The 54,992-nt window shown below is 62.6% G+C and carries 56 protein-coding genes and 2 pseudogenes (2 of these 58 cut by a window edge); 25 read left to right on the top strand and 33 right to left on the bottom strand.

The annotated features are described in order from the left end of the window. Positions 1–1,935: the 5' portion of a threonine--tRNA ligase gene (gene thrS / locus OHD58_RS15595; protein WP_263804337.1), read on the bottom strand. Its footprint begins 60 nt before the window's first position; 1,935 of the gene's 1,995 nt are visible here — the first part of the coding sequence; the start codon lies at positions 1,933–1,935; the stop codon falls past the left edge of the window. A gap of 264 nt (positions 1,936–2,199) precedes the next feature. On the opposite strand from thrS, the gene OHD58_RS15590 reads away from it, so the two are divergent. Further along, positions 2,200–5,526, top strand: coding sequence for an ExeM/NucH family extracellular endonuclease (locus OHD58_RS15590; protein ID WP_263804336.1), 3,327 nt, complete (start codon positions 2,200–2,202; stop codon positions 5,524–5,526). Positions 5,527–5,630: 104 nt separating this feature from the next. On the opposite strand, the pseudogene OHD58_RS30710 reads toward OHD58_RS15590, so the two are convergent. The 4 genes and pseudogenes from OHD58_RS30710 to OHD58_RS15575 form a co-directional block, all read right to left on the bottom strand. Further along, positions 5,631–5,750: pseudogene (locus tag OHD58_RS30710) on the bottom strand (IS5/IS1182 family transposase); the annotation flags it as partial. Positions 5,751–5,888: 138 nt separating this feature from the next. Beyond that, positions 5,889–7,020, bottom strand: a protein-coding gene (gene prfB / locus OHD58_RS15585; RefSeq protein ID WP_263804335.1) for a peptide chain release factor 2 whose coding sequence is annotated in 2 segments (ribosomal slippage) — positions 5,889–6,953 and positions 6,955–7,020 — 1,131 coding nt in all. Because the reading frame shifts where the segments join, the coding sequence is not laid out codon by codon here. A 143-nt stretch (positions 7,021–7,163) separates the two neighbouring features. After that, positions 7,164–9,611: a penicillin-binding protein 1A gene (locus OHD58_RS15580; RefSeq protein ID WP_263804334.1), complete on the bottom strand. Its 2,448-nt coding sequence runs from the start codon at positions 9,609–9,611 to the stop codon at positions 7,164–7,166. A 207-nt stretch (positions 9,612–9,818) separates the two neighbouring features. Beyond that, complete coding sequence (locus tag OHD58_RS15575; RefSeq protein ID WP_412177222.1) at positions 9,819–11,078, bottom strand: N-acetylmuramoyl-L-alanine amidase; 1,260 nt, start codon at positions 11,076–11,078, stop codon at positions 9,819–9,821. Positions 11,079–11,712: 634 nt separating this feature from the next. On the opposite strand from OHD58_RS15575, the gene OHD58_RS15570 reads away from it, so the two are divergent. Further along, on the top strand, positions 11,713–14,637 hold the full coding sequence (locus tag OHD58_RS15570; RefSeq protein ID WP_263804333.1) for an Rne/Rng family ribonuclease: 2,925 nt from the start codon (positions 11,713–11,715) through the stop codon (positions 14,635–14,637). Positions 14,638–14,728: 91 nt separating this feature from the next. Here the strand turns inward: OHD58_RS15570 and OHD58_RS15565 are convergent, their stop codons facing one another. After that, positions 14,729–15,658 (bottom strand): glutaminase, encoded by a 930-nt coding sequence (locus OHD58_RS15565; protein WP_263804332.1) that lies wholly within the window; start codon positions 15,656–15,658, stop codon positions 14,729–14,731. A 9-nt stretch (positions 15,659–15,667) separates the two neighbouring features. After that, positions 15,668–16,816: a pyridoxal phosphate-dependent aminotransferase gene (locus tag OHD58_RS15560; protein ID WP_263804331.1), complete on the bottom strand. Its 1,149-nt coding sequence runs from the start codon at positions 16,814–16,816 to the stop codon at positions 15,668–15,670. 174 nt (positions 16,817–16,990) lie between these two features. Here OHD58_RS15560 and OHD58_RS15555 point away from each other — a divergent pair, with 174 nt between their 5' ends. From OHD58_RS15555 to aat, 6 genes are all read left to right on the top strand, one after another. Beyond that, positions 16,991–18,397: a M48 family metalloprotease gene (locus tag OHD58_RS15555; protein WP_263804330.1), complete on the top strand. Its 1,407-nt coding sequence runs from the start codon at positions 16,991–16,993 to the stop codon at positions 18,395–18,397. Positions 18,398–18,449: 52 nt separating this feature from the next. Beyond that, positions 18,450–19,259, top strand: a complete 810-nt coding sequence (locus tag OHD58_RS15550; protein WP_263804329.1) for a DsbA family protein — start codon at positions 18,450–18,452, stop codon at positions 19,257–19,259. 132 nt (positions 19,260–19,391) lie between these two features. Further along, the gene (gene aroQ / locus OHD58_RS15545) at positions 19,392–19,826 is read left to right on the top strand and encodes a type II 3-dehydroquinate dehydratase (RefSeq protein WP_263804328.1); all 435 of its coding nucleotides are present in this window, start codon (positions 19,392–19,394) and stop codon (positions 19,824–19,826) included. 35 nt (positions 19,827–19,861) lie between these two features. Then, positions 19,862–20,332 (top strand): acetyl-CoA carboxylase biotin carboxyl carrier protein, encoded by a 471-nt coding sequence (accB, locus tag OHD58_RS15540; RefSeq protein WP_263804327.1) that lies wholly within the window; start codon positions 19,862–19,864, stop codon positions 20,330–20,332. A 21-nt stretch (positions 20,333–20,353) separates the two neighbouring features. After that, the gene (gene accC, locus OHD58_RS15535; protein WP_263804326.1) at positions 20,354–21,697 is read left to right on the top strand and encodes an acetyl-CoA carboxylase biotin carboxylase subunit; all 1,344 of its coding nucleotides are present in this window, start codon (positions 20,354–20,356) and stop codon (positions 21,695–21,697) included. A gap of 18 nt (positions 21,698–21,715) precedes the next feature. Then, on the top strand, positions 21,716–22,327 hold the full coding sequence (aat, locus tag OHD58_RS15530) for a leucyl/phenylalanyl-tRNA--protein transferase (protein WP_263804325.1): 612 nt from the start codon (positions 21,716–21,718) through the stop codon (positions 22,325–22,327). Positions 22,328–22,337: 10 nt separating this feature from the next. On the opposite strand, the gene OHD58_RS15525 is transcribed toward aat, so the two are convergent. The 3 genes from OHD58_RS15525 to OHD58_RS15515 form a co-directional block, all read right to left on the bottom strand. Then, positions 22,338–22,700: a hypothetical protein gene (locus OHD58_RS15525; protein WP_263804324.1), complete on the bottom strand. Its 363-nt coding sequence runs from the start codon at positions 22,698–22,700 to the stop codon at positions 22,338–22,340. Between the two features lie 74 nt (positions 22,701–22,774). Then, positions 22,775–23,197, bottom strand: coding sequence for a DUF2155 domain-containing protein (locus tag OHD58_RS15520; protein ID WP_263804685.1), 423 nt, complete (start codon positions 23,195–23,197; stop codon positions 22,775–22,777). Positions 23,198–23,452: 255 nt separating this feature from the next. Next, positions 23,453–23,848 carry an NADH:ubiquinone oxidoreductase subunit NDUFA12 gene (locus OHD58_RS15515; RefSeq protein WP_263804323.1) on the bottom strand — a complete coding sequence of 132 codons (396 nt, stop codon included), beginning with the start codon at positions 23,846–23,848 and terminating at the stop codon, positions 23,453–23,455. A gap of 149 nt (positions 23,849–23,997) precedes the next feature. Here OHD58_RS15515 and OHD58_RS15510 point away from each other — a divergent pair, with 149 nt between their 5' ends. Next, positions 23,998–24,495, top strand: a complete 498-nt coding sequence (locus OHD58_RS15510; RefSeq protein WP_263804322.1) for a hypothetical protein — start codon at positions 23,998–24,000, stop codon at positions 24,493–24,495. Here the strand turns inward: OHD58_RS15510 and OHD58_RS15505 are convergent. Then, the gene (locus OHD58_RS15505) at positions 24,473–24,952 is read right to left on the bottom strand and encodes a GNAT family N-acetyltransferase (RefSeq protein ID WP_263804321.1); all 480 of its coding nucleotides are present in this window, start codon (positions 24,950–24,952) and stop codon (positions 24,473–24,475) included. The genes OHD58_RS15510 and OHD58_RS15505 overlap by 23 nt on opposite strands. A 170-nt stretch (positions 24,953–25,122) precedes the next feature. Between OHD58_RS15505 and OHD58_RS15500 the strand changes: the two genes are divergently transcribed. Further along, positions 25,123–25,866 carry a methyltransferase family protein gene (locus OHD58_RS15500; protein ID WP_263804320.1) on the top strand — a complete coding sequence of 248 codons (744 nt, stop codon included), beginning with the start codon at positions 25,123–25,125 and terminating at the stop codon, positions 25,864–25,866. Positions 25,867–25,875: 9 nt separating this feature from the next. Here OHD58_RS15500 and OHD58_RS15495 read toward each other — a convergent pair whose 3' ends face one another. From OHD58_RS15495 to OHD58_RS15480, 4 genes are all read right to left on the bottom strand, one after another. Further along, positions 25,876–26,367: a GNAT family N-acetyltransferase gene (locus tag OHD58_RS15495; RefSeq protein WP_263804319.1), complete on the bottom strand. Its 492-nt coding sequence runs from the start codon at positions 26,365–26,367 to the stop codon at positions 25,876–25,878. A 3-nt stretch (positions 26,368–26,370) separates the two neighbouring features. Continuing rightward, a complete protein-coding gene (gene gatB / locus OHD58_RS15490) occupies positions 26,371–27,873 on the bottom strand; it encodes an Asp-tRNA(Asn)/Glu-tRNA(Gln) amidotransferase subunit GatB (RefSeq protein ID WP_263804318.1) in 1,503 nt (500 codons plus the stop codon). Between the two features lie 186 nt (positions 27,874–28,059). Then, complete coding sequence (locus OHD58_RS15485; protein WP_263804317.1) at positions 28,060–28,491, bottom strand: CBS domain-containing protein; 432 nt, start codon at positions 28,489–28,491, stop codon at positions 28,060–28,062. 149 nt (positions 28,492–28,640) lie between these two features. Further along, the gene (locus tag OHD58_RS15480; protein ID WP_263804316.1) at positions 28,641–29,396 is read right to left on the bottom strand and encodes a rhomboid family intramembrane serine protease; all 756 of its coding nucleotides are present in this window, start codon (positions 29,394–29,396) and stop codon (positions 28,641–28,643) included. 363 nt (positions 29,397–29,759) lie between these two features. Between OHD58_RS15480 and OHD58_RS15475 the strand changes: the two genes are divergently transcribed. The 3 genes from OHD58_RS15475 (at position 29,760) to OHD58_RS15465 (ending at position 32,098) form a co-directional block, all read left to right on the top strand. Next, positions 29,760–30,398 carry a PAS domain-containing protein gene (locus OHD58_RS15475; RefSeq protein WP_263804315.1) on the top strand — a complete coding sequence of 213 codons (639 nt, stop codon included), beginning with the start codon at positions 29,760–29,762 and terminating at the stop codon, positions 30,396–30,398. A gap of 112 nt (positions 30,399–30,510) precedes the next feature. After that, positions 30,511–31,131 (top strand): PilZ domain-containing protein, encoded by a 621-nt coding sequence (locus OHD58_RS15470; RefSeq protein ID WP_263804314.1) that lies wholly within the window; start codon positions 30,511–30,513, stop codon positions 31,129–31,131. A gap of 361 nt (positions 31,132–31,492) precedes the next feature. Next, positions 31,493–32,098, top strand: a complete 606-nt coding sequence (locus tag OHD58_RS15465) for a transglutaminase-like cysteine peptidase (protein ID WP_412177221.1) — start codon at positions 31,493–31,495, stop codon at positions 32,096–32,098. Between the two features lie 160 nt (positions 32,099–32,258). Here OHD58_RS15465 and OHD58_RS15460 read toward each other — a convergent pair whose 3' ends face one another. The 4 genes from OHD58_RS15460 to OHD58_RS15445 form a co-directional block, all read right to left on the bottom strand. Continuing rightward, the gene (locus tag OHD58_RS15460; protein WP_263804313.1) at positions 32,259–32,513 is read right to left on the bottom strand and encodes a GlsB/YeaQ/YmgE family stress response membrane protein; all 255 of its coding nucleotides are present in this window, start codon (positions 32,511–32,513) and stop codon (positions 32,259–32,261) included. Position 32,514: 1 nt separating this feature from the next. Further along, on the bottom strand, positions 32,515–32,661 hold the full coding sequence (locus OHD58_RS15455) for a hypothetical protein (RefSeq protein WP_263804312.1): 147 nt from the start codon (positions 32,659–32,661) through the stop codon (positions 32,515–32,517). Positions 32,662–32,750: 89 nt separating this feature from the next. After that, positions 32,751–33,278 carry a gamma carbonic anhydrase family protein gene (locus OHD58_RS15450; protein WP_263804311.1) on the bottom strand — a complete coding sequence of 176 codons (528 nt, stop codon included), beginning with the start codon at positions 33,276–33,278 and terminating at the stop codon, positions 32,751–32,753. Between the two features lie 37 nt (positions 33,279–33,315). After that, on the bottom strand, positions 33,316–33,822 hold the full coding sequence (locus OHD58_RS15445) for a DUF6949 family protein (protein WP_263804310.1): 507 nt from the start codon (positions 33,820–33,822) through the stop codon (positions 33,316–33,318). Between OHD58_RS15445 and OHD58_RS15440 the strand changes: the two genes are divergently transcribed. Then, the gene (locus OHD58_RS15440; protein ID WP_263804309.1) at positions 33,764–34,495 is read left to right on the top strand and encodes a hypothetical protein; all 732 of its coding nucleotides are present in this window, start codon (positions 33,764–33,766) and stop codon (positions 34,493–34,495) included. The genes OHD58_RS15445 and OHD58_RS15440 overlap by 59 nt on opposite strands. Before the next feature lie 6 nt (positions 34,496–34,501). Here the strand turns inward: OHD58_RS15440 and OHD58_RS15435 are convergent, their stop codons facing one another. After that, on the bottom strand, positions 34,502–34,702 hold the full coding sequence (locus OHD58_RS15435; protein ID WP_263804308.1) for a DUF3126 family protein: 201 nt from the start codon (positions 34,700–34,702) through the stop codon (positions 34,502–34,504). Between the two features lie 156 nt (positions 34,703–34,858). Here OHD58_RS15435 and OHD58_RS15430 point away from each other — a divergent pair, with 156 nt between their 5' ends. Further along, positions 34,859–35,344, top strand: coding sequence for a CAP domain-containing protein (locus OHD58_RS15430; RefSeq protein WP_263804307.1), 486 nt, complete (start codon positions 34,859–34,861; stop codon positions 35,342–35,344). A gap of 26 nt (positions 35,345–35,370) precedes the next feature. On the opposite strand, the gene cysE is transcribed toward OHD58_RS15430, so the two are convergent. Beyond that, entirely contained in the window at positions 35,371–36,219 is an 849-nt protein-coding gene (gene cysE, locus OHD58_RS15425; protein ID WP_263804306.1) for a serine O-acetyltransferase, read from the bottom strand. A gap of 110 nt (positions 36,220–36,329) precedes the next feature. Here cysE and OHD58_RS15420 point away from each other — a divergent pair, with 110 nt between their 5' ends. Then, positions 36,330–37,130 carry an enoyl-CoA hydratase-related protein gene (locus OHD58_RS15420; RefSeq protein ID WP_263804305.1) on the top strand — a complete coding sequence of 267 codons (801 nt, stop codon included), beginning with the start codon at positions 36,330–36,332 and terminating at the stop codon, positions 37,128–37,130. A gap of 38 nt (positions 37,131–37,168) precedes the next feature. On the opposite strand, the gene OHD58_RS15415 is transcribed toward OHD58_RS15420, so the two are convergent. Continuing rightward, positions 37,169–38,431, bottom strand: a complete 1,263-nt coding sequence (locus tag OHD58_RS15415) for an esterase-like activity of phytase family protein (protein ID WP_263804304.1) — start codon at positions 38,429–38,431, stop codon at positions 37,169–37,171. 121 nt (positions 38,432–38,552) lie between these two features. On the opposite strand from OHD58_RS15415, the gene OHD58_RS15410 reads away from it, so the two are divergent. Both OHD58_RS15410 and OHD58_RS15405 read left to right on the top strand, forming a co-directional pair. After that, positions 38,553–39,140 carry a hypothetical protein gene (locus OHD58_RS15410; RefSeq protein ID WP_263804303.1) on the top strand — a complete coding sequence of 196 codons (588 nt, stop codon included), beginning with the start codon at positions 38,553–38,555 and terminating at the stop codon, positions 39,138–39,140. Between the two features lie 197 nt (positions 39,141–39,337). Beyond that, complete coding sequence (locus OHD58_RS15405) at positions 39,338–39,715, top strand: hypothetical protein (protein WP_263804302.1); 378 nt, start codon at positions 39,338–39,340, stop codon at positions 39,713–39,715. Between the two features lie 48 nt (positions 39,716–39,763). Here the strand turns inward: OHD58_RS15405 and OHD58_RS15400 are convergent, their stop codons facing one another. The 4 genes from OHD58_RS15400 to OHD58_RS15385 form a co-directional block, all read right to left on the bottom strand. Continuing rightward, positions 39,764–40,633, bottom strand: a complete 870-nt coding sequence (locus OHD58_RS15400) for an alpha/beta fold hydrolase (RefSeq protein ID WP_263804301.1) — start codon at positions 40,631–40,633, stop codon at positions 39,764–39,766. A gap of 126 nt (positions 40,634–40,759) precedes the next feature. Next, a complete protein-coding gene (locus tag OHD58_RS15395; RefSeq protein ID WP_263804300.1) occupies positions 40,760–41,515 on the bottom strand; it encodes an alpha/beta fold hydrolase in 756 nt (251 codons plus the stop codon). 26 nt (positions 41,516–41,541) lie between these two features. Continuing rightward, positions 41,542–42,054 carry a DUF192 domain-containing protein gene (locus OHD58_RS15390; protein WP_263804299.1) on the bottom strand — a complete coding sequence of 171 codons (513 nt, stop codon included), beginning with the start codon at positions 42,052–42,054 and terminating at the stop codon, positions 41,542–41,544. Positions 42,055–42,084: 30 nt separating this feature from the next. Next, positions 42,085–42,660 (bottom strand): cold-shock protein, encoded by a 576-nt coding sequence (locus OHD58_RS15385; protein WP_318528260.1) that lies wholly within the window; start codon positions 42,658–42,660, stop codon positions 42,085–42,087. Positions 42,661–42,899: 239 nt separating this feature from the next. Between OHD58_RS15385 and gloA the strand changes: the two genes are divergently transcribed. Continuing rightward, positions 42,900–43,340, top strand: coding sequence for a lactoylglutathione lyase (gene gloA / locus OHD58_RS15380; RefSeq protein ID WP_263804297.1), 441 nt, complete (start codon positions 42,900–42,902; stop codon positions 43,338–43,340). Between the two features lie 96 nt (positions 43,341–43,436). Further along, on the top strand, positions 43,437–44,969 hold the full coding sequence (locus tag OHD58_RS15375; protein WP_263804296.1) for an acyl-CoA carboxylase subunit beta: 1,533 nt from the start codon (positions 43,437–43,439) through the stop codon (positions 44,967–44,969). Between the two features lie 20 nt (positions 44,970–44,989). On the opposite strand, the gene OHD58_RS15370 is transcribed toward OHD58_RS15375, so the two are convergent. Both OHD58_RS15370 and OHD58_RS15365 read right to left on the bottom strand, forming a co-directional pair. Further along, positions 44,990–46,000 (bottom strand): hypothetical protein, encoded by a 1,011-nt coding sequence (locus tag OHD58_RS15370; RefSeq protein WP_263804295.1) that lies wholly within the window; start codon positions 45,998–46,000, stop codon positions 44,990–44,992. Positions 46,001–46,003: 3 nt separating this feature from the next. Next, on the bottom strand, positions 46,004–47,017 hold the full coding sequence (locus OHD58_RS15365) for a hypothetical protein (RefSeq protein ID WP_263804294.1): 1,014 nt from the start codon (positions 47,015–47,017) through the stop codon (positions 46,004–46,006). Between the two features lie 194 nt (positions 47,018–47,211). Between OHD58_RS15365 and OHD58_RS15360 the strand changes: the two genes are divergently transcribed. Together OHD58_RS15360 and OHD58_RS15355 are read left to right on the top strand one after the other, a co-directional pair. Next, a complete protein-coding gene (locus OHD58_RS15360; protein ID WP_263804293.1) occupies positions 47,212–47,649 on the top strand; it encodes a hypothetical protein in 438 nt (145 codons plus the stop codon). Between the two features lie 229 nt (positions 47,650–47,878). After that, positions 47,879–48,946: a DNA topoisomerase IB gene (locus OHD58_RS15355; RefSeq protein ID WP_263804292.1), complete on the top strand. Its 1,068-nt coding sequence runs from the start codon at positions 47,879–47,881 to the stop codon at positions 48,944–48,946. A 3-nt stretch (positions 48,947–48,949) separates the two neighbouring features. On the opposite strand, the gene OHD58_RS15350 is transcribed toward OHD58_RS15355, so the two are convergent. Then, the gene (locus tag OHD58_RS15350) at positions 48,950–49,414 is read right to left on the bottom strand and encodes a hypothetical protein (RefSeq protein ID WP_263804291.1); all 465 of its coding nucleotides are present in this window, start codon (positions 49,412–49,414) and stop codon (positions 48,950–48,952) included. On the opposite strand from OHD58_RS15350, the gene OHD58_RS15345 reads away from it, so the two are divergent. Further along, positions 49,401–49,934 (top strand): hypothetical protein, encoded by a 534-nt coding sequence (locus tag OHD58_RS15345; protein ID WP_263804290.1) that lies wholly within the window; start codon positions 49,401–49,403, stop codon positions 49,932–49,934. The genes OHD58_RS15350 and OHD58_RS15345 overlap by 14 nt on opposite strands. A gap of 100 nt (positions 49,935–50,034) precedes the next feature. Here the strand turns inward: OHD58_RS15345 and OHD58_RS15340 are convergent, their stop codons facing one another. Further along, positions 50,035–50,646, bottom strand: a complete 612-nt coding sequence (locus tag OHD58_RS15340) for a DUF1287 domain-containing protein (RefSeq protein ID WP_263804289.1) — start codon at positions 50,644–50,646, stop codon at positions 50,035–50,037. A gap of 117 nt (positions 50,647–50,763) precedes the next feature. Between OHD58_RS15340 and OHD58_RS15335 the strand changes: the two genes are divergently transcribed. Further along, positions 50,764–51,819 carry a DUF1176 domain-containing protein gene (locus tag OHD58_RS15335; protein WP_263804288.1) on the top strand — a complete coding sequence of 352 codons (1,056 nt, stop codon included), beginning with the start codon at positions 50,764–50,766 and terminating at the stop codon, positions 51,817–51,819. A gap of 32 nt (positions 51,820–51,851) precedes the next feature. Then, positions 51,852–52,183: pseudogene (locus tag OHD58_RS15330) on the top strand (GFA family protein). Positions 52,184–52,199: 16 nt separating this feature from the next. Here OHD58_RS15330 and OHD58_RS15325 read toward each other — a convergent pair. The 3 genes in view from OHD58_RS15325 to OHD58_RS15315 are tightly spaced (at most 8 nt apart) and all read right to left on the bottom strand, a layout consistent with a single transcriptional unit that may run on beyond the window. Continuing rightward, positions 52,200–53,099 (bottom strand): alpha/beta hydrolase, encoded by a 900-nt coding sequence (locus tag OHD58_RS15325; RefSeq protein ID WP_263804287.1) that lies wholly within the window; start codon positions 53,097–53,099, stop codon positions 52,200–52,202. Positions 53,100–53,107: 8 nt separating this feature from the next. Then, positions 53,108–54,718 (bottom strand): molybdopterin-binding/glycosyltransferase family 2 protein, encoded by a 1,611-nt coding sequence (locus OHD58_RS15320; protein ID WP_263804286.1) that lies wholly within the window; start codon positions 54,716–54,718, stop codon positions 53,108–53,110. Continuing rightward, positions 54,715–54,992: the final stretch of an XdhC family protein gene (locus tag OHD58_RS15315; protein ID WP_263804285.1), read on the bottom strand. Its footprint extends 433 nt past the window's final position; the window shows 278 of its 711 coding nt (coding positions 434–711); the start codon falls outside the window, past its right edge; it ends in the stop codon at positions 54,715–54,717. The genes OHD58_RS15320 and OHD58_RS15315 overlap by 4 nt, the downstream gene beginning before the upstream one ends.

The following is a 54,992-nucleotide window of genomic DNA, read 5'->3' as shown; positions in this document are numbered from 1 at the left end:
CATACCGATCGCCGCTTCGAGCGTCTGCGATTCCTGGTCGCGCGAACCCAGCCGGCGAATGTTGACGGTGCCTTCCTCGGCCTCGCGCTTGCCGCAGACGAGGATCACCGGAACCTTGGCCAGCGAGTGCTCGCGGACCTTGTAGTTGATCTTCTCGTTGCGCAGATCGGCCTCGACCGAAAGCCCTGCCTGCTTGAGCTTGACGACCACCGAGGCAGCGTATGCGTCGGCGTCCGAGGTGATCGTGGCCACGACGACCTGCAGCGGTGCGAACCACAGCGGCATGTGGCCGGCGTGGCTCTCCATCAGAATGCCGAGAAAGCGCTCCAGCGAGCCGCAGATGGCACGGTGGACCATGACCGGCTGCTTCTTTTCCGAATCGGAACCGATGTAGAAGGCGCCGAACCGTTCCGGCAGGTTGAAGTCCACCTGCGTGGTGCCGCACTGCCATTCGCGGCCGATGGCATCCCTCAGCGTGTATTCGAACTTCGGACCGTAGAAAGTGCCCTCGCCTTCGTTGATGCCGGTCTTGATGCGGTTGTCCGCGCGCGCCATGCGGGCGAGCGCGCTTTTCAGGATGTCCTCGGCATGATCCCACATCGCATCGGTGCCGACGCGCTTCTCCGGGCGCGTGGCGAGCTTCACCACCACCTCGTCGAAGCCGAAATCCTTGTAGACCGACATCATCAGGTCGTTGATCTTGAGGATCTCCGCCTCGAGCTGCTCTTCGGTGCAGAAGATGTGCGCATCGTCCTGCGTGAAGGCGCGCACGCGCATCAGCCCGTGCAGCGCGCCCGACGGTTCGTAGCGATGCACGTTACCGAATTCGGCAAGCCTGATCGGCAGATCTCGGTAGGACTTCAGGCCATGCTTGAAGATCTGGACGTGGCCGGGGCAGTTCATTGGCTTCAGCGCGAACACACGCTGGTCGGCCTCCGGATCTTCCGGATGCGTGAAGGCATGCGCGGATTTCACCGCGAACATGTTCTCCTGATACCAGCCCCAATGGCCCGACGTCTCCCACAGGGACTTGTCGAGCACCTGCGGTGCGTTGACCTCCTGATAGTCGTCGCCGAGCCGGCGGCGCATATAGGCGATCAGGTTCTGGAACATCTTCCAGCCCTTGGCGTGCCAGAAGACGACGCCCGGCCCCTCCTCCTGGAAGTGGAACAGGTCCATTTCCCGGCCAAGCCGGCGATGATCGCGCTTCTCCGCCTCCTCCAGCATGTGGATGTACTGGTCGAGCTGCGCCTGGTCGGCCCAGGCAGTACCGTAGATGCGCGTCAGCATCGGCCTGTTGCTGTCGCCCCGCCAATAGGCGCCGGCCACCTTCATCAGCTTGAAGGCGTTGCCGATCTGGCCGGTCGAGGCCATGTGCGGGCCACGGCAGAGGTCGAACCAGTCGCCCTGCGCATAGATCTTGAGGTCCTGATCTTCCGGGATCGCGTCGATCAGCTCGATCTTGTAGGCCTCACCCTTGTCGCGGAATACTTTTTTAGCGTGGTCGCGATCCCAGACCTGCTTGGTGAACGGCTTGTTGCGGCCGATGATCTCTCGCATCTTCTTCTCGATGACGGGAAAATCCTCCGGCGAGAAGGGCTCGTTGCGGGCGAAGTCGTAATAGAAGCCGTTCTCGATGACCGGGCCGATGGTCACCTGGGTTCCCGGCCACAATTCCTGCACCGCTTCGGCCAGTACGTGGGCCGCGTCATGGCGGATCAATTCGAGCGCGCGCGGATCCTCGCGGGTAACGATCTCGACCTTACCGGATTTTTTCAGCGGATCGGACAGATCGCGCAGCTCGCCATCGATCGCCAGCGCCACAGCCTTCTTGGCGAGCGACTTCGAGATCGATTCGGCCAGTTCGGCGCCGGTCATCGCCGCGTCGTAGTCGCGGACGGAACCATCGGGGAATGTCAGGGAAACGGCAGGCATTTTCTTCTCCTATCCAGTCCCGCAAACGAGCGCGGGTGGTGATTGCCGGATGCGTCCGGCGGCGACGCTTTCTAGTGGCGAAATCGGCAGGCGTAAAGAAATTTGAAAGGCTAATCGCAATCCCCGGCGCGCCCGGCCTTCCTTAACTCTCCACCTGTGGCAAGTTCTCCTGATCGGGGACTTGGTCAACAAACTGTAATGGCGGGCTGCTAGCTCTCGGCTGGCTCCAGTTTTCGCCTCACCTCAACGTTTGTGAAAGGTCCGATGGCCATGTCCTTTTCCTTCAACAACTGGTTTCCGAATCTCGTCTTCGGCACCTTTCGCCCAGACACCATCAACGGCACCGACCGGCGCGATGTAATCATCACCTTCGGCGGCAACGACACGATTGCGGCCGGAAGCGGCGACGACATCGTCGATGCGGGTACGGGCGATGATGCCGTCGAGGGTGGTGAAGGCGACGATATTGTCAATGGCGGGCGCGGCTTCGACACGGCCATCTATGCCGGTTCGATCGAGGATTTCGACATAACGCCGCCCGGCCGCTGGAGCAGCGTCGTCACTGTGCATGACCTGTCAAACGGCGACACCGATCGGCTCACCGGGATCGAAGCGCTCTATTTCGGTGCCGACGACTACACGCTCTATCTCGACGGCCGCAACAATGCAGTGCTTGCCCGTGACGACATCTTCTCTACCGACGAGAACACCGCGCTTGTGCTGGCTGCGGCCGACCTGACCGCAAACGACAGCGAGTTCGACGGTGACGCGCTGACCCTCTCCGGAGTGTCGGCGACCAGCGCGTCGGGTGCGGTCGTGACGCTGGAGAACGGTACCATTCGCTACGAACAGGGGAACCTTTTCGACAGCCTGCGGGCTGGCGAAAGCGTGACCGACACCTTCACCTACACCGTCAGCGACGGCCGCGGCGGAACCGATACCGCTACGGTCACCGTGACCATCAACGGCGTCAATGACGATCCGGAAATCGTTTCGGCCGCAGCGGTCTCGGTGGAAGAAAACTCCGACGAGCCCATGCTGACAGTCGATGCCGAAGACGTCGACAGCGATAATGTCACGTTCTCCATCATCGGCGGCGCGGATGCATCGTTTTTCACGATCGACCCGGCGACCGGCGCGTTGCGGTTCATCAATTCACCCGACTTCGAAAATCCAGCCGATTCTGGTGGCGACAACGTCTACGACGTGACGGTCGCGGCGCTCGACGAGCATGGCGGCGAGACGACACAGGACATCGCCGTCACGATCACCGATGTCGACGAGACACCACCCTCCGCGCCGCGCATCAACGAAGTGCACTATGACAATGCCGGCATCGACCAGAATGAGTTCGTGGAAATCCGCGTCGCCAAGGGCACAGACGTCAGCGGCATGCAGATCGATCTCTACAATGGCGCGAGCGGACAGTTCTACAGCCTTACGCCCGTCAGCATATTGCCCAAGACCAGTGACGACGACTTCGATTATTATGTCTGGTCGCGACGGACCGACGGTATCCAGAACGGCAGCCCGGACGGTATCGCTCTCTCCAACAACGGGACTGTCATCGAGTTCCTGAGCTACGAAGGAACGTTGACCGCCACTGATGGTCCGGCGGCGGGCCAGACTTCGGTCGATATCGGTGTATCGGAAACCTCCTCCACCGCACTTGGTCAGTCCCTGCAGCGTACCGGCGACGGGCCAACGGACTGGGAAGGCCCCAGGGAGTCCACCCCTGGCGCGGCCAATGGTGGCGATACCAACCCGACCGATCCGACCGAACTGTTGATTTCCGAGATCCAGGGTACCGGCTCGGCAAGCTTTTACGAAGGCACCTACGTTCTCGTTTCGGCGGTCGTGACCTACACGGTGGGCAACGGCTTCTTCCTGCAGGAAGAGGCGACCGACGCGGACGGCAATGTCCTGACTTCGGAAGGTATCTTCGTATTCACCGGCGGCACTCCATCCGTTTCGGCTGGCGATCTGGTCGACGTCGCGGGAACGGTCGATGAGTTCTTCGGCCTGACCCAGATTACCGACCTCGTTTCGATCAACACGATTACCTCGGGTCACGCCCTGCCCGACCTGACCGACGTCACGCTGCCACTCGCCACCGCGGATGTACTGGAGCGCTTTGAGGGAATGCGAATCTCGCTAACCGGCAGCACGGCGAACCCGATCACCGTTGTCGAGAACTTCAATCTCGACCGTTACGGCGAAATCACGGTCAGCGCGGGCGACCAGTATCAGCCGACGCAACTCTACGATCCGGACACCGATGCGGCCGAGATTGCCGCGTTGACACAGGCAAATGCACTGAACCGGCTGATCATCGACGATGGCGTTTCGAGCCAGAACCCGGATTCGTTCCGTTATGTCCCCGCGTCGGTGGGCGACAACGGCAACGGCTATCTCGATTCCGGCGACATATTCTCCTCCAGCGGCCCGACGCTGCGGCTGGGCGCGGACATGAGTGCGCCCATCAAGGGCGTGCTGAGCTACGGCTTCGACGCCTACCGCATGCATGTCGACGGCGTGCTGCCGGTCGATCAGGCAACGAACACAAGGCCGGCGGAAACACCGGCCGACGTCGGCGGCGACCTGAAGGTCGCGAGCTTCAACCTGCTCAACTTGTTCACGACCTTGCGCGACGGCTCCGGTGCCGGTTCTGGACCCAACAATCTCGAGCCGCGCGGCGCCGCCACGGCAGCGGACCTGGCGCGGCAACTGGACAAGGCTGTCAGCGCCATATTGGCGATCGACGCCGACGTGCTCGGCCTGCAGGAGCTCGAAAACAACGGCTTCGGCGATACATCGGCGATCAAGACACTGGTCGATGCGCTGAATGCGGAGCTTGGCGCCGAAGTCTACGCCTTCGTTGATCCGACCGGCGGCAGCCCGGACGGCTTTATCGGCACCGACGCGATCACCACCGGCGTCATCTACAAGAAGGACGTGCTTTCGGTGGTTGGCAGCGATTTTCTCGAATACGACACCGGCGGCGGGCAGCAGCTTCACCGCCCGACGATCGCGGTCGCCTTCGAGGAAATCGGCACCGGCGAACGCTTCACGCTTGCGGTCAATCACTTCAAGTCGAAAGGCGACAGCGGCCTGACCGATCCCAACGACCCGAACTACGATCAGGGCGACGGGCAAAGCTACTGGAATGCAGCCCGCGTCGACGCCGCCGAGCAGCTCACGGCTTGGCTCGCGACCGACCCGACCGGCAGCGGCGACACCGACGCGCTGATCATCGGCGACCTCAACTCCTATGCGCAGGAGGATCCGGTCGACGTCATCCGGGATGCCGGCTTCATCGATCTGATCGACCAGTTCATAGGCCAGGACGAAGCCTACAGCTATGTGTTCAGCGGCCAGCGCGGCACCCTGGATCAAGGTTTGGCAACGGCATCGATGGCCGGACAAGTGACCGGCGTGACCGAATGGCATATCAATTCCGACGAACCGGACCTGCTCAGCTATTCGAGCGAGTTCACCGATGCGGCGTTCTACAACAACGATCCGTTCGCGACCTCGGACCACGATCCGTTGATCATCGGGCTCGACCTCGGCGTCATACCGTTTGTCTGACCATATGAGCCAAAAAGCACCCGGCCTCTCGCCGGGTGCACCTAGTCCGTAGAAACGATTTAACTATTTGAGCCAGATTGCGATCGCTGCGAGTTTGACGATGCCGCATCGGTGAGCGCGAGGATTTTGGTGGTCATGCCGCCATTGGAGCAGCCAAATAGCCTGGCTCTGAGTACCCCTTTTGCGCCCTGGCCATGGCGGTGGACCTTGACGATGGTGGCATCTCGAAGCAGGGGGAACCGCTATCTTCGCCGGCTGCTGTCGTCTGCGCTACGGTCGTGATCCGCCACAACCGAGGCAAGCAGACACAAGGAGCAGAGTGGCTGGCGAAAGAAACCGGCGCGGCTGGTCTCGGTCGCTTCTCAATCCAAATCCTCTACAGGTTGCCCTGCCCCGCCCTCGATGCGCTGCGACAGCGACGCCTCCATGAAGTCGTCGAGGTCGCCGTCGAGCACGTCCGACGGGCTGGTCGATTCGACGCCAGTGCGCAGGTCCTTCACCAACTGATACGGCTGCAGCACGTAGGAGCGGATCTGGTGGCCCCAGCCGATGTCCGACTTCGAGGCCTCGGTGGCGTTGGCGGCGGCTTCGCGCTTCTTCAACTCCTCCTCGTACAGACGTGAGCGCAGCATTTCCCAAGCCTTGGCCTTGTTTTTGTGCTGCGAGCGCTCCGCCTGGCACGCTACCGCGATGCCGGTGGCGAGATGGGTGATGCGCACGGCCGAATCTGTGGTGTTGACGTGCTGGCCGCCCGAACCGGACGAACGGTAGGTGTCGATACGCACGTCCGATTCGGAAACCTCGATCTCGATCGAATCGTCGACCACCGGATAGACCCAGATGCTGGAGAAGGAGGTGTGTCGCCGCGCATTCGAATCGTATGGCGAGATGCGCACCAGGCGATGGACGCCCGACTCCGTCTTCAGCCAGCCATAGGCGTTGTGGCCCTTTATAAGAAGAGTGGCCGATTTGATGCCCGCCTCTTCTCCGTCATGCACTTCGAGCACCTCGACCTTGAAGCGACGCCGCTCGGCCCAGCGCGTGTACATGCGCAGAAGCATGTTCGCCCAGTCCTGGCTCTCGGTGCCGCCGGCACCCGCATGCACTTCGAGATAGGTGTCGTTGGCATCCGCTTCGCCAGAGAGAAGCGTCTCGATCTGCCGCGCCTTGACTTCGCCGGCCATCGAACGGATCGCGGCTTCGGCCTCGGCGATGACGCCCTGGTCGCCTTCTTCCTCGCCAAGCTCGATCAGGCCGACATTGTCTTCCAGAGCCTGAGTCAGTCCCTTGACCGCCTTGATGCCGTCATCGAGGCCCTGGCGCTCGCGCATCAGTTTCTGCGCTTCCTGCGGATCGTTCCAGAGCGAGGAATCCTCGGCGCGCATGTTCAGGTAATCAAGTCGCTTCAGCGCTTGATCCCAGTCAAAGATGCCTCCTCAGCAGGGTGATGCCCTGCTTGATTTCATCGACCAGATTTTCTGTTTCTGCACGCATGGCAGGTTTTTTCTTCCTGAATTGAATGGCGGGATCGTTGGCCGGCGCGGAACATAGGGACGCCGCTCCCGCGTGTAAAGGAAACAGTGGAAAGGCAAACGGGCGGATGCAGCGCACCCGCCCGTTCGATGAATGCGTTGACTTCAGTAGAGGCCGCCGCCGCCCGACTGGATCGCCTTGTTGGCCTGTGGCGAGATGGCTTCACGGCCCTGGCTGGCGACTTCTTCGCCGCCGATGACCCAGTAGCTGTCCGCCGGACCGGTGCCTGGCTTGAAGGCTTCCATGATCACGCCAGCGTCGCCTTCATGCGCCTGCATGCCGGTCTTGCGGTTGATGGCGATGAGCTTCATGCCTTCCGGCACCTTGAAGTTGACGACCGGCGTGTCCTTCAGCGCTTGCGCCATGAATTCCTTGAAGATCGGCGCCGCGAGGCCGCCGCCGGTCGAGCCCTTGCCCAGCGTCTGCGGCTGGTCGTAGCCCATATAGAGGCCGACCACGAGATTGGGCGTATAGCCCATGAACCACGCGTCCTTTTCGTCGTTTGTTGTTCCGGTCTTGCCGGCAATGGGACGGCCGAGTTCCGAAACGGTCACCGCGGTACCCCTGGTCACCACGCCTTCCATCATCGAGGTGATCTGGTAGGCGGTCATCGGGTCGAGCACCTGCTCGGCATTGTCGACGAGTTCCGGCTCCGCCTGATTGGACCAGCTCTGCGCATTGCAATTGTCGCAGGCCCGTTCGTCGTGCTTGAACACCGTCTTGCCGTAACGATCCTGGATACGGTCGATCAGCGACGGGTGGATCTGCTTGCCGCCGTTGGCCATCACTGAATAGGCGGAAACCATGCGCATGACGGTGGTTTCACCCGAGCCCAGCGCCATCGGCAGATAGGGCGCCAGCTTGTCGTAGACGCCAAAGCGCTCGGCATATTCGACGACCAGCGGCATGCCCATGTCGTTGGCAAGGCGCACGGTCATCAGGTTGCGCGACCGCTCGATGCCGGTGCGCAAGGTCGACGGGCCGCCGGGCTTGCCGTCGTAGTTCTTCGGCGACCACACGGTGTTGCCCTGGGTGATGGTGATCGGTCCGTCCATGACCACCGACGCCGGAGTATAGCCATTGTCGAGGGCAGCCGCGTAGACGAATGGCTTGAACGAGGAACCGGGCTGGCGATAGGCCTGCGTGGCGCGGTTGAATTCGGAGTCTGCATAGGAGAAGCCGCCGACCATCGCCAGGACGCGGCCGGTGTGCGGATCCATGGCGACCAGTCCGCCCGAAACCTCCGGCGGCTGACGCAGCATGTAGGCGCTGCCTTCCTTCTTCTCGACGAACACGACATCACCCGGCTTGAGCACGTCGGCGGGCGACTTTGCCTTCACCCGCTGGCCGTTTACCACATGGCGCATGGCCCAGCTCATGTCCTCCTGCGAGACCGTGCCCTGGTCGCGTTCGGCCTTGAGGGCGCCGGATACTTCCCGCTGTGGCTGCAACCCGACCGTCAGGCCTTCCGCCGAACTGTCGAGAACGACAGCCAACTGCCACTCGGGAACGTCGCTGAGCCCCTTGACCTTGCCGAGCGCCTCGCCCCAGTCGCCTGAAATGTCAATGCTTTCCTTCGGACCGCGATAGCCGCGCAGGCGGTCGAACTTGATCAGGCCGTTCTGCAGCGCTTTGCGGGCCATCAGTTGCAGCTTCGGGTCGAGCGTCGTGCGCACCGACAGCCCGCCTTCGTACAGCGCATCTTCGCCGTAGCGCGAAATGAGTTCGCGGCGGACTTCTTCGGTGAAGTACTCACCGGCGAACAGGTAGTTTCCGTTGCGGCGGGGCGAAACGCCGAGCCCCTCGGCCTTTGCCTTCTCGCCTTCCTCGCGGGTCGCATAGCCGTTGTCGACCATCTGGTCGATCACCCAGTTGCGCCGCTCGATCGCCCGGTCGGTGTATTTGAACGGATGATAGTTGGACGGGCCTTTCGGCAGCGCTGCCAGATAGGCCGCCTCCGAAAGCGTCAGTTCGTTGACCGACTTGTCGAAATAGGTAAGTGCCGCGCCGGCGACACCGTAAGCGCCGAGCCCGAAGAAGATCTCGTTCACGTAGAGTTCGAGGATGCGGTCCTTGGAATAGGCCTGCTCGATGCGGAAGGCGAGAATCATCTCGCGGATCTTGCGGTCGTAGGTCTGGTTGGAAGAAAGCAGGAAGTTTTTCGCGACCTGCTGGGTGATTGTCGAGGCGCCGACCGGCCGGCGTCCGGAGCCCATGTTCTGGAAATTGGTCACCACCGCCCGGAACAGGCCGGTTATGTCCACGCCCGGGTGGTTGTAGAAATTCTTGTCCTCGGCCGAGAGGAAGGCCGCCTTGACGCGATCCGGCACCGCCTGGATCGGCAGGTAAAGGCGCCGCTCACGTGCGAACTCGCCCATGAGCGCGCCATCCGAAGCGTGGACGCGTGTCGTCACCGGCGGCTCGTATTTTGCGAGCACCTCGTAATCTGGCAAATCCTTGGTCAGGCTGCTGACATAGATGCCGGCGCCCGCCGCAACAAGCAGCGCCAGCATCACGCCGATGCCGAAGAAATAGCCGATTAGCCGTATCATGCCCGCTCCAGTGCAAAAATCGGGGTTCCCGCCAAAATTGTGGCAGCGGCTGCGCGCCACCGGAAACATTCCGATCTGTAGAGGTCAACTCTTGTCGCGCCGTTGTGGGCAAAATGCGGCAGCATCGAGAAGCCTTCCGATTCAATGCGATTAAATCACGAACTGTGGTGCGCGCGCAACGATTTGTACGACGTGCGGTTGTCCCGCCTACCCGCCCGTACCGGTTCTTTCGGTGGCAAATAATTCGACCGCCGCGGAGATGCGTTCGGCCGCCTTGCCGCGCCAGTCGGGATCGAGAAGCTGCGCTTCGTCCTTTGCGTTGGAAAGATAGCCAAGCTCGACCAGCACTGAAGGGACATCGGGCGCTCTCAGCACCTTGAAGCCGGCCGAACGATGCGGATTGTTGATCAGTTCCACCGCGGTCGACAGTTCGCCAACCAGCGAACGAGCGAACCGCATCGAGAATGTGTGCGTCTCGCGGCGGATGAGGTCGACCAGGATGTCGGCCACCTCGTGATTCTCTTCCTCGATCTCGATGCCGGCCAGTTCATCGGAAAGGTTCTCGCGCACCGCGAGCGCCGCGGCTTCGGCGTCGGAGGCCTTGTCGGAAACCGTGTAGACGGTGGCGCCGCGGATGCCTTTCAGCCGAATCGTATCGGCGTGGATCGAGATGAACAGGTCGGCCTCGTGCTGCCGGGCGATGCGGACGCGCTCGTCCAGGCGCAGGAACTCGTCCTTCTCGCGCGTCAGGAACACGTTGTAAGGGCCTGTTTGCTCGAGCTTTTTCTTCAGCTCCGTGGCAAACGCCAGAGTGACGGATTTCTCGACGGCGCCGTTGACGCCCTCGGCGCCGCCATCGATGCCGCCATGGCCAGGATCGATGACAATAGTGAAGCGTTTGCCCGCGGCGCGCGGCGCCATCTGGCCAAGCCGGTCCGTCTTTTTGGTCGCCTGCGTCGATCCCGTGGTCTGCGTCTGCTCCGCCAGTGCCTCGTCGAACACCCGTTCGGACGATGCAGCGATATCGGCGACCAGCCGATAGCCCTCGGACTTTTCGTTTTCCAGCACTTCGACGCGCTCGACCGCGAATGGGCCTTTCGCCGAAAGGATCAGCCGCGAGCGCCCCTCGCCCACATTGCCGAACCGCACGCCGGCGACCAGGCCGCGCGCCTTCAACTCGCGCGCGTCGACGGAAAAGTTGGTTTCCGGCAGGTCTATCACCAGCCGGTGTGGTCCGCGCAGCAGGAACCAGCGCGGATCGGGCTCGCGGTCAAACTGCATGACGATGCGCATGTGGGTAGCGTCGCCCGCCATCTTGTAGGCTTTGGCCTCGAGCGGCGCCGCACTTGCCCGCAACGGCAGGGAGACAAAGAGCGCGAGAAGGAAACCGCACAGGACGGCATGGAACCAGATGCCGGAAAAACTGGCCTTGTCGGTCAAATCAGCCCATCCATTACGCGTTTCCATACACTCGAACCGCCCCTTTCGCTCGACTCATGCCAGCATACGACAGAACGGCCACGGCGGCGATTAACAACTCGTAGCTTCTTATGGTTAACCAACCCTTTCGTGCCCATATGACGTGAGGGAACGCGTGTTTTGCCGGCATCGAAAACAGGGTTGCCATAAAGGCCTGCAAATCATAAAAGCGACATTGGATCACCGCAATGCTCGGAACCGGTCCGCACCGCCGTACCTCTTTCATGTCTGGCGACGAAAACTCGGTTCCAATCGCAGGTTGCGATCGGCACGGGTGTTTCCGAAGGATTTCTTCAAGGCGTTTCCCGTGAGTTGGAAACCCTTAGGTGAGGAAAAACGGCCGGGACGGCACTCCCGCGCCGGCTCTGTAAGAGCAAAATAGCTGGTCCGGATGTCCGGGCCTTGGTTGTAATGGTTCTGCAAGGTTACGCGATGGCTTCAAGCGCGATCATGGACAAGACCGGATATTCCCGCGCCATTGTGGCGGCGGGCGGTCTGTCGATCGCGCCACGGCAGCGGCCGGCGAACCCTCAATTGTCCGGCACGCATTTCCAGACAGGTGCAAGGCGGGGCGTATCAGCCCGCTTGCCCTTGTTGGCGGCTGCCGTGGAGATAAGAAATAATGCCCAACAAAATGCTTATAGACGCCTCCCACCCGGAGGAAACACGGGTTGTCGTCGTTCGCGGTAACCGTATCGAAGAATTCGATTTTGAATCACAGGACAAGAAGCAGCTTAAAGGAAACATCTATCTCGCCCGCGTAACCCGCGTCGAACCGTCCCTTCAGGCCGCCTTTGTCGAATATGGCGGGAACCGTCACGGTTTCCTTGCCTTCAGCGAAATCCATCCCGACTACTACCAGATTCCGGTCGCCGACCGTCAGGCGCTGCTGCGTGCCGAAGCCGAAGAGGCGGAAGCCGAAGACGACGAGGACAGTGACGGCGAAGAGCGGCAGGACCGCAACCGCAGCAGCAACAACCGGCGGCGGCGGCGCGGTGGCAAGAACCGCGGCCGCGACGAGCACCGCGCCAACGATGCCAATGGCGATAACGCCGGCGACGAGGCGGAAGAGACAGCCGGACAGGAAACCGAAGCTGCAGCCAGCGACGATGTCGAGGCGAGCGGCAGCGAAGACGCGGTCGGGACGAGCCAGGCAACGGCATCCGACGAATCGGAGGCTGCACAGGCTGAAACACCTCAGCAGGAAGCGTCTCCGGAGGCCGAAGCCAGTGAAGAATCGGACGATCAGTCCGGCAGCGACGAAAACGAGGGGCGTGGCCCGACGTCGATGGCTGCGGCGATCGATGCCGACGTCATCTCCGAGCCTGTGCCCGACAGCAAGACCGACGCCGAAGCCTCAGAGAGCGAGGCTCGCGGTGTCATCGAGGAAGTCCATGGCTCGCACGGCGACGACCACGAGGTCGAGTCGGTCGGCGCCGAGGACGCGCTTGAAGAAGTGCGCAACCGCCGCAAGCCGGCGCGACGCAACTACAAGATCCAGGAAGTTATCAAACGCCGGCAGATCCTGCTGGTCCAGGTCGTCAAGGAAGAGCGCGGCAACAAGGGCGCCGCGCTGACCACCTACCTGTCGCTCGCCGGCCGTTATTCGGTGCTGATGCCGAACACGGCGCGTGGCGGCGGCATTTCCCGCAAGATCACCAACGCCCAGGACCGCAAACGGCTCAAGGAGGTCGTCCAGGATCTCGCTGTGCCTCAGGGCATGGGCGTCATCCTGCGCACCGCCGGCGAAAGCCGCACCAAGGCCGAGATCAAGCGCGACTACGAGTACCTGATGCGGATGTGGGAAACCGTTCGCAACACGACGCTGCAGTCCACGGCCCCTTCCCTCGTCTACGAGGAAGGCAGCCTGATCAAGCGTTCGGTCCGCGATCTCTACAACAAGGACATCGACGAGGTGCTTGTCGCCGGCGATGAAGGCTATCGCGAAGCGAAGGACTTCATGCGCATGCTGATGCCGAGCCACGCCAAGGTGGTTCAGCCCTACCGCGACACCACGCCGATCTTTGCCCGCAACGGCATCGAGGCACAGCTCGACCGCATGCTGCAGCCGCAGGTGACGCTGAAGAGCGGGGGCTACATCATCATCAACCAGACCGAAGCGCTGGTGTCGATCGACGTCAACTCCGGCCGCTCCACCAAGGAGCATTCGATCGAGGACACCGCGCTGCAGACCAACCTGGAGGCGGCCGAGGAAGTCGCCCGCCAGCTCAGGCTCCGCGACCTTGCCGGCCTGATCGTCATCGACTTCATCGACATGGAGGAGAACCGCAACAACCGCTCCGTCGAGAAGCGGCTGAAGGATCACCTCAAGAACGACCGCGCCCGCATTCAGGTCGGCCGCATCTCGCATTTCGGCCTCTTGGAGATGTCGCGCCAGCGCATCCGCGCCAGCGTGCTCGAATCGACCATGAAGCCCTGTCCGCATTGCGGCGGCACCGGCCATGTGCGGTCGGATTCGTCGGTGGCGCTGCTCGTGGTGCGAGCGATCGAGGAATTCCTGCTGAAGGATTCGCGCAGCCACATCACCGTGCGCACGCCGGCCGCCACCGCGATGTACGTGCTCAACCACAAGCGCGCCAAGCTGGTCGAACTGGAGACGCGCTTTGCGGTGACCATAACGCTTGAGCCCGACGAGACTGTCGGTTCGCAGCACTATGCGATCTTCCGTGGCGCACTCGCCGAAAAGCCGGCCGGCTGGACCGAGGCCTTGCTGGCGCCCGCAACTCCCGAAATCGAGCCGGACGAAACAGACGAGATCGAAGTGGTCGAGGAGGAGGACGAAGCAATCGTCGAGGCTGTCGAGCGCCCCGCCCGCCCCGAACATCGCGGCGAAGAAGGCGACCGGGGTCATGATCACAAGCGCAAGCGGCGCCGGCGGCGGCGTGGCGGGCGTGATCGCGACCGGGAACGCGAACACGCAGCGCCGAATGAAGGTGCCTCGGTAGCAACCGCGGCACCCGGCAACGATGAAGCAGAGAACACCGCCATTGAAGCCGGTTCTGCCGAAACCCTCGAGGCGCAGGATTCCGGCGAGGATGCGGCCGGCGACCACAAGAAGCGCCGGCGCGGCAAGCGCGGCGGCAAGCGCAACCGCAAAGACGAGGCGGCGGGTGAAGAAGCGGGGGAAATCTCCGCCGATTCGGAGGTTGAAACCGTAGAGGCCATCGTGATCGAAGCCGAGCCGGCGCCGACCGCCGAAGAGACGCCCGTCGAAAAGCCGAAGAAGCCGCGCCGCACCGCCAAATCGAAAAAGGCCGAAGCGGAAGCTGCTGCTGCAGCGGCGGTGGCTGAGGTTGTGTCGGCCGAGTCGGCGGCTGAACCGATTGCGATCGAACCGGAACCTGCCCCAGCCGCTGCCGAGCCGGTCGCGGAAGAAGCAAAGCCCCGCCAGCGTGCCACAAGGCGAAAGGCCGAGCCGAAGCCAAGCGACGCGCCGCCGGTGCCGGTCGTCTCGTCGACCGCCGCCAGCGACGAGGAAGCCAAGCCCAAAAAGGCTGGTTGGTGGCAACGCAAGAGCTTTTTCTAGAACCTGGCTCTTGAAACGAACAGAAATCCCGCGCTTTCAAACAGATAGCACGGGATTTTCATTTTTTTGACCGCACCTCGAACGCGGACAGTTATGGCGCGAAGATCGACCAGTTCATCGCCTTCGCCAGTTTCTCCAGCGCGATCGAGCCGAGCTTCGAGTTACCGTTGGCATTGAGCCCGGGCGACCACACGGCCATAGACGCGACACCCGGCACGATGCCCATTATGCCGCCGCCGACGCCGCTCTTGCCGGGAATGCCGACGCGGAAGGCGAAATCGCCGGAGCCGTCATAGTGGCCGCAGGTCAGCATCAGCGCGGCGATGCGGCGAGCCCGCTCCGCCGAAACGACGGAATGCCCGGTTTCCGGATGCCGGCCCGCATTGGCTAGAAACCGTCCCGCCATGGCGAGCTGGCGGCAGCTCATGGCGATGGCGCAGTGGTGGAAATAGACGCCGAGCGCCAGTTCCGGCGCGTGCACAAGATTTCCGAACGAGCGCATGTAGTTGGCCAGGGCGAAATTGCGGAAGCCTGTCGCGCGCTCGGAGGCCGCGACCGCATGGTCGATGGCGATCGTGTCGTCGTCGGCGAGAAAACGGATGAAGCGCACGATTTCGCCGATCGTCTCGCGCGGCTGATGGCCGGCAAGCATGATGTCGGAGATGACGATCGCGCCGGCATTGATGAACGGATTGCGCGGGATGCCGTTTTCGTGCTCGAGCTGCACGATCGAGTTGAACGGATTGCCCGACGGCTCGCGTCCGACCCGCTTCCACAGCGCGTCGCCCACCTCGCCCAGCGCCAGCGTCAGCGTGAAAACCTTGGAAATGCTCTGGATCGAGAAGACGTCGTCGGCATCGCCGGCCGTCAGCACCCGCCCGTCATTGGTGGCGACCGCGATGCCGAACTTCCGCGGATCGACCTTGCCGAGCTGCGGAATGTAGGTGGCAACGTCGCCACGATCGGTCCGCGCCGCCATCTCGGCGGCGACGTCCGCCAGCGCCTGTTCAAGTTCCGGCATGCCGCCCCTCTATTTCAGCCAGTTTTCGATACGCGCCATGGCTTCGACCATCTCGTCATGGCTACCGGCATAGGAAAAGCGCATCGTCCGGTGCCCGGCAAGCGGATCGAAGTCGCGGCCGGGCGTTGCCGCGACATAGGCCTCGGCCAGCATCTTTTGCGCGAACACCATGCTGTCGTTGGTGTGGCGGGTAACGTCGCAGAAGGCGTAGAAGGCGCCATCCATAGGTGCGGCCAGCGGGAAACCGAGTTCGGGCAGCCGCTTCATCAGCAATTCGCGGTTCCAGGCATAGCGCGCCTTCACCGCGTCGAGTTCCTGCGTCGCCTTGAACGCTTCGGTCGCGGCGATCTGCGACAACTCGGGCGGCGAGATATAGAGGCTCTGCGCGATGCGCTCGACCTGCCGCACCAGCGGCTCGGGCAGCACCATCCAGCCGATGCGCCAGCCGGTCATGCAGTAATATTTCGAAAATGAGTTGATGACGGTGACGCCGCTGCCGTAGGCAAGCGCCGTGGCGTCCGGCGCGGCATAAGCCAGCCGGTGATAGATCTCGTCGGAAATGACGCCGATACCGAGCTTTTCGGCGGTTTCGACGAGCAGCTTCAGCTCCGCGGCCGGGATCACCGCTCCGGTCGGGTTGGCCGGGCTGGCGAACAGCACGCCCTTCAGCGGCTTGACGCGGTGTGCGGCCTCGATGTGTCCGGCATGCAGATAAGCATCGCCGCCGAGTTCGATCTCGACCACCTCGATGCCGAGCGCCGCCATGATGTTGCGGTAGGCGGGATAGCCGGGTGCCGCGATCGCAACGCGGTCGCCCGGATCGAACATCGCTAGGAAGGCAAGGTTGAACGCCGCCGAGGAGCCGGTGGTGACAGCAATGCGGCTCGGCGCGATGTCCAGCCCGTAGTGATCCGCATAATGCGCGGCGATCGCGATGCGCAGCGCCGCCAGGCCGAGCGCGTCGGTATAACCAATCCGACCGCTCTCCAGTGCTTTCGCGGCGGCTTCGAGCACACGCGCGGGCGCCGGATCCGATGGCTGGCCGACCGCCATCGAGATGACCGGCACGCCTTGCGCCTTCAGCCGGTTTGCCTCGGCAAGGATATCCATGGCATGGAACGGCTCGACGTCGCCACGGCGCGAAAGCGAAACAACCATGCGTAAACCTTTTCTGCCCTGGTTTGCCCGATCCGCCGGAATATTGCGGCGGCTGGCGCGCTTGGCGCATGCAACGCCGCACAAATGCCCGAATGATGTGGGGATCACAAGTTCATGATCCCTCGCATGCAGTCTTTTCATCGCCGTCCTGCTCATCTACCAGTGATTGCCGCCATGCCGACCAGATCGATCCTGTCCGCCACGTTCGCGATCGCGCTGAAAACCGCGACCGCCTTTGCCGTGGCACTGCCGCTGCTGACGGCTACGCCGACGGTCGCAACGGCGCAAAAAGGCGTGTCTATCGTACGCGACGCCGAGATCGAGGCGCTGGTGCGCGACTATGCGCGGCCCATCCTCGGCGCTGCCGGACTGTCGAAGTCCAACATCGAGATCATCCTGGTCAACGACCGTCGCTTCAACGCGTTCGTCGCCGGTCGCCGCATCTTCATCAACACCGGCGCGCTGTTGATGGCCGAGACCCCCAACGAGATCATCGGCGTCCTGGCGCATGAGGCGGGCCACATCGCCGGCGGCCACCAGGAGCGGCTGCGCGAACAGCTCGAACGGGCGCAGACCATGGCCATCGTCGCCGGCCTGCTCGGTGTCGGCGCGGTCGTGGCAGGTGCAGCGTCGAATTCAGGCGAACTGGCGCAGGCGGGTGCAGGCGTCGCCGCAGGCGGCGGCGAGTTTGCCCGCCGTGGTTTGCTTGGCTACCAGCGCACGGAAGAGGTCACGGCCGACCGGTCCGCCATCACCTATCTCAATGCCACGGGCCAGTCGGCCAAGGGCATGTTGAAGACTTTCCAGCGTTTCCAGTCGGCACTGTCGCTGTCGGGCGCCAGGGTCGATCCTTATCAAGTCAGCCATCCTGCGCCGCGCGACCGCATTGCTAACCTGCAGACGCTGGCCGAATCGAGCCCTTATTACAACGAGAAAGATTCGCCGACGCTGCAGCAACGGCACGACCTCATGCGGGCCAAGATCGCCGTCTTCACACAAGGCCAGGCGGCGGCTTCGCGGCTGTTCCGCGGCGAACGCGGCGGCCTTGCGGCGACTTACGCCGAAGCGCTTTCGGCCTATCTTTTCGGCAACCCGCGCACAGCCATCACCAAGGCCGACGCGCTGATCAAGGCGCAGCCGAAGAACCCGTATTTCCAGGAACTGCGCGCCGATTCGCTGATGAAGGCCAACCGCCCGGCGGAGGCCGCCGAGGCTTATGCCCGGGCGATGAAGCTCGACCCGGTGAAGTCGGGAACCTTGCAGGTCGGCTACGGCCAGGCGTTGCTGGCGACCGGCAAGCCCGATCTCGTGCGCAAGGCGGTCGGCGAGTTGCAGAAGGGTCTCGACCGCGATCGCCAGAATGTCGCCGGATACCAGTATCTCGCTCAGGCCTACGGCCAGCTTGGCGACGAGGCGTCAGCGGAACTTGCCCTGGCGGAAGGCCATTATTACAGTGGCAACTATCAGGATGCTAAGATCTTCGCTGCGCGGTCGCAGATGAAATTCAAGCGCGGCAGCCCCGGCTGGGTTCGGGCCCAGGACATCATAAACTACCGGCAGACCGGCAAGAAAAAGAAGTGAACCTTTTGGTCGCGTATTGCGACCAACCGGCAAAGGCCTGGAGATCGGAACGATGAAAAAGACAACCTTGCTGGGCAGCGCCGCTGTTGCGATCACCCTTGGCGTCATGGCTTTCAGCCTCATCGGCGGCGGTGAGACGCCCGCTGTGGCGCAGGAAACGCCGCAGACCGCGGCGCCCGCCGCTACCCTCGACCGCAAGCAGGTCGAAACCATTGTCCGGGAGTACCTGCTCGCCAATCCCGAACTGCTGCTCGAGGTCCAGCAGGCGCTCGACGTCAAGCAGAAGGAGGAACAGCGCGTCGCCGCCCTTGCCGTCATCGATGACGCCAGGGACGATATCTTCAATTCGGAATTTGACGGCGTCGTCGGCAATCCGAAGGGCGACGTCACCATTGTCGAGTTCTATGATTACAATTGCGGCTACTGCAAACGCGCCATCGAGGACATGCGGGCGCTCACCGAGGCCGACCCGAACTTGCGGTTCGTCCTGAAGGAATTCCCGATTCTGGGACCGGATTCGCAAAAAGCCCACGTCGTTTCCATGGCCTTCCGCAAACTGATGCCGGAAAAATACGCCGAATTCCACGATCAGCTACTCGGCGGTCCAGGCCGGGCGGGCGAAGCCAGCGCCGTCAAGCTCGCGGTGTCGCTCGGCGCCGACGAGGCGAAGCTGCGCGAGGAAATGAAGGACCCCGCGATCATCGATGCTTTCGGCAAGACCTACGACCTCGCCAACAAGCTCGCCATCACCGGCACGCCCTCCTACGTGGTCGGCAACGAAGTGGTGTTCGGGGCACTCGGACAGGAAGTGCTCGCCGAAAAGATCAAGGCGGTGCGGACTTGCGGGGAAGCAACTTGCTGATTTCCGGTTTCGCCGCCTGATTCACGGGCTGTGGACAGCACAAGAAGCCGCGTGCGCTCTTTCCGCGGCGGATTATGCCGATTATAGAAGTTCCGTCGCGCCGGGATCATCTCGGCGTCGAAAGGTTCCATATTGAAAACTGTCTTCATCCTCAACGGTCCCAACCTCAACGCACTCGGCAAGCGCGAGCCCGGCATCTATGGCGGCAAGACGCTTGCCGGGGTCGAAGAGGAGTGCAAGACGGCCGCTGCGGAACTCGGGCTTGCGGTCGATTTCCGCCAGTCGAACCACGAAGGCGCGCTTGTCGACTGGATCCAGGAAGCCGGCGACAAGGCGGCGGGTGTTGTCCTCAATGCCGGCGCCTACACCCACACCTCGATCGCCATCCATGATGCGATCCGGGCGATCCAGCCGGTTCCCGTCGTCGAGGTACATCTTTCCAACATTCACGCGCGCGAAGCTTTTCGCCATGTATCCATGGTCGCTCCGGTTGCCGTCGGGATGATCTGCGGCTTCGGCCCGCTTGGATACATCCTGGCGCTGCGGGCGCTGGCCGCCCGGCTTTGACCGGGCACCAAGAAAAACACAAGGGACCGCCTCGTATGTCGATAAAGAAAACCGGTGTTGACCAGCAGCTGATCCGCGATCTGGCGGGCATCCTGAACGATACCAACCTCACCGAGATCGAGGTCGAGCAGGGCGATCTCAGGGTGCGTGTGTCGCGGCAGTCGGCAGCCGTTCAGGCTTTCGCCGCGGCCCCGGCAGCGCCTGTCTTCCCGGGCCAGTCCAGTGCCGCCGCGCAAGCCGCGGCGCCCGCCGCGGCACCTTCCGATCCGTCAAAGAATGCCGTGCCGTCGCCAATGGTCGGCACCGCCTATGCTTCCCCATCGCCCGACGCCAAGCCGTTCATCGAAGTCGGCCAGCAGGTGCGCGAGGGCCAGACCTTGCTGATCATCGAAGCCATGAAGACGATGAACCAGATCCCCTCGCCGCGCGCCGGCACCGTCACCGCCATCCTGTTCGAGGATGGCCAGCCCGTCGAATATGGCGAGCCGCTGGTCGTCATCGAGTAGATAGGGATCGGGCGCCGGAAAATGTTCCAGAAAATCCTGATCGCCAATCGCGGCGAAATCGCCCTTCGGGTGCTGCGCGCCGCCAAGGAGCTCGGTATCCAGACGGTCGTCGTCCATTCGACCGCCGACGCCGACGCCATGCATGTCAGGCTCGCCGACGAAAGCGTCTGCATCGGCCCGCCGCCGTCGCGCGACAGCTATCTGAACATCCACCAGATCGTTGCGGCCTGCGAGATCACCGGCGCCGATGCCGTCCACCCGGGCTATGGCTTCCTGTCGGAGAACGCGAAGTTCGCCGACATCCTGGCCGCCCACAACATCACCTTCATCGGCCCCTCCGGCGACCATATCCGCATCATGGGCGACAAGATCGAGGCCAAGCGCACCGCCAAGCGCCTGGGCATTCCGGTCGTGCCGGGCTCCGACGGTGCCGTCACCGAGGAGCGCGAAGCCAAGCGCATCGCCGCCGAAATCGGCTATCCCGTCATCATCAAGGCGTCGGCCGGCGGCGGCGGCCGCGGCATGAAGGTCGCGCGCAGCGAGGAAGACCTCGAGATCGCCCTGGCAACCGCCCGCTCCGAGGCTGGTGCGGCCTTCGGCGACGACGCCGTCTACATCGAGAAATACCTGGAAAAGCCCCGCCATATCGAGGTGCAGATCGTCGGCGACGGCGCCGGCAAGGCGATCCATCTCGGCGAGCGCGACTGCTCCCTGCAGCGCCGCCACCAGAAGGTCTGGGAAGAGGCGAACTCACCTGCCCTCAACGCCGAGGAGCGCGACAGGATCGGCACAACCTGCTCCAAGGCGATCGCCGACCTCGGCTATTCCGGCGCCGGCACCATCGAGTTCCTGTACGAGAACGGCGAGTTCTATTTCATCGAGATGAACACCCGCCTGCAGGTCGAGCATCCGGTCACCGAAGCGATCACCGGCATCGATCTCGTCCACGAACAGATCCGTGTCGCCTCCGGAGGCGGCCTGTCGGTAACGCAGGACCAGATTCGGTTCCAGGGTCACGCCATCGAATGCCGCATCAACGCCGAGGACCCGCGCACCTTCGCGCCATCGCCAGGTACCATCACCCATTTCCACACGCCGGGTGGCCTCGGCATCCGCGTCGATAGCGGCGTCTATTCCGGCTACAAGATCCCGCCCTATTACGACAGCCTGATCGGCAAACTGATCGTGCATGGCCGCAACCGGGTGGAATGCATGATGCGCTTGCGCCGCGCACTCGACGAATTCGTCGTCGACGGCATCAAGACGACGCTACCGCTGTTCCGCGACCTCGTCGGCAATGCCGACATCGCCAATGGCGACTATGACATCCATTGGCTGGAAAAGTATCTGGCGGAGGCCGAGTAGCGCGGTATCTGTGGTTCGATGACCCGTCCTTACGCTCCCGGTTATCGCATCCCGCCAGATCTTTTGCTGAAGGCCTACGCATCCGGCGTGTTTCCGATGGCCGAAAGCGCCGACGATCCGGAAGTCTTCTGGGTGCGGCCCGAAAACCGCGGCGTCATTCCGCTCAATGCTCTGCACGTGCCGAAAAGTCTTGCGAAAACCATTCGCCAGGGCCGTTTCGAAATATGCCTCGACCATGATTTCGCCGCCGTCATCGACGCCTGCGCCGAAGAACGCGCGGAGCGCGAAAGCACCTGGATCAACGCGCCGATCCGCGAGGCCTATATCGGCCTGCATATGCGCGGCAATTGTCATTCGGTGGAAGCCTGGCGCGACGGAAAACTGGTCGGCGGGCTCTACGGCGTCTCGCTCGGCCGCGCCTTCTTCGGCGAAAGCATGTTTTCGCGCGAACGCGACACCTCGAAGGTCTGCCTGGTCAGGCTGGTGGCTCATCTCAACGAGCGCGGTTTCGTGCTGCTCGACACGCAGTTCACCACCGACCACCTGAAGCGTTTCGGCGCCGTCGATGTGCCGCGCCGCAAATATGAAAAAATGCTCGAGGCGGCGCTGCAGGGCGAAGCCGAATTCTAGCCTCGAACGGCTAGGCCACTGCTTTCAGCGGCGTCTGCGCGTGGAACATCATCTTCCAGCCATCGCCCCGCTTCACGTAACCGGAGCTGACCAGCGCGTTGTAAGGTTCGCCGCCTTCACGGACGGCATGAGCTTCGTAACTGAGAAGCACGATCCCGCCGGACGGCTCGACGATGCCTTTGAGTTCGATTTCCAGGTCTTTCCAGCGATTGGGCTTCCTGGCGGTTTCCGCGAGGTCGGCGTTGCTCATCACACCGACCATTTCCGGAAAAGCGACGAGGCAGTCGCCGTCGGTATGTGCCTTGAAGAATTTCTCTCCGCCGGTCCAGAAGTCCTTCTCGAGCGCGAAAATCTCATCGTGATTGGTTGCCATTGCAACGCTCCTCCACTGCGAGGGTTGGAACCTCGAATGGAACGCAGACAGCCGGAACGCGGTTCCGGAATGTTTCAGTTGGTTTTGGCTGCTTCCGGCGGCGGCACGTCCGACTTCTGCTTGCAGGCCTTCAGCCAGACGTCATAGACGGCGTGCTCCACGGCATTGAGGCCGGGGCTTTCGGCAAACATCCAGCCGGTGAAAATGCGCTGGATCTTGCGGTCGAGAGTGATCTCGTCGACCTCGACGAAGGAATCGGTCTTGGGTTCTTCCTCCTTCGGCCGCGAATAGCACACCCGCGGCGTCACCTGCAGCGCGCCGAACTGCACCGTCTCGTCGATATAGACGTCGAAGGTGATGATGCGGCCGGTGATCTTGTCGATACCGGCGAATTCGGCGATCGGATTCTTGATTCGCTGTACCGGGGCCGGCCCGGCTTCCGCCGGCGGTGCCTCCCCAGCCGGAGGTTCGGCCGGAGGGGCCTCCAACGGCTCCATTTCGATCGGTCCGAGTCCGTCTTCCGCCGGCGCCGTTTCTTCCTGCGCGTGGATCGCCCCGACAGCGGGGAAGGAGAAGGCGGCAATGCATCCCATCAGCAGCGCCGCATTCCTAAATCGCCAGTCAATTTTCATCAAATGTACCGGAAGTTGCACCCGAATCAGGTTTCGCCGAATGGGCAGTGTCACCGCACCATGCACAAAACCCGGTTAAACGCGAATTGTGGCAACAAAGGACCTGCCGTCGCGCCAGCGTCAATTACCCGGCGTCCAGGCGTCGTAATCGCCGGTGACGCGCGGCCGCTGTTCATTGGTTAGCACCGACCCCTTCGGCCGGTAGGCGGCAGGCGTACCGGTGAAATTCGGCTCGTGCGGCTTCTGCCATTCGCGCGGCTTGTAATCTTCCTTGGCCGGTGGCGTGTCGACGCGGTGGTGCATCCAGCCATGCCAGCCGGGCGGAATCATCGAAGCCTCCGAATAGCCGTTGTAAATCACCCAGCGCCGGGTGCGGCCTTCCGAATCCTTGCCGCCCTCGTAGTAGATGTTACCGAATTCGTCATGGCCGACTTCGGTGCCGTAGCGCCATGTGTGAAAACGGGTGCCGAGTGTCTGGCCGTTCCACCAGGTGAAGAACTGGGTCAGGAATTTCATGGTCTTTCCTCGCGACGGCGCGGGTTCCAGCTTACCGCCTTATGGCGTCCGCCGACGCCCGTGGCAAGGGGCTGACTGCCTCGCCGCGGCGATTGGCAGCGGTCGCTGTTCCACATAAGGTCATGCGCATCCGCGCCAGGATATCGCCAATGGAAATGATGCAGGTCTGGGAGTTGCTGAGCTACATCGTGACTGTGGTCGGCCTGCCGCTCGCGATCTTCATTTTCTTCCACGAAAAGCGCAAGCAGCGTGAGACCGAAGAGGAGGAAATCTACCAGCTGCTTTCCGACGGCTATACGGATTTCCTGAAACTCACGCTAGACAATCCCGACCTGAAGCTGCAATCGAGTACCGCCACGCCAAATCTCAGCGAGGATCAACGTGAGCGCATGCTCGCCATGTTCGGTATCCTCGTCGCACTTTTCGAGCGCGCCTATGTGTTCGCTTACAAGGACACGATGACGGTGCGCGAGGCAAGGCGCTGGCGTTCATGGGAGGATTTCATGCGCGAATGGTGCCGGCGTGAGGATTTTCGCCAGAATCTCCCGCAACTGCTGCCTGGTGAAGACCCGGACTTTACCGTTTACATCGGTCGGATCGCCGAGGAAGAAGCGCGTTCAATTGCTAATCCCGGAGCTTCATCTTGAACCCGGCATGGCTCTGCTTGAAGCCCAGCCGCTTGTAGAAACGGTGTGCGTCGCCGCGATCGTTGTTTGAGGTCAGCTTGATGGACATTGCCCCCGCCTCCCGGCCTCGCTCGATCGCATAGCGCATCATCTCGGCGCCGATGCCCAGACCGCGTTTGTCGGCGCGCGTCTGCACCGCGCCGATCGTCAGGTAGGAAGCGCCGCGCGAGGCAAGCGACGTCCCGAGCGTCATCTGGAACGTACCGACCACCACGCCATCCAGTTCCGCGACATATAGTGTGTCGAAAGGATTGGCGGCGATCCTGTCGAATGCCGCCTGATAGGCCGGCAGAGCGTCCGGATTGTTGGTATCGCCGTGGCCGCCGACATCGTCGGCGGCAAAAATCTCGATCAGCGCTTCCAGGTCGGCACGCTGGGCAAGCCTGATCGCGAGGCTGGCGGTATGGTCTTTGGCCACGGACGGTGATTCCTTCAACGTGTTTCAGCACTGCCGTCGTTAGCCGCTTCGGGGAGGATTTTCGAGATGCCTTCCGGCATCGCTGCGGCAATTTGAGCAACATCCCGCGGCTGGCCGCAATTTCGGCCAGAATCTGGGCCCAGTTGAACGTTCCGCTTTTGGAGATTTCCATGATCACCGATTCACTTGTGCGGCAGGGAAGCTGGTTCTTCCGTTGGCGCAGCTACGTTCTTCTGGGTTTCGCGCCGATGATCCTGCTGACGATCAGTCAGCCGGAACCCGTGGAAACATATTTCGGTCCATGGGCTGACGAATTGTACGAAGCGTTCTGTATCGCGATCGCTTTCGCCGGGCTTGGCATTCGCGCGCTTGCCGCCGGCTTCATTCCAGGTGGCACGTCCGGTCGCAACACGCGCCGTCAGATCGCCGAATCGCTCAATACGACCGGCATGTATTCGGTCACCCGCAACCCGCTCTATCTCGGCAACGCCGTGACGATCATGGGGGTGACGATGTTCACCCAAAGTCTTTCTCTGTCGCTCGTCATGTTTTTGTTCCTGATCGTCTATCTGGAGCGGATCATCGCGGCGGAAGAGCGCTTCCTGACCGAAAAGTTCGGCGAAACCTATCTGGCATGGGCGAGGAAGGTTCCGGCATTCTTTCCCCGCCTCTCCAGCTGGAAGCGGCCGGAACTGCCTTTTTCCTTCCGCACCGTGTTGAAGCGAGAGCATTCGAGCATGCTCTCCATTCTCGCGTCGCTTTTCGTGCTGGATCAGGCGCGCGAATACCTCACCGAGGCACAGCCAGGTCTTGATGGCGCTTGGATCGCATTCCTTGCCGCTGGATTCCTGGTCTATGCCGCCCTGGTATGGATGAAGAAACGGACACTATTGCTCCACGTCGATGGCCGCTGACGCGGAAATTCAGACCAGCGGCATCTCGTAGACCAGGGCCGGAATGTCGGAGCCCTCGCCTCCGCAATCGGCCGTGCGGCCCGTCCTGGCGAAGCCCTGCGCGACGTAGAAGGCAATTGCTTTTTCGTTTGCTTCCTCGACCTCCAGCCGCAGCAGTTTCGCTTCCGAGAAACTCTCGATGACCTCGTCGAGCAGCATGCTGCCGATGCCACGCCCCTGAAACGCGGGCAGGACGTAAAGCTGCCTGAGGGTGACCGTACCGCCCGTCTCGTCGGCCTCTGCATAAGCCATGCCGGCGATCCGCTTGCCGTCGTCGGCAGCCAGGAACTCCGAATTGGGCCGCGTCAGCCGCCGGCGCAACGCGGCGATCGAATGCCAGTCGTCGGTAATTTCGGTGACTTTCTCGGCACCGTAGATGCCGTCGTAGGTCGCGTGCCATGTTTCGACAAGCAGCGCGCGGATGGCTTCCAGGTCGCGTTCGCCCGCCGTCCGCACGAACATCGCCTATTCCTCGATGCCGAGCTTGGCCTTCACCAATGCGTTGACGGCCTGCGGGTTGGCCTTGCCGCCGGTCGCCTTCATTACCTGGCCGACGAACCAGCCGGCCATGCTCGGCTTGGCGCGCGCCTGCTCGGCCTTGTCGGGGTTGTCGGCGATCACCTCGTCGACTGCCTTTTCGATGGCGCCGGTGTCGGTGACCTGCTTCATGCCGCGGCTCTCGACCAGTTCGCGCGGGTCGCCGCCCTCGTTCCAGACGATCTCGAACAGATCCTTGGCGATCTTGCCGGAGATCGTGCCTTCCTTGATCAAATCGATGACCGCGCCGACCTGCTCCGGTGAAACCGGAGCGTTTTCAATGTCTTTTCCGGCCTTGTTCAAGGCGCCGAGCAGGTCGTTGATGACCCAGTTGGCGGCCGTCTTGCCGTCACGCCCGCTTGCCACCTTTTCGAAATAGTCGGCGATCGCCTTTTCAGAGACCAGAATCGAGGCGTCATAGGCCGTCAGGCCAAGCGCCTTCACCAGCCGCTCCTTCTTGGCATCCGGCAGTTCCGGCAGTTCCCTTGCCAGCGCATCGACATAGGCTTGGTCGAATTCCAGCGGCAGCAGGTCCGGATCGGGGAAATAGCGGTAGTCGTGCGCCTCTTCCTTGGAGCGCATCGACCGCGTCTCGCCCTTCGCCGCGTCGAACAACCGTGTTTCCTGGTCGATCTTGCCGCCGTCCTCGAGGATGGCGATCTGCCGCCGCGCCTCGTATTCGATCGCCTGGCCGACGAAACGGATCGAGTTGACGTTCTTGATCTCGCAGCGCGTGCCGAACTCACTGCCCGGCCGGCGCACCGACACGTTGACATCGGCGCGCATCGAACCTTCGTCCATGTTGCCGTCGCAGGTGCCGAGATAGCGCACGATGGTGCGCAGCTTGGTCAGGTAGGCCTTCGCCTCATCCGACGAGCGCATGTCGGGTTTCGAGACGATCTCCATCAGCGCCACGCCCGACCGGTTGAGGTCGACGAACGACATCGTCGGATGCTGGTCGTGCATCGACTTTCCGGCGTCCTGCTCGAGATGCAGCCGCTCGATGCCGACTTCGATATCCTCGAACTCGCCCTTGCTGTCCGGCCCCACGGAAACCGTGACGATGCCCTCGCCGACAATCGGCTGCTTGTACTGCGAGATCTGGTAGCCCTGCGGCAGGTCGGGATAGAAATAGTTCTTGCGGTCGAACACCGACTTCAGATTGATCTGCGCCTTGAGCCCGACGCCGGTGCGGATCGCCTGGCGCACGCACTCCTCGTTGATCACCGGCAGCATGCCGGGCATCGCGGCATCGACCAGCGAGACATTGGCGTTAGGTGCTGCGCCAAACGATGTCGAGGCGCCGGAAAACAGCTTTGCCTCCGATGTCACCTGGGCATGCACTTCGAGCCCGATGATGACCTCCCAGTCGCCGGTGGCGCCGGGGATCAGGCGTTTTGCTTCGGGCGTGCGGGTATCGATGAGAGACATGGCGGCCTGTGATGAAAGTGGGCGATGCGGCCCGTATGAACTGATACGAACCGTATTGGCCTTTCGCTAGTGCAAACCGCCGCCGGAGACAAGCGCAAAGCCGGGAAGGCAGCGCTGGCAGCCTTCATCGTCGATGCTGCGTGCAGCGGCCGATGACGCCACAGACAGTTGTCGGAAGGGTCTGGCTTACGCGGTGGCGATATAGGCGCGGATCTCCTCGGCCTCTCGCTCGACGTCCTCGATGCGCCGCTTCACCACGTCGCCGATCGAGACGATGCCGTCCAGCATGCCGCCGCGTTCCACCGGCAGGTGACGGAAGCGTCCTGCGGTCATGATTTCCATGACCTCGTTGACCGTGTGATGTTCGTTACAGATCTTGACCTTGGCGGTCATCGCGTCACGAACGGGATGGTCGAGCGCGGCGGCGCCATCCTTGGCGATGGTGCGAACGATGTCGCGCTCGGAGAGGATGCCGACGATCTTCTTGTCGCCATTGGTGACAACCAGCGCGCCGATGCGCCGTTCGGCCAGAACACGGATCGCGTCCGATAGCTTTTCATTCGGCCCGATCGTCAGAACGTCGTGGCCCTTGAGTTCCAGAATCGCCTTCACCGTCATGGTGACCTCCTCCTCTGCGGCCGGCACGGGCTTCCCGGCCAGCGTCCCTCCCCGACGCGACCTATCGTGCTCTCGGGAGCGGCGCTTTTCAAGTGTATGAAGAAATCCGCCAGCTGTATGAGAAAGCGCTAATGCCGAGCGGTGAAAGCTCAGTGTTCGTCCCAACCTCCGGGATCGCCGGCGCGCTGCTGCTTGTCGAACCAGTCGATGCACAGGAAGCCGGCCAGAAAACCGCCTATGTGCGCTTCCCAGGCGATCGTGTCGTCGACGCCCGGGGCAAACCCGACCAGCCCGGTGACCAAATTGACCGCCATCCACACAGCAAGGAAGGTGACGACGGAGCGCGAGCGGAACATCGCCGCGATCGGCATCAGCCTGCCGGCGAAGGCCGGCTTGCCCGAGCTTCGGTCGATCTGGAAGCCGAAGCGCGCCGCCGCTCCCATCATGCCGGAGATCGCTCCCGAAGCGCCGATCAGCGGCGCCTCGTCCGTCATGTGGAGAACATAGTGCAGCGCCGCCGCGCAGAGCGCGGTGAAGGCCCAGAACAACAGGAAGCGCGAAACGCCGAGGCGATTGGCGAGCGGCGAGCCGAATGCCGCCAGCCAGATCATGTTGACGGCCAGATGCAGGAACGAGCCATGCAGGAAGGCGTAGGTGATCGGGCTGGTGAAGGTGAAGACGTCAAGGACGAACCGTCCGGAATAGAAGATCGGAACGAATGCCGCGCGCGCCAGGAATTCGAGATCCTGCTGGCCGCTCAGGATATAGAGGCGCACGAGATGGACCAGCGTACAGAGCGCGATCAGCGCCACCACCACCGTTGGCAGATTGAACATCGGCTCGCGGCGGCGCAGTTCGACGGGTTCCGGGGCGGCGGCGCCGTCATTGCCTTCTGGTTGGCTCATCGACGGCGAATCTCCCGGCTTGCTCATCTTCGCCTATTTAGGCGAGCCGTGCCGAATCAGCAAAAAAGAAGGCCGTCCAGAGTTTCCCCTGAACGGCCTGTCGAGTCCCCGTGCTCCCCCTGAAACTTTGACTGAAGCGCTGCCGCTGGTCAGGAGCGGCTCCTTCATGGAGTGAATTAGAGGTGCCACAGGCCTCTTCGTTCTGCAACGTAAACCATCTGTTAACCTTAACGCCCCCGACCCGTGAACAACGGGCGACGCCGCTGGCATGCAACCTGCTCCGAACTGCATGTAGGTCACAGGAGGGCGCCCTTCTGTTCACCGATGGAACACTTGATGGCAGAACGCGCGGAGCGGATTAGCATGAAACAGGACGGATCGATCGCTTTGTTCCATTATTGGAACAGGTTGCGCGACGGACGGACGGCCCCCAAACGGACCGAAATCGAACCCGCCGACATAAAGACCCTCCTCGCCGATACCTTCATCCTCGAGAAGGATACGCGTGGCGAAGCCGTGTTCAGGCTCGCCGGAACGCGGCTGTGCGCGGCCTATGGCCGCGAACTCAAGGGGTTCTCCTTCTCGTCGCTGTGGAAGGAAAAGGATCAGCGGCTGATCGGCCGCCTCGTGCAGGGTGCCTTCACGTCCAAATCCGTCGTGGTGGTCACCTTCGACGGCATCAGCCGCAATGGCCGCGAAAATCCCTTCGAACTATTGATCCTGCCGCTCGATGGCGGCCTGGAGAACCCGCGCTGCATGGGCGTCATTTCGGCCATCGCCAGGCCCTATTGGCTCGGCGCCGACCCGATCGTCGAGGCGCGCATCGATTCGGTGCGCGTCGTCGACCCCGATCGCGAACCGATGTTCCTGAAGAGCCGGCCGGCGCTGCCGGTTCCCTCGCTTGCACCGAGCGACGAAATCCTTGCCGGCGGCGAAACAGAGCCGGCGCGCGGCCGCCGCATCCGCCATCTTGTCATCTTCGACGGCGGACGCGAGGAATAGCTTAAAAATCCGGCGATTTTGCTGCTTCGGACTTACCGGTTGTTAACCGGAATTCCGGTATTTTCCGGCATGCGTTTCTTCGCATCGCGAAGGACATGAGGGGAATGCCGTGATGCAGTCTGCTGCGGTCGATCTGAAGTCGTCCAGAGTGGAAAGAAGGAACTTCCAGCGCGTCCGCGTCAAGATGTACGGGCGATTCATGCTGGAAGACCGGTCGGAACATGCCTGCCAGGTCGTCGACATGTCGCCCGGCAACGTTGCGCTGCGTGCCGATCGTGTTGGCGACCCCGGCGAAAAGGTCATTGCCTATATCGACCATATAGGCCGCGTCGAAGGTGTGGTCACCCGCACGATGCAGGACGGTTTCGCCATGACCGTCATCGCCTCGGACCGCAAGAAGGACAAGCTCGCCGCGCAACTCACCTGGCTTGCCAACAAGCACGAACTCGACCTGCCGGAAGATCGCCGCCACGAACGTGTTGCGCCGCGCAATCCGTCAAGCGTTCTGGTGCTGACGGACGGACGCCAGTATCCGTGCCGCATCATCGACCTGTCGCTGTCCGGTGCTGCCGTCGAGATCGACGTCAAGCCGGCGCTTGGCGTCCAGGTCACGCTCGGCACCATGCGTGGCCAGGTTGTCCGTCATTTCGAGGACGGCGTCGCTCTCGAATTCGCAGTCATCCAGCGGCCCGAGACGCTCGAGACGGAATTCAGCAGCAGCCGCCCGTCCTGATCCGGCGGAGCCGGCGGCTCCAGCTTCCTTCATACCGATTTACAACGCGGCGCAGCTTGCCGCGATAATGATCCCGCGCCAGGCATTGCGGGCCGGCGCCCCGCGGTAGCGTTAGCCCCCTTGGCCGCTGCGCACCCCGCCTTCCCTGCCCTGCCAGTCTGGCTCTTCCCCCGCGCACCTTGCGCCCCACCGCCGCATGGCACCATGGTTAACAGCCGGCACCAATTTTATGAAAATTTTATACTTATTTGATCTAAGTTTTATTCTTATTCTCCTCTATCTCTATTCAATATATACTTCCGGATTTTGCGTCAAATAAATTCGCCTCTGTCATTGTGCCCTCGACTGGGGAGACGATACAATGACAAAAACAAAATTCGGACTGCTGCTTGCAGCCTTGAGCTTCTCGCTGGCCTCCTGGGTGGGGGCGGCACAGGCGGGTCCCGCCGCCATGGTCACTGGCGGCCGCACCACGCAGCCGATCGGCCACTATCAGTTCTGTCAGACGGAGCCGCGAGAATGCGCCCAGAAGACATCGAGCTCCCGTCCGGTGCAACTCACCCGCAAGCTCTGGGCGGCAATGATCAACATCAACAATTCTGTGAACACCACCGTGGTGCCGCGTACCGATGCGGAAATGTGGGGCCAGGAAGAGATCTGGTCATTCCCGGACGGCGTCGGCGACTGCGAGGACTATGTGCTGGAAAAGCGCCGCGAGTTGATGACGCTCGGCGTCCCGGCCGGCAGCCTGCTTATCACCGTGGTCCGCCAGCCGAATGGCGACGGCCACGCGGTGCTCACCGTGCGCACCAGCAACGGCGACTACATCCTCGACAATCTGGAGCCCCGCGTTCTCGCCTGGCAGGACACCGACTACACCTATCTCAAGCGCCAATCGGAGAAGAACTCCGGCGCCTGGGTGTCGATCAATGACGGCCGCGCGGTTGCGGTCGGTTCGGTCAGGTAACCGAGCGACAGGAATACCCGGTCGAGTCCCCACCCTCCCCGTCCCCAACGACCGGGTTAGGAGCCGGCCCAGTCCCCGGGCCGGCTCCACCTTTTTGGAGTGAGAAAACAACAGGCCTGGCAAGGCCAGGCCTGTTTCAATTCAACCGGAAGCTTGCAGATCAGGCCCGCTTTACCAGTCTGATGAGCACCAAAAGGATGATCGCGCCAAGCGTGGCATGCACGATGGCAGCCAGGATGCCGCCGCCGAACGCGAGGCCGATACGCGGGAAGATCAGGCCGGCGATGAACGCACCGACGATGCCGACCACGATGTTGCCGAGCAGGCCGAACCCGAAGCCCTTGACGATCAGGCCGGCCAGCCAGCCGGCGATCGCGCCGATGATCAGGAATACAAGAAGACTTTCGACACCCATTTCATTTCTCCTCGATTGAAATACCGGAATCGTCGATGCGCATCTCGACCCCGGAAGGCTCGGATTCTTTCTGGTATACGTAGACACCCAGCGCGATGACGATCACGGCAAGCGCTCCGATGATGAGATAGAGAACGTTCTGGTTCATGCGTCTGTGTTTGCTCCTTCCGCCCGACGTAATCAGACCTGCGGCAATGTGTCGAGCCGGAGAGAGCAGCCGTCCACCGAAGCTTTCGCTCAGGCCGGCTTGAGGCCGGCAATGAAGCGCCGTGCGTTGGCGACATAGTGGGCGGCCGCCCCGCGCAGCCTGGCGATCGCGGCGTCATCGAGCTGCCGCACCGCCTTGGCCGGCGAGCCGACGATCAGCGAGCCGTCCGGGAATTCCTTGCCTTCGGTGACCAGCGCCCCTGCCCCGACCAGCGAGTTCCTGCCGATCCTGGCGCCGTTGAGCACGATCGCGCCCATGCCGATCAGGCTGTTGTCGCCGATCGTGCAGCCGTGCAGCATCGCCTTGTGGCCGATCGTGCAGCCGGTGCCGATCACCAGCGGAAAACCCGTATCGGTATGGATCACCGTGAGTTCCTGCACATTGCTGTCCTCGCCGATGCTGATCTCGTCGTTGTCGCCGCGGATCACCACGCCGAACCAGATGTTGGCATTGCGGCCGAGCCGCACGCGTCCGATCAGTGTCGCGTCCGGCGCGATCCAGTTGCTTGCCTGGTCGTCGAATTGCGGACTGATTCCGTCGAGTGCGTAGATCGGCATTGCTGCTCCCTGAAATTCGAGCGGCCCCGCCGCGTGCTCAGCCTAAAAGCCCGGCGAGGCAAAAGGCAAGTTCGAGGATCAGGATTCCGGCCGCACAAGCCCACAGGCAGGCGCCGCCGGTGCAGACGGCGAGCAGACTCAGGCCTATTCTCCCGATGCGCCATGCGGCGAGCGCCTCGTTAGCCAGCATCAGCGGACCCGCCAGCAAGGTGAAGCCCAGCGATCTCAGGACACGATCTGGAGATACAAAAGGCATGCCCAGCGAAACCGGCCGCTGGAAAAGCAGCTCCAGCGCCGAACCGGCCAGCCCGGCAAACGTCAATCCGGCCAGAAATGCGAACAGCGCAAGCTGCAGCCCATTCATGTTTACCGTCCATTTACCATAAGAAACGCACAGTCGGTCCGGCAGACAAGATGCAAGAGCCATGCCGCCGGCGACTGTGCCGTTGGGGTACAGCTGTCGGGCAAGGCGCAGGATTACAGGCATGAAGCAGGCGGAAATGCTCGGCGAACCTGAAGTGAAGGCAGTCGATTCGGCCTTCATGTTGCGTGCGTTTTATGTTTTCGCCATCCTCGCCGTGCTGTCGGTCGGCATCAGTATCGCCGGCAAGTGGCTCGGCCGCTCGATCGTGCTTGCCGGCCACACCGAGGACACCACGATCCACGAGGTGGTGATCGGAAACAATGTGCTGACGGTCCCGGCCAATGTCACCCGCTTCGAGCGCTCACGGCGCGACGGCATTGCCGAGCGCCTGGATCTCTATCTGCATTGGCCGACGATGACGGGTTATACCGCCGCCGCCCGCGACGACTTCAACCATGTCGGCGCCAGCAGGAAGATCATCTTTCTTTCGTTCGAAAGGCAGATGATGTCGCGCGACATGAGCGGCCGCTTCGATCCGATCTACCGTTCGCTGATCACCCAGCCTGGCGTTCCGGGCCAGGGCGGTATCACGCTTTACAATTTCACCGAAAAATCGGGCTATGTGAATGAGGTTCTGGCGGTGGCCGAGCGCGGCGGAGAAACGCCGTTCGTCGCCCGCTGCCTCTCGGGCGAAAGCGCCGAGCAGTCGCTGGCGCCCTGCGAGCGCGACATACTGATCGGCGACGATCTCAGCCTGTCCTACCGGTTCCCCAAGGAACTGCTGCTCGGCTGGCGTGCCCTCGACGCGGCGGTGCTGACGACCGCCGCGGGTTATCTCAAGACCGGCCGTTGATCCGGCCTACAGGTCGATGTCGAGGATCGCCATCGAGAAATTGTAGTCGCCGTCGTCCTCGTCCTTGTAGACGAGCCCAAGGAACTCGTCGCCGATATAGAGCTCGGCCGAATCTTCCTTGCGCGGTCGTGCCTTCACCTCCAGGCGGGGGTTCTGGAAAGTGCGTTTGAAAAACGCGTCGAGTTTTCTGATTTCTTCGGGTTTCAACTGCTCTCTCCGGGGTCTTGCCACTCTTCTGGATGAAGGCGCTTCTGGCACGTCAACGATGGCGATGTAAAGGCGACGGCTGCACGCGCTCCGCCGCCTCGCCAACCAAAAGCCACGATCTGCGGGGATCACAACGCCAGCAAAAATGGAGCCGTCATGACGATACTTCCGAGCGTCCCAGCGGCCCGCCGCTTTCGCCATGCGGTCACCGCCGCCGGTCTGCTCGTGCTTGCCGCCTGCGGGACCGCGAACCGTACCGGCGAAGGCGCGGCGCTGTCTGCGGGCCGCTACCTCACCGCGATCCGCACCGAAAACGGCCTACCCGCGCTTTCTTCCGACCCGGCGCTCGAAAAGGCCGCGCTGCAGCAGGCGGGATACATGGCGCAGACCGGCAAGATGGCGCACACGACGCGGCTCGGGCGCGATTTCGCCTCGCGGATCAAGTCCAACGGCATCGAGGGCGCCGCGGCCGAAAACATCGCTTCCGGCCAGAAGGATCTCGGCAGCCTGTTCACGGCCTGGAAGAATTCGGCCGGCCATCGCCGCAACATGCTCGACCCGCGCTTCAGCAGATATGGCCTGGCCTACGTGGCCGACGCCAACAGCGGCCGCCGCTACTGGGCGCTTGTGCTCGGGCGCTGATCGGAGCTTTGGAAGCGCTCTGCTCCTCAGATGTCGAAGCTGACGACGTGGTCCATTTGCCGCGACGTCAGCAGCTGATCCATCTGCCGCGACGGCTGTTCGTCGCAGTTCGTTTCGCCAACCACCCGCGCCGGCACGCCGGCCACAGTCTTGTTGTGCGGCACCGACGCCAGCACGACCGAACCGGCGGCGACCTTCGAGCAGTGGCCCACCTCGATGTTGCCGAGAATCTTGGCGCCGGCGCCGATCAGCACGCCGTAGCGGATTTTCGGATGCCGGTCGCCACCGGCCTTGCCGGTGCCGCCTAGCGTCACGCCGTGCAGGATCGAAACATTGTCCTCGATCACCGCGGTTTCGCCAACCACCAGGCCGGTAGCGTGGTCGATGAAGATGCCTTTGCCCATCCTGGACGCGGGGTTGATGTCGGTCTGGAACACCGAGGACGAGCGGCTTTGCAGGTAGAGCGCGAAATCCTTGCGTCCGCGGTTCCACAACCAGTGCGCCAGCCGATGCGTCTGGATGGCATGAAAACCCTTGAAATAGAGAACCGGCATCATGAAGCGGTCGCAAGCCGGATCGCGGTCGTAATAGGCCTGGATGTCGACGCGCACCGTGGTCGACCAGTCCGGATTGTCGCGCAGCATCTCCGTGAAGGTCTGGCGGATCAGGTCGGCGCTGAGGTCCTGGTGGTCGAGCCGCTCCGCGAGCCGATGGATGACGACGTCTTCCAGATTGTCATGGTTGAGGATGGTCGAATAGAGGAATGCCGACAGCAACGGATCCCGCGTCACGGCTTCTTCCGCTTCGGCGCGGATGGCCGCCCAGATCGGGTCGACCGGCTGCAATTTGCTGCGCGATGCGCTCATGGAATTCATGGGACCGTCTCCGTACCTTGCGGTCTGGCTGCTCGGGCGTGATACATACGCCAGAATATAGGGCGATTGAACTCAATTTTCCTTAAGTCGCCGTCAAACGGATTTGGTTCATGGAAATTCAGGCCGACAGAGAAAACAAACCCTTGCTGATCGGCCGTCACGGCAATGTCGCGACCATCACCATCAACCGCCCGTCACGCAAGAACGCCGTCAGCCACGCCATGTGGCGCGACCTCGCCGCCGAAGCAACCGCATTGGGCAGCGATCCGACGGTTCGCGTCATCGTGCTGCGTGGTGCCGGCCATGATTTCTGCGCCGGCGCCGACATTGCGGAGTTCGACGCCGTACGCCGGGACACCGCCACGGCGCGCGACTACGAAGCCGCCAACTCGGCCGCCTTCGCTGCTTTCCGCAATGCGCCAGTACCGGTCATTGCGGCGATCCGCGGCATCTGTTTCGGCGGCGGTTTCGGACTGGCCGCCGCCTGCGACCTGCGCATCGCCACCCCGGACGCACTGTTTTCGGTGCCGGCCGCAAAACTCGGCCTTGCCTATCCGCACGATGCCATGGCCGACATCGTTCATGCGGCGGGACCGCAGATGGCGAAATATCTCGCCTTCTCCGCCGCCCGCATCGATGCGAAGGCGGCACTCGCCGCCGGTTTTCTGCTGGAGACCATTGAGCCGGATGACTTCGAGACGCGGATTTCTGCACTCGCCGAGGAGATCGCCGCCAACGCGCCGCTGTCGAACCGGGCCTCGAAAGCCGCCATCCGCGCAGTGCTGTCCGGCAACCCGGCCGATATCTCCCACGCCAGGGCCATGGGCGACGAAACATTCGACAGCGCCGACTATGCCGAAGGACGCGCCGCCTTCGCCGCCCGCCGCAAGCCCGTTTTCGTAGGAAAGTAGAAAGAGCACCGGCTTCTTCAGGTCGATCGCCCGCGCGTCTACCGATCGAAAACCACGCGCCAAAAGCTTGTTTCGGCGCCGGTCACCCCGAAATCATTGTCGGTTGCCAGCAGCAGTTCTGTTCCGGAGAGGAGCGCCACGCCTTCGATATCGGGCGCGACATCGAGCGCCTTGTCGGTCGAAAAGAGCAGCTGCTTTTTCAAGGCGACAACTCCGAACCGGGACGCCGTCTCTGGTTCGATTTCTTCGAGCGCAGGCCGATGGGCCTCATCCATGAAATTTTGTGGAGTCTCGAACTCGCTGGAGAGCTTCACTTCATATAGTTTGGCGGTGCGCGAGATGCGCTCCAGAACGATCATCCGTTCGGCATCGATGGCGACCAGTTCGCATAGCTTGACGTCGCTTTGCTCGACGTCACCGCTTGCACTGTCACGTTCGAAACTGTGCGCCTTGTCCAGGGGATAGGCGTATTGCCCCAGAAACGCACCGCCGTTAACCGACAGCCGCCAGATCCGGCACCAGCGATTGGCCCGGAAGCCGTCAACGTCGGGATGAGCAAGGGCGCTCTGGAACACCACCAGAATTTCGCTTTCGTCCGGCGTCAAGGCAATTCCCTCGAAGCCGCGATTGAGACGGCGGTGGGCGGCGATCGGCGGCAGGCACGGCACCACGGTTGCCTTCGCGCCCGCGAGGGCGGATCGTAACGAGGCTGCGACCCAGCGTTCGCGAACGACACCGGCCTTGTCGACAACCAGGATCGACGGCGCGTATTCCTCGACGACGCGGAAGGAGCCGTCCGACAGCGCGACGAGGCCTTCGGGGTCCAGCCCGTCCGGATCCGGTGAAATTTCCCTGCCCGTCGGATCAAAGGTTCGCTCGCCGCCGGCATTCGCCAGCGGGTTCGGCCGACCCGTCGCCTTGTTGCCGTCGGGCAGTCGTAACGGCAGCACACGTGTCGCAGCGACACTGTTGCCACTGACCCGCAGTTCGACGATCGCCGGTCCGGAGTCGGGCTCAAGCTGTATTTTGGCGCCGTCGATCTCGATAAGATGGGCAAGTTCCGTCAGGCCCAGATGTTCGACGGCTTGATCGACAAGCAGGTTCGGTCCACGATCCGCGATCGCCCAGACTATCCCCGTTCGGTGGTGGGGATTACGGTGCAGGCCGGAGCCGACGCCGAGTGTAACTTTCACGGTGACGCCGTTCGGCAACGGAATTTCCGCTATCTCGACATCCGTCCAGGAAAGCCGTTCGACGCGCACGCGTTGATGCCCCATCTTCTTCATTGCAGAACGGCTCATGCCATGTCGATCACGGTTGGATCATCTCCCATCGGCCCGCAAAGACCAATATCGTTCGAAGAACTTGCCCCGACGCCTGGAAAGGCCGCACATAACCGGACCGAATGTCAACGAGGCTCCAGTGACGCTGATCGACAAGGCTACCAGGGCAAAGCTTTCCGCACTCTACCGCGCACCGGACCGCCATTATCACGGCCTCTCCCACATCGAGGCACTGCTGGCGCTTTGCGACCGCCACCGCGCCGCCCTGAAGGACGCCGAAGCAGTGGAAGCGGCGATCTGGTTCCATGACGCGATCTACGACAGCACAAGAAAAGACAACGAGCTGAAAAGCGCCGAGCTTGCAATCACACAGCTGTCCGGCAAGGTCGAGCCCGAGCGGCTTCATCGCATCGCAAACATGATCGAGGCGACCGCCACCCACCAGGTCCCGGATTTTGCCGACGAGGCCGCACGGCGGGACGCAGCGCTTTTCCTCGACATGGACCTATCGATCCTCGGCGCGCCCGCCGCCGAATTCGACGCCTACGAACAGGCCGTCCGGCTGGAATATGGCTGGGTCGAGGAGCAGGCCTGGCGCGCCGGGCGTGCTGCGGTGCTGAAGAAATTCCTCACCCGCCCGCACATCTTCCACACCGAAATTTTCCGCGGCAGCCTCGAACAGCAGGCGCGCGAAAACATCGCCCGGTCGATCGCAAGGCTGGCCTGAGCAAAGAACCGTTGTCTCATTTCGCTTAGCCCGCTGTGTGCAAAAGGTGCGACACTGAAATCATTGATTTTTCGCCGGATTTTTGGGATAATATTCTCAGTGCGTACGGACGCTCGCTTGAGGAGTTCGACAATCGCAACGCACCAGTCCTCACGGGCGTTTGAGCTACGCTCAAGTAGCCTGAGAGGAGTATCGTCATGGCAACCCTCAACAGCATGCAATCGGGCTTGATGGCGCATCGGCGCTGGGAGGACATCCTGTCGATGATCCTCGGCGCGGCGATCCTGATTTCCCCGATGTTCATGGAGCCCGCCCCCAGCCCAACGGTGATGACTGTCACCGCGCTCGCCGGTGCGGCGATTGTAGTGCTAGCCGGCGTGGAGCAGCTTGCACTGCGCCGCTGGGAAGAAATAATGGAACTTGCGCTGGGCGTCTGGGTGATGGTCGCCCCCGTCGCGCTGAACTATGGCGGCATGCTGCGCACCTGGCACTTCGTGCTCGGCGCCTGTGTGGCCGCGCTGGCCCTGCTGGAATTGTGGCAGGACCGGAACCGCGATTTCGCCCGTGAGAGCTGAAACACCGCCGCCGCCGGAGCCATTTCGGCGGCGGCTTCGCGCCGGACGTTACGCCGCTTCGCGATCGGTCAGAAAATCCAGGATCGCGCCGCAGAAGATGTCGTTCTTGTCGCCGGCAACCATGTGGCCGGCACCGCCAACGTCGACATAACTCGCCGACGGCGCCAGTTGCACGAATTCGCGCGCATAGGCCTCGTGCACCAGTTCCGACTGCATGCCGCGCACCAGAAGCACCGGCAGATGCAGCTTCGGCAGGCCCGCCATCAATTCTTCCATGAGTTCGCGCGCGCCGAGATTGATGTTGCGTTGGCTGGTCATGAAACCCGGGTCCCAGTGCCAGCGGTAGCGACCATCCTCGGAGTGCCTGAGGTTCTTGCGCAAACCGTCGAGCGAAGTCGGCCGCTTGCGGTGCGGCAGATAGCTGGCTATCGCCGCCGCCGCCTCTTCCAGCGTCGCGAAACCTTCTTCCATGCGCGCGCCCATGAAACCCTGCACCTTGGCGACGCCGTCCGGATCCATGCGCGGCGTAATGTCGACCAGCACCAGCGAATCGAGCAACGGCCCGTGCCGCACCTCGGCAGCCAGTGACGACAAGCCGCCCAGCGAGGCACCGACGGCGGACGGCGCGGTGTGGAATTTTTCGGCGGTCTGGCGCACGACGGCCGCCACGTCCTCGGCGAAATCGGCAAACGTGTAATTGCCGCTTTTCACCCATTCGCTCTCGCCATGGCCGCGCTGGTCTACGGTGATTGCCCGCATGCCCGCAGCAGCCACGCGTCTGGCCGTCGCGTCCCAGGCGCGGCGCGTCTGGCCGCCGCCATGGAAAAACAGCACCGGGTGGCCGCGCCCGTCCCAGATGTCGGCGGCAAGCCGGTTGCCTTCGGCACCGGTGAATTCGATCGCGTGTGGTTCGCTCAAGCCGCTCTCCGCGCCCTCGTTATTATTATATTTATTTAGCAATTCGCGGACTTGGGCAAGACCGACCTTCGACGCCAGGGCAAGGACGGCGGCAAGCCCCGCCCCCGCCCCCGCCGCACCCTCGCCTCAAAGCGGGTGTTTCTTCAGGAACTCCAGCGCCTTCTGCTTGAAGGCCTTGTCGCCGACCGCAAGCATGTGGTCGCGGCCTTCGATCCAGAAACTTTCGGCGTTCGGCATCAGGCCCGCCAGTTCTTCCGGCGAACCGCCGATATCGTCCTTCGTGCCGACCGCGATCAGCGCCGGCTGCGTGATACGCGCGACTTCGTCCTCGCTCAGAAGTTCGCGCGAGGTGGCGATGCAGGCGGCCAGCGCCTGTCGGTCGCTCTTGGTCTGGTCGGCGAAAGCGCGGAAGGTTTTTCCGCGCTCATGCGTGACTGCGGCGGCGTCCTCGGCTAGCAGCGCGTCGGCTATCGGGTCCCAGTCGCCGACCCCGTCGACCATGCCGACGCCCAGTCCGCCGAAAATCACCGTCGCCACCTTTGCCGGCTCTTGCAGCGCCAGGAATGCCGCGATGCGCGCGCCCATCGAATAGCCCATCACATGCGCCCGCTCGATGCCGAGATGGTCGAGCAGCGCTGCGGCATCGCTCGCCATCTTCTGCGGCGTATAATCGGCCGGGTCGTAGCTCTTCGACGATTGCCCGTGGCCGCGATTGTCGAAGGCGATGGCCCGGTAGCCGGCGTCGTTCAGAGTCTTGAACCAGCCCGGCGACACCCAGTTGACGAAATGGCTGGACGCGAAGCCATGAATCAGAAGCACCGGATCGCCCTTGCCCTTGTCGAGGAAAGCCAGTTCGAAACCGTCATGGGTGAAAAATTGCATCATATCCGCCTGCGCTGTCCGGCGCTTCAGCCAGCCGAACCGGTGACCTTGTCGATCGCCGGATGGCGAATGCGGGCGCCATTTTCGATACCGGCCTTTTCGGCAATTCCGGCTTTCAGTTCAAGCACGAAACGGGTTGGGTCCGGCGACCCGACCACCGCCTCCGACATCGGCTCACCGCGTCCGACAAAATTGACGACGCCGTCCTGGCCGATGAAAATCAGGTCGAGCGCCAGCGGCGTGTTCTTCATCCAGAACGCCTGCCTCTGCGTCGCCTGGAAAACGAACAGCATGCCGTGGCCGTCGTCCATCGTCTCGCGGAACATCAGCCCCCGCTCGCGTTCCGCCGCCGTGTCGGCGACCTCGATCGTGAAGGATTTTTTGCCAGCCCTGGTCTCGACGACGAGCGGCGCCGGATCGACCGGCAGCAGCATGGGCGCGTTTTGGCCAGCCGCCGGGGTCTGCAGGTTGAGATAGAGGAATACCGCGACAAACGCCGCAGTGACCGCGCCGGCAGCCAGCCAGATTCTTGGTGACATCAGTTCGCCCCGTCGCCCGACGTCGCACCGCTAATGCGCGACCGGCAGGGTGCCTATGTCGGGATGGATTTCGGCAGCCATGAGGCCCTTGTCGCCACGGCCGAAACGCACCAGCACGACCTGTCCGGGGCGAAGCTCGGTAACGCCGTAACGCCGGAGCGTTTCCATATGCACGAAAATGTCTTCAGTGCCCTCGCCGCGGGTCAGGAAGCCAAACCCCTTGGTGCGGTTGAACCACTTCACCAGCGCCCGCTCCAGCCCGCTGTCGGGCGTCACCGCGACATGGGTGCGCTGGTCCTGCATTTCGGCGGGATGCACGGCGGTGGAATTGTCCATCGAGATCACACGGAAGGCCTGCATGCCGCGCTCGCCCTGCTTGACGAGGCAGACGACGCGCGAACCTTCAAGTGCGGTCTGGAAACCGTCACGGCGCAGGCAGGTCACATGGAGGAGGACATCGCCCATGCCGCCGACATCCGGCAGGATGAAGCCGTAGCCCTTGGCGACGTCGAACCATTTGATGGCGCCGGATATCTCGACCAGGCCAGCCTGTTCGCCAGCTTCGTCCCGGGTTGACGCGTCGTCCCTCAACGCATCATGCCCCATGAAAGAGGCCTTGTCCCCCATCCGAACGCACCCTTTCCTCGAAACGCCGCAACTGATTCTTGTTGGTTGAGAATAACACTTGGCATTCCCGTGAGTGCAAGAGCCGCAGTCAACTTTTCAACATTCACCCACGAAATACTGCGAATAGTCTTGCTTAAGCAGAATGGCGGACAGGCGGTTGCCGCAACCGGCCTCACCGCCCTATGTTCCGGCGAACCGTTGAATCAGAAGGAACGAAGATGCGCTATCTGCACACCATGGTCCGTGTCGCCGACATCGACAAGTCGCTGGATTTCTACGTCAACAAGCTGGGACTGAAGGAAGTCCGCCGCTACGAGAACGAGGCGGGGCGCTTCACCTTGATCTTTCTCGCTGCTCCCGAAGACGAACACAACGGCATCACCGAGAAGGCGCCGCTGGTCGAGCTCACCTACAATTGGGACCCGGAAGACTACAAGGGCGGCCGCAATTTCGGCCACCTCGCCTACGAGGTCGACGACATTTACGAAACCTGCCAGCGGCTGATGGACAGCGGCGTCACCATCAACCGGCCGCCGCGCGACGGCAACATGGCCTTCATCAAGTCGCCGGACGGCATCTCCATCGAGCTTCTGCAGAAAGGCCCGGCCAAGGAGAAAGCCGAGCCGTGGGCCTCGATGGGAAACACCGGCAACTGGTAGGTCCGGCAAAGTCCACTCCCCATCGCTTCGGGTGGTGTTTGCGCGCCTTTGCCGGCGTGCTAACACCGCTGCGATAGCATCCTTGGGGAACCCGCCATGAAAGACGTGCTGCACGAACTCGAGCGCCGCCGCGAAACCGCCCGCATGGGCGGCGGCCAGCCCCGCATCGACGCCCAGCACAGGAAAGGCAAGCTCACCGCCCGCGAGCGCATCGAAATCTTCCTCGACGAGGGCTCCTTCGAGGAATTCGATATGTATGTCGAACACCGCTCCACGGATTTCGGCATGGAGAGGACGAAGATCGCCGGCGACGGTGTCGTCACCGGTTGGGGCACCGTCAACGGCCGCACCGTCTTCCTGTTCGCCAAGGATTTCACCGTGTTCGGCGGATCGCTGTCCGAAGCGCATGCCGAAAAAGTGGTGAAGGTGCAGGAAATGGCGTTGCGCAACCGCGCGCCGATCATCGGCATCTACGATGCCGGCGGCGCCCGCATCCAGGAAGGTGTGGCCGCGCTCGGCGGCTATGCCGAGATTTTCCAGCGCAACGTGCTCGCCTCGGGTGTCATCCCGCAGATTTCGGTGATCATGGGGCCCTGCGCCGGCGGCGACGTCTATTCGCCGGCGATGACCGACTTCATCTTCATGGTGCGCGACACGTCCTACATGTTCGTCACCGGGCCGGATGTGGTGAAGACCGTCACCAATGAGACGGTGACCGCCGAGCAGCTTGGCGGCGCTTCCGTGCACACGACGAAATCCTCCATCGCCGACGGCGCCTACGACAACGATGTCGAGGCGCTGCTGCAGATGCGCCGCCTGATCGATCTCCTGCCGCAGTCAAACACCGGCGAACTGCCGGAGATCGAGAACTACCAGAGCGTCGACGAGCACGACATGTCGCTCGACCGGCTGATCCCGGACAACGCCAACAAGCCTTACGACATCAAGGAACTGATCCTGAAGACCTGCGACGAGGCGGATTTCTTCGAGATCCAGGCCTCGTTCGCCAAGAACATCGTCACCGGCTTCGGCCGCGTCGATGGCCGCACCGTCGGTTTCGTCGCCAACCAGCCGATGGTGCTGGCGGGCGTCCTGGACTCGGATGCAAGCCGCAAAGCGGCGCGCTTCGTCCGCTTCTGCGATTGTTTCAACATCCCGATCGTCACCTTCGTCGACGTGCCGGGCTTCCTGCCCGGCACCGCCCAGGAATATGGCGGCCTGATCAAGCACGGCGCAAAACTGCTCTTCGCTTATGCCGAAGCGACAGTGCCGAAGATCACCGTCATCACGCGAAAGGCCTATGGCGGCGCCTACGACGTCATGGCCTCGAAGCACCTGCGCGGCGACATGAACTATGCCTGGCCGACCGCGCAGATCGCGGTCATGGGCGCCAAGGGCGCGGTGGAGATCATCTATCGCAAGGATATCGGCGACAAGGACAAGATCGCCGCCCACACCAAGGCCTATGAAGACCGCTTCCTGTCGCCCTTCGTCGCCGCCGAGCGTGGTTATGTCGACGAGGTGATCATGCCGCACTCGACCCGCCGCCGCATCGCCCGGTCATTGCGCATGCTGCGCAACAAGGATCTGCATAACCCCTGGAAGAAGCACGACAATATTCCGCTGTGAGGCGCCCGTCGCCTGCAGAATCATACGGTCGGCGTGTTGGCGCCCACGGCTGCGGCGAAAACTCTGGAAATATTCTGGGAGCCGCGCCTCGCGGGATGGATTTCATCCTTATGCCAGTCACCGACGCGCATAGCAGGTCTCAAGTCGACATAGACGACCTGCGCGGTACTTTGAGCGAAGGATTGCAGCGCCGTGTTGAACATGCCCACCATGTGCGCCACCACCGCTTTGCACAGCAGCTCGTGCTGGACGGGATCGAAGCCCAGCTCAGCGAGCGGCCTGCCAAGATACTTTTGGTCCTTCAGTGGAATGGCGTTGGCGTAGCCATGGACGTAGAGCACGGTCCTCCTGTCGGTGGCGTCACGCACATCGGCGGCTAGCGTGCGGTAGAGCCCAATCATCTGGCCGATCTTCTGGGAAAAGGTCGGCTTGACATAGTCCGGCGCATGGGCGGGGTCGGTATCGCCCGGCCGGCGCCGCTTCACATAGGTAGGGATCGAACCGAGTACGTCGTTGCCGCCACCCGAAAACAGGAAATGCCGGAACTGACCGGAGCGCAGCGGCTGCCGATACTGTTTCGCCGCCACCATCGCCTCCAACTCGTCGCCCCACATGGCAATAGAGCGAACATCGAAATCGGCGGCGAGGAAATCGAGCGATGTCGGCGGATACCATAACGGCAGGTTGAACCAGGAATCGCCCTCGGCCAGCAGTTTCAACCGCGCCCGCGCCGATGACGGCGCACGCCGCGCTTCGGCGACACGCTTGCGCCGTGCCTTGAGGTCGGGGGCCGGCGTCGCGGCCAGGGTCGCCTCGGCATAGAGCTTCGCGATCGTTCTGGGGCTGGGCCTAGCGCGTCCGAGTTCCACCAGCTCCGTATTGAGCTTCAGCGCCGGCGCGAAAGGCTTGCTGTTTTCATCGTCGGGTTGGAAGTAGTCGCGCAGCTCCTGTTCGCTGAGCGAGGCGGCCTTGCAACGCTTGCGCAGCTCGGCAAACCTGATCGGCGGACTTTGCGGTTTCCTGGTTGCCATCCCTCATCCCACCCACTGCGCGACAAACTTCGCGGTGTCCTGGTGCATGAGATAGCCGTAGAGATCGTGCGGGTTGGAGACCAGGTTGCCTTTCTTGGCATCGGCATAATGCCAGCAATTGTGGATCTTCTTGTCTGAAATCTCTCGGCAGTACTTCTTCGAGCGCATCTTCGAGAACGCGATCCGCATCCGTTCGGCATGCGCGATGTAGTCGTCTTCCGCGTAGACGTTGACCCAGTCGAGGAACTGGTTGCGCGGGTATTTTTCCTCCTCCAGCGCCACGGCATCGAGCAGGTTGCGCTGCACGCCGAGCTCACCGAGCGGACAACCCATCGTCAGCCACAACCGGACCTTGTTGGCGGCGTCGCGCATGTGCTGGTACTCGCTGCGGAACGAATATTTCCAGAAGACGTCGTAGGCGACCATGCAGCCGAGGCTGTGGGTGATCAGGCAGATATCGTCGCCGCCAAGCAGCGAGGGTTCGAGCACCGTCTGCAGGCGCGCCCGAATTTGCGAGCCGACGACCTGCGATGTCAGGTAGGCCGTCAGATCGGATTTTATAGTGTCGATGACCAGCGTATTCAGCAGGCCGAATGTCAGAAGGCCGCCGAACAGGCTCGCGGCATCCGCGGCCTCGTCCAGGAATCGCCAGTCGTCGGCGATTTCGAGCACGCGCCGGTACGCCGCCAGGTTGAAGGTTCCGATCGCATCCGTCTTGGCGAATGCATCCTTGAGTTCGGCGATCGGGAAGCACGGCTTGAAGGCATACGCCGCGTCGTTGGTTGCGGTCAGCAGCGCCCTGGTCTTGGCGCTGAAGCCGGCTTCGATCTCGTTGTTGATGTCGCCGTAGTAGGCGGATGAGAGTTTGATGCCGCCTTGCCGCACCTTGTCGGCCGCCGGGTTCTTCCCGGCCCGCTCCAGCCCGCGGATGACCGCCTTTTTCGCCAGTGCGGTCAACTCGGAACCAGCCGGCTTGATATCCCGGCCATGAACGATGATCAGATGTTTGGCGGGCATCTCCCCCTCGCCGCAAGCGCGCGATCTTAGCACGGCACAACCGGCCGACATACCGTTTTCGCGGGCGTGCGATCGCTGCGTCGGCCAGATTCCCGATCAAATTTTTTCGCAAGGCCCGGTGCGGCCTTGCCCGGGTCGCGTGCAACGCTAGAATTCGTGTGTGGGGTTGGGCGCATTCCTGACAGGAGGCGACCATGAAGTATCAGACCTTAGAACAGCTGCAGAAAGTTGCGGAGGTTCACGCCGGACAAGCGCAACCCGCCGCCATGACGCGAAGCGAACGTCTCCAGCGCTGGGCGGACCTGCTGGATCAGAATCCCGACCGTCAGCTCGGGACATTTGCCGGCACCGAATACCAGCCTGCCGGAACACGCCAGACGATGCGCAGCGCCGGCTCGGCGATTACCGTGGCCTTCGACGATGCCGCCTTTCGGGCGGAAGGACTGGAAAACGATACCTACGGCGAAGCGAAACGCTTCTTCGACCTGACCGACTGGCAATTGCACGACATCGTTTGCTATTGCCATTTCGGTGAAACGATGCGGGCCCACGCTGCCGCCCGCCGCGTTCGCGCGGCAGTGAACGGCCAGTTCAATCTGTTTAGCCGGTTGCGCGACGCCATCCTCGGCTGATGCATGTCGCCCGAAAGTGTCCTCGGTTTCGGGATAACGACATGCATCAAATCAAGGAATCTAAGGCACGGCCGCCGAATCCTATTCGGCGCGACGTGCTTTAGGCGCGAGAAGAACCAAGCTTGGCGACCCGCTTCAGCGGGCCGCCATCATTGTGCTTGCGCTCCCACGGAACCTACTTTCTTGCGATCGATTATCCAGGAACCCCTCACGCCTCCTGGAGCAGCGTATGCTGGACAGTCCGAAAGCCATCGCAAAAATCCTGCCCCTGCCCGAAACGTCGGCAAGGCGCGCATCGCTCGTCCACACCAGCGACGAAGAACCGGGCATCCGCCGCAAGGGAGGAGCGCGGCGCTTTTATTACATCGCGCCCAACGGCAAGAAACTTGGCGAGGGCGAAACGCTCGCCCGCATCCGCAGCCTAGCGATCCCGCCGGCCTGGACCGACGTCTGGATCTCACCCGAGCCGGACGGCCACCTCCAGGCAACCGGCCGCGACCAGCGCGGCCGCAAGCAATACCGTTATCATCCACGCTGGTCGGCCTGCCGCGACGACGTCAAATATTCGAGCCTGGTCGCCTTCGCCGAAGCCCTGCCCCTGCTGCGCAGCCGCATCGATGCCGACCTGCGCCGGCATGGGCTGCCGCGCGAGCGCGTCGTGGCCTCGATCGTCTGGCTGCTCGACAACACAATGATCCGCGTCGGCAACGCCGCCTATGCGCGCGACAACAAGAGTTTCGGCCTCACCACGCTGCGCGATCGCCATGTCGAGGTCACCGGCTCCACGCTGCGCTTCGCCTTCAAGGGCAAGTCCGGCAAGGAATGGCAGCTGAAACTCACCGACCGGCGCATCGCCAAGGTGGTTCGCGGCGCGCAGGATATTCCCGGCCAGCATCTCTTCCAGTATCTCGACGGTGACGGCGCGCGCCGTGCGATCCGCTCGCAGGACGTCAACGACTATATTCGCGACGCGACCGGCGCCGACTTCTCGTCAAAGCACTTTCGCACCTGGGGCGGCACCATCAATGCTGCGATGCTTTTCTCCGAGGAGCCTCCACCCGAAAGCAATGCGGCGGCAAAACGCGCCATGAACCGCATCATCGACCAGGTGGCGCACCGTCTCGGCAACACCCGCGCCGTCTGCCGCAAATGTTACATCCACCCGCGTGTCATGGAGTCCTGGGCAGCGGGAAGGCTCGCGGATGAGATGAAAGCCGCGCGACGTGCGTTCCGCAAGCCGGTCGAAGGCCTCGACGAGGAAGAAACGCTCGTCCTGAAATGGCTGCAAGGCAAGTGAAGGTCAGCGGACCGCGGTTGCAACCCGGCGCTTGGCTTCGTCGATCAGCATGTTCGCCACCTGCATGCGCTGGATGGCGCGCTCCTTGAGATGCGGCGCCACCCGATCCGGGTGATTGCGGAAGGCGAAATCGCGGCGCACCCGCCCGAAATCACGCGCCGCCTTCAGTTTCTCGAGGCCGAGTTCGCGCGCGATCGCATCCGGCTCGATGGCCGGAAGCTCTTCGACCAGCGGCAGGTCGGCGGCGGCGAGCAACGCATCAAAGGCGGTCTCGGGTGCGGCGATGTCGCGATATTCGGCGGCGGCAGCCTCGTTCGCCACCTTGATGCGGCCCGAATGCAGTTCATCGGCGACGGACAGATAATCGAACGGGATGGTCGGACGTTTTTCCAACCCATGCTCGGCCTCGGGCGCCTGGAAAAGGTCGTCGAGCAGAGAAGCGAAATCGCCCTTGGTGTTCTTGCCCATCAATGCTCGCCTGGAATTCGCCTCACCGATGCCTCACCCTAGACGCGCCACGTTAAAAATCGTTGCGGGAGATGCCAAGCAATTTACGCGATTTCATCTTTGCCGGCATTCTGACAACAGACACCGTCATAAAAAACCGGGCTACACCGTGGGTGCAGCCCGTAATTCCGCCAGGATGGCGAGGAAAACCGGCATGGCCGGCAATAGTGCTACGAAAAACCGCTCGGGAAAGTTTCATCGGCCGCGCATTTTTCTGCTGCACGCCGACGCACATGGCAGCCATGCGGATGCTGCACTGCACAATTTCTCCGGAATCGCCTATCTGTGTGGCGGGAGGACCCACAGGAGCCTGAACATGGGGTTCTTTACAGAATTGTTCGTTCGCCCGCGCCCGCGCGAACAGGCGCGCTACAGTGCGGCTCTTGCTCTGCTCAATGCGATGAGCAATGCCGACCGCGCCGACATCGGCATCAGGCCGGCCGATTTCCCGCGCATCGCCCGTGAGATGGCACTGCGCTAATGCATGTCGCCCGAAAGTGTCCTCGGTTTCGGGATAACGACATGCATCAAATCAAGGAATCTAAAGCGCGGCCGCCGAATCCTATTCGGCGCGACATGCTTTAGTCACCTGCAAAACGATAACGGCCGGTGATCTCGAATTCGAAAAGCCGGTCCTCGATCCTGGCGCCGGCGCCGATGTTGTGGATCATCATCGGCGTTGCACCGTCGCTGCCCACGCGTGACGACAACAGTCCGATATGGGCCTGGTTTCCCGGCAGCTTCTGGGAAACCACATCGCCAGGTTGGTAGTCGTCCTGTCCGTTGGTCGCCGGCAATTCCGCCCCCTGCCGCCTGAAGAAGGCCTGCAGGTTCGGCACGCGCCGATGGTCGATGTTCCTGTCTGGACCCGCCAGGCCCCAGTCGCGCGGGTAAGCAGTGAAATTCCGCTTCATGTCTTCGTGGACCAGTTTTTGCAGGTCGATGCCGAGGCCGTCGCGATAGGCCCGCACGATGACGTCGGTGCAGACGCCGCGATCACGCGGCACGTCGCCGCCCGGATAGTCGAGCCGCACATAGGCGGGATCATAAAGAAGCGTTTCGCCAATTTGTTTCTCTGCTGCAGAAAGCAGCTTGTTCACCCACGGCTCAAAAGCGGCAGCCGCCGTACGCGGACGGAACAGACTGGCGCCAAACGCCGCCGTTCCCATCAGAAAAGTCCGCCTGTCGATCATGCGGCGAAATCCGCCAGACCATCGTGGCGGATTTGCGTCTCGATCGACGAGGCACTGCAAGTGCCGCCAGCCCGCCGCAATCGGTGCTAAACTCGGACAATCGACCGGAGATTCGCGATGAAACAGCTTCGCCTTGCCGTTGCGGCTTTCGCTTTGTCCTTGGCGCCGTTTGCCGCAGCGCAGGACGCGCCGCAAGATCCGCCCTATCTCGACAACCGTTCCGACGCCGCCGAACTGGTGCGCTCCCTCTACAACGCCATCAGCCGCCGGGAATATGCCCGGGCCTGGGACTATTTCGGCGAGCAAAAGCCGGCAAAGGATTTCCTGATGTTCTCCGACGGTTATGCCGACACGGCGCGCGTCGAAGTGGAGACCGGCAGCGTTTCTTCGGAGGGTGCTGCCGGCAGCATCTATTATTCTGTCCCGGTCGCCATCAAGGCGTTCGACGATGACGGCAACGCGGCAACTTATGCGGGCTGCTATACGGCGCGGCTTGCCAGTCCTCAGCTCCAGGAATCGCCCTTCGTGCCGCTGCACCTCGAAAAAGGCACACTGAAGCCGGTCGAGGGCGAGCTTTCCGCTGTCCTGCCGGCAAGTTGCGGCGACGGCCCGCCTCCACCGCAAAAGGACAGCATTCTGGAAAATGTGAAGAAGCGGTTCGCGGCCGACTATTCCGAAACCTGCCAGACACTCGATTCGGGCGAGCCGGGTGCCGCCGATCCGACCGAAACCACCATCGGCTTCAATTACAAGCACGATGGCGCAACCGACGATCAGCGGGAGGCGCGGCTGTTCCGGTTCTCCTGCAACATGGCCGCCTACAATTCGAGGGAAGTCTATTACCTTGCCGACGATTCCGGCGAATTGCGGCAATTGCAATTCGCAACGCCGGAACTCGATATCCGTTACGAAAACGACGATTCTGAAGGCAAACTCGAATCGATCAGCATCATCGGCTACCGGGCAACCGACCAGCTTGTGAACTCGGGTTATTCGCCCGAGACGAAGGTGATCGAATCCTTCGACAAATGGCGCGGCGTCGGCGATGCCTCGACGATCGGCCGCTGGATGTTCCGGGACGGTCAATTCACGCTGGTGAAATACGACGTCGACGCCACTTACGACGGCGAGATCAACCCTGAATCGGTTGTCGACTACGAAACGCCGCCCTGAGAACGAAAGCTTTCGCAAACCAGGAGAAACGCATGCTCTACAAAGGCAGTTGTCATTGCGGCAACATCGCATTCGAGGTCGAAGGCAGGATCGAGGCGGCGGTAGTCTGCAACGCAAGGGTGCGCTCTTGTGGGCGGTACCGCGCGCTGATCTTCGCCTGCTCACATCCGACGAGGGCGTCGGCCGCTACACCTTCAACAACCACGTGATCGAGCACCGGTTCTGCCGGACATGCGGCAGCAACCCGTATGCGGAGGATGTGGCGACGGACGGTGAACGGTCGGCCTATGTGAATATACGCTGCCTCGAAGGCATCGACATCGCCGCGATTCCCACGATCGAATTCGACGGCCGCTCGATGTGATGCCCGCGCTTCGGCGTTACTTCGACAGCATCCAGTTCAGCGTATCGCGCCAGTCGGTCATGCGGATCGGCGTACCGTGGGTGCCGCTTTCGAACCGGACGAAGCGCGCGGGATAAGCTGAGGATTTTGCTCGGATTTCGCGGTAGAAGGCTTCCTGCTTTTCCGCCGGAAAGACCGTGTCCTTGCTGCCGTGGCCGAAGAACACCGGTACCTTGCGCTTGAACGCGGCGCTGCCGAAAAAGCTGTCATCCCAATGCGAGCCGAGCAGCAGCAGCCCGCCGAGCTTGCCGGCGATCTCGCTGCTTTTGGCCAGTTCCCAGCACAGCCCTCCGCCCATCGAGCCGCAGGCGACGAACACCGGCGCACCGGGCGATTTTTCCGCGTAATGTGAAATCAGCGCGCCGACTTCGGCGGCGCCCTTCGCGCCGAAGTCCGAAAAATCCGGTGACAGGTACAGTCCGCTATTGTTGGCGGCGAGGTTCTTCACCCGGTTGAAATTGCCGCCGAAGGTGAAGTCGTCGACGCCCTGTTTGCGGCTGCCGCCCTGCCCGTGCAGGTAGATGACGATCAGGCTGGCACCGTCTGTCTGGCCCACGGCAAGGTGGCGGATGTCCCCGGCTGCTGTTTTCAGCATCAGGTCCTGCTGCCGCCGCCGTACGCCCAGCGACACATATTTTGCCTGTACCCGCCGTTCCGGAACCTCGTCGCGTTTGTTGATGTCGCGCTGCTCCTGGTAGTCGACAACCGTGAACGCGCCATCGTCTTCCGTCGACAGGATGCCCGGATAGGCGAAGAGATTGTCTTTCTGCGATTGCAGCTTCAGGGCGTGGGCAACCTCTGCACTAGAGGCGAGGCCGAACAACACGACGGCAAGACAAGTTAATCTCTTACCTACGCTTTCCTTCGCAACGGCCATTTCGACGCTCAATCCTGCAGCACGCCGCCGGCGATGCGCAGCGCTTCCGGTGTATCGACATCGACGCCGGCGCCGGCGCCGATCTCGACGTCGATCACCGCCAGCCCTTCCTGCTCGACGATATGCCGGGCGCCGGTGTCGCCTTCAAGCATCGCCACCGCCGGGAACACCGAGCGGGGCAGGAGGACGGGATTGCCCCGCTTGCCATTATGGGTAGCACGCACCACGGAGGTACCGCCGGCGGCATTGAACGCCGCGATCAGCCGGTCGAGATCGGCCGACGAAACGTCCGGCATGTCGCCGAGGATGATCAGCGCGCCGGCGGCATTTTGCGGCACTGCCGCGACACCTGCCTTCAGCGAACTCGCCAGGCCGGTCCGGTAAGCCTGGTTGTCGAGCACCGTCACGTCGAGACCGAATAGTGCTGCGCGCACCCGGTCGGCCTGATGGCCGGCGACCACGACGATGCCTGCGGCATTGCTGGAAGTAGCGCGCTCCACCGTGCGGCGGATCAGCGGCTGACCGCCGAACAGCGCCAGGAGCTTATTGGGGCCGCCCATGCGGCTCGACTGGCCGGCGCCAAGCACCACGGCGTGAACCGAGGGTTTTGCCGCAGGACGCATCGCCTCGCGTGGTTGCGGTCGCGACGGTATTTCCATCAGCAGCCCGCCGACACCCATGCCCGCGATATCGGCGCCGGAGACATCGATACCGGCGACGAGCCGGTCGAGCACCCAGTCGAAGCCGTTTTCCTTCGGACTGCGCGCGCATCCCGGCGCACCCAGAACGGGCTTGCCGGACAGGTCGCCGACCACGATCAGGTTGCCGGGATCGACCGGCATCCCGGCCCTAAGCACCTTACCGCCCGCAGCACCGATGGCCGCGGGAATGACGTCGCCCGGATCGCTCATCGCGGATGCGCCGAACACCACCACCAAGTCGCTGTCGGGGGCCAGCGCACGGATCGCCGCCGCCACCGGCGCCGCCTCGTGCGGCGTGCGCTGCTCGCCGATGATGCGGCTTCCCGAACGCTGCAGCCGCGCTTCGGTGATACGCACCGTCTTGTCCAGCACGCTGTCCTTGATGCCGGGCAGCACCGTCTGCACCATGCCGATCTTCATCGCCTTGTAGGGGTGCACGGCAAAAGCCTCGCGACCCCGGCACAATCCGGCAACCTGCTCCACGACGCGCGCCGGTACGGCAAATGGAATGATCTTCACCGTCGCCACCATCTGGTCGGTTTCGACCGCGGCATGCTGCGCCACGGTTGCGATGGTGATTGCCGGGTCGACGGCGTTGATCGCGTCGATCAGCGCCTTGTCCACCGTGAACACGCCGGCTGCCGGCGCATGCAGATTGACGCGGCCGGTGGCGGCCGGTTTGGCTTCGATGTTCCTGAAGGACAGCCCTTCGACTATCATCTCGGCGGCACGATCCTCGGAAACGTCGTCCGCCGCCAATACCGCCGCGATCACCTCTTTGATGCCTGCCGCCCGCAGCACGCCGATATCCGCGGCGGTGAGCACATGCGCCTTCCTGAAGCGGCGCTCACCCGTCGAAACGGCATGGGCGAGGATGGCGCCCTCGGCTTCTTCCAGCACGACCGGCCCGAACTTCACGCCGCTTCGCCTTTCGCGTTGCGCTCGCTTCCGCGCGACCGCAGTGCCAGGATCACTTGCGCCAGCACAGCCACCGCGATCTCGGCCGGGCTCGCGGCGCCGATGTTCAGGCCAATCGGCGCGTGGATGCGCTCGATCGCTTCCGTCGTCGCGCCAAGCGCCAGCAGCCGCTCGACGCGCTTGGCATGGGTCTTCCGGCTGCCCAGCGCGCCGACATAGAAACAGCCGGCGTCGAGTGCGGCCTTCAGCGCGAAATCGTCGATCTTCGGATCGT

The sequence above is a fragment of the Mesorhizobium sp. ZC-5 genome (assembly GCF_025753855.1).
Lineage (GTDB): Bacteria > Pseudomonadota > Alphaproteobacteria > Rhizobiales > Rhizobiaceae > Neomesorhizobium.
The sequence above is the reverse complement of the archived record's forward strand: the minus strand, read 5'-3'. Positions and strand labels throughout refer to the sequence as shown.

What these genes read in the sequence shown, in the direction of transcription:
- OHD58_RS15350 (WP_263804291.1), bottom strand. Translation starts at nt 49,414, where the DNA reads ATGGGCAAGAACACCAAGGGCGATTTCGCTTCTCTGCTCGACGACCTT.
- OHD58_RS15590 (WP_263804336.1), top strand. Translation starts at nt 2,200, where the DNA reads ATGGCCATGTCCTTTTCCTTCAACAACTGGTTTCCGAATCTCGTCTTC.
- OHD58_RS15405 (WP_263804302.1), top strand. Translation starts at nt 39,338, where the DNA reads ATGGCAACCCTCAACAGCATGCAATCGGGCTTGATGGCGCATCGGCGC.
- OHD58_RS15500 (WP_263804320.1), top strand. Translation starts at nt 25,123, where the DNA reads ATGATCACCGATTCACTTGTGCGGCAGGGAAGCTGGTTCTTCCGTTGG.
- OHD58_RS15335 (WP_263804288.1), top strand. Translation starts at nt 50,764, where the DNA reads ATGAAACAGCTTCGCCTTGCCGTTGCGGCTTTCGCTTTGTCCTTGGCG.
- OHD58_RS15420 (WP_263804305.1), top strand. Translation starts at nt 36,330, where the DNA reads ATGGAAATTCAGGCCGACAGAGAAAACAAACCCTTGCTGATCGGCCGT.
- accB (WP_263804327.1), top strand. Translation starts at nt 19,862, where the DNA reads ATGTCGATAAAGAAAACCGGTGTTGACCAGCAGCTGATCCGCGATCTG.
- OHD58_RS15395 (WP_263804300.1), bottom strand. Translation starts at nt 41,515, where the DNA reads ATGCAATTTTTCACCCATGACGGTTTCGAACTGGCTTTCCTCGACAAG.
- OHD58_RS15510 (WP_263804322.1), top strand. Translation starts at nt 23,998, where the DNA reads ATGGAAATGATGCAGGTCTGGGAGTTGCTGAGCTACATCGTGACTGTG.
- OHD58_RS15365 (WP_263804294.1), bottom strand. Translation starts at nt 47,017, where the DNA reads ATGCCCGCCAAACATCTGATCATCGTTCATGGCCGGGATATCAAGCCG.
- OHD58_RS15560 (WP_263804331.1), bottom strand. Translation starts at nt 16,816, where the DNA reads ATGGTTGTTTCGCTTTCGCGCCGTGGCGACGTCGAGCCGTTCCATGCC.
- gatB (WP_263804318.1), bottom strand. Translation starts at nt 27,873, where the DNA reads ATGTCTCTCATCGATACCCGCACGCCCGAAGCAAAACGCCTGATCCCC.
- OHD58_RS15580 (WP_263804334.1), bottom strand. Translation starts at nt 9,611, where the DNA reads ATGATACGGCTAATCGGCTATTTCTTCGGCATCGGCGTGATGCTGGCG.
- OHD58_RS15570 (WP_263804333.1), top strand. Translation starts at nt 11,713, where the DNA reads ATGCCCAACAAAATGCTTATAGACGCCTCCCACCCGGAGGAAACACGG.
- OHD58_RS15460 (WP_263804313.1), bottom strand. Translation starts at nt 32,513, where the DNA reads ATGGGTGTCGAAAGTCTTCTTGTATTCCTGATCATCGGCGCGATCGCC.
- aat (WP_263804325.1), top strand. Translation starts at nt 21,716, where the DNA reads ATGACCCGTCCTTACGCTCCCGGTTATCGCATCCCGCCAGATCTTTTG.
- OHD58_RS15360 (WP_263804293.1), top strand. Translation starts at nt 47,212, where the DNA reads ATGAAGTATCAGACCTTAGAACAGCTGCAGAAAGTTGCGGAGGTTCAC.
- OHD58_RS15565 (WP_263804332.1), bottom strand. Translation starts at nt 15,658, where the DNA reads ATGCCGGAACTTGAACAGGCGCTGGCGGACGTCGCCGCCGAGATGGCG.
- OHD58_RS15470 (WP_263804314.1), top strand. Translation starts at nt 30,511, where the DNA reads ATGCAGTCTGCTGCGGTCGATCTGAAGTCGTCCAGAGTGGAAAGAAGG.
- OHD58_RS15520 (WP_263804685.1), bottom strand. Translation starts at nt 23,197, where the DNA reads ATGGAGCCGTTGGAGGCCCCTCCGGCCGAACCTCCGGCTGGGGAGGCA.
- OHD58_RS15440 (WP_263804309.1), top strand. Translation starts at nt 33,764, where the DNA reads ATGAAGCAGGCGGAAATGCTCGGCGAACCTGAAGTGAAGGCAGTCGAT.
- OHD58_RS15450 (WP_263804311.1), bottom strand. Translation starts at nt 33,278, where the DNA reads ATGCCGATCTACGCACTCGACGGAATCAGTCCGCAATTCGACGACCAG.
- OHD58_RS15550 (WP_263804329.1), top strand. Translation starts at nt 18,450, where the DNA reads ATGAAAAAGACAACCTTGCTGGGCAGCGCCGCTGTTGCGATCACCCTT.
- gloA (WP_263804297.1), top strand. Translation starts at nt 42,900, where the DNA reads ATGCGCTATCTGCACACCATGGTCCGTGTCGCCGACATCGACAAGTCG.
- OHD58_RS15525 (WP_263804324.1), bottom strand. Translation starts at nt 22,700, where the DNA reads ATGGCAACCAATCACGATGAGATTTTCGCGCTCGAGAAGGACTTCTGG.
- OHD58_RS15515 (WP_263804323.1), bottom strand. Translation starts at nt 23,848, where the DNA reads ATGAAATTCCTGACCCAGTTCTTCACCTGGTGGAACGGCCAGACACTC.
- OHD58_RS15385 (WP_318528260.1), bottom strand. Translation starts at nt 42,660, where the DNA reads ATGGGGCATGATGCGTTGAGGGACGACGCGTCAACCCGGGACGAAGCT.
- OHD58_RS15430 (WP_263804307.1), top strand. Translation starts at nt 34,859, where the DNA reads ATGACGATACTTCCGAGCGTCCCAGCGGCCCGCCGCTTTCGCCATGCG.
- OHD58_RS15415 (WP_263804304.1), bottom strand. Translation starts at nt 38,431, where the DNA reads ATGAGCCGTTCTGCAATGAAGAAGATGGGGCATCAACGCGTGCGCGTC.
- OHD58_RS15485 (WP_263804317.1), bottom strand. Translation starts at nt 28,491, where the DNA reads ATGACGGTGAAGGCGATTCTGGAACTCAAGGGCCACGACGTTCTGACG.
- OHD58_RS15340 (WP_263804289.1), bottom strand. Translation starts at nt 50,646, where the DNA reads ATGATCGACAGGCGGACTTTTCTGATGGGAACGGCGGCGTTTGGCGCC.
- OHD58_RS15575 (WP_412177222.1), bottom strand. Translation starts at nt 11,078, where the DNA reads ATGGAAACGCGTAATGGATGGGCTGATTTGACCGACAAGGCCAGTTTT.
- OHD58_RS15465 (WP_412177221.1), top strand. Translation starts at nt 31,493, where the DNA reads ATGACAAAAACAAAATTCGGACTGCTGCTTGCAGCCTTGAGCTTCTCG.
- OHD58_RS15375 (WP_263804296.1), top strand. Translation starts at nt 43,437, where the DNA reads ATGAAAGACGTGCTGCACGAACTCGAGCGCCGCCGCGAAACCGCCCGC.
- OHD58_RS15355 (WP_263804292.1), top strand. Translation starts at nt 47,879, where the DNA reads ATGCTGGACAGTCCGAAAGCCATCGCAAAAATCCTGCCCCTGCCCGAA.
- OHD58_RS15390 (WP_263804299.1), bottom strand. Translation starts at nt 42,054, where the DNA reads ATGTCACCAAGAATCTGGCTGGCTGCCGGCGCGGTCACTGCGGCGTTT.
- OHD58_RS15370 (WP_263804295.1), bottom strand. Translation starts at nt 46,000, where the DNA reads ATGGCAACCAGGAAACCGCAAAGTCCGCCGATCAGGTTTGCCGAGCTG.
- accC (WP_263804326.1), top strand. Translation starts at nt 20,354, where the DNA reads ATGTTCCAGAAAATCCTGATCGCCAATCGCGGCGAAATCGCCCTTCGG.
- OHD58_RS15495 (WP_263804319.1), bottom strand. Translation starts at nt 26,367, where the DNA reads ATGTTCGTGCGGACGGCGGGCGAACGCGACCTGGAAGCCATCCGCGCG.
- OHD58_RS15555 (WP_263804330.1), top strand. Translation starts at nt 16,991, where the DNA reads ATGCCGACCAGATCGATCCTGTCCGCCACGTTCGCGATCGCGCTGAAA.
- OHD58_RS15475 (WP_263804315.1), top strand. Translation starts at nt 29,760, where the DNA reads ATGAAACAGGACGGATCGATCGCTTTGTTCCATTATTGGAACAGGTTG.
- cysE (WP_263804306.1), bottom strand. Translation starts at nt 36,219, where the DNA reads ATGAATTCCATGAGCGCATCGCGCAGCAAATTGCAGCCGGTCGACCCG.
- OHD58_RS15455 (WP_263804312.1), bottom strand. Translation starts at nt 32,661, where the DNA reads ATGAACCAGAACGTTCTCTATCTCATCATCGGAGCGCTTGCCGTGATC.
- OHD58_RS15325 (WP_263804287.1), bottom strand. Translation starts at nt 53,099, where the DNA reads ATGGCCGTTGCGAAGGAAAGCGTAGGTAAGAGATTAACTTGTCTTGCC.
- OHD58_RS15445 (WP_263804310.1), bottom strand. Translation starts at nt 33,822, where the DNA reads ATGAAGGCCGAATCGACTGCCTTCACTTCAGGTTCGCCGAGCATTTCC.
- OHD58_RS15480 (WP_263804316.1), bottom strand. Translation starts at nt 29,396, where the DNA reads ATGAGCCAACCAGAAGGCAATGACGGCGCCGCCGCCCCGGAACCCGTC.